General features: G+C 59.2%; 59 protein-coding genes and 1 tRNA gene (1 of these 60 cut by a window edge). 44 read left to right on the plus strand and 16 right to left on the minus strand.

Translation table 11 applies throughout. The features are described from left to right. A partial coding sequence (gene tnpC, locus ROG8370_RS07880; protein WP_139838079.1) for an IS66 family transposase occupies positions 1-580 on the plus strand: 580 nt, incomplete at its 5' end. A gap of 445 nt (positions 581-1,025) precedes the next feature. Here the strand turns inward: tnpC and ROG8370_RS07885 are convergent. Continuing rightward, positions 1,026-1,958: an endonuclease/exonuclease/phosphatase family protein gene (locus ROG8370_RS07885; RefSeq protein ID WP_170925203.1), complete on the minus strand. Its 933-nt coding sequence runs from the start codon at positions 1,956-1,958 to the stop codon at positions 1,026-1,028. Between the two features lie 171 nt (positions 1,959-2,129). Between ROG8370_RS07885 and ROG8370_RS07890 the strand changes: the two genes are divergently transcribed. The 3 genes from ROG8370_RS07890 to ROG8370_RS07900 all read left to right on the plus strand — a co-directional run bounded on the left by ROG8370_RS07890 (position 2,130) and on the right by ROG8370_RS07900 (position 4,789). Then, a complete protein-coding gene (locus ROG8370_RS07890; RefSeq protein ID WP_085826546.1) occupies positions 2,130-2,564 on the plus strand; it encodes an exonuclease domain-containing protein in 435 nt (144 codons plus the stop codon). Positions 2,565-2,870: 306 nt separating this feature from the next. Continuing rightward, entirely contained in the window at positions 2,871-3,500 is a 630-nt protein-coding gene (locus ROG8370_RS07895; RefSeq protein ID WP_503128339.1) for a hypothetical protein, read from the plus strand. Between the two features lie 173 nt (positions 3,501-3,673). Next, positions 3,674-4,789 carry an NADH:flavin oxidoreductase/NADH oxidase gene (locus ROG8370_RS07900; protein ID WP_085826548.1) on the plus strand — a complete coding sequence of 372 codons (1,116 nt, stop codon included), beginning with the start codon at positions 3,674-3,676 and terminating at the stop codon, positions 4,787-4,789. A 252-nt stretch (positions 4,790-5,041) separates the two neighbouring features. Here the strand turns inward: ROG8370_RS07900 and ROG8370_RS07905 are convergent, their stop codons facing one another. After that, entirely contained in the window at positions 5,042-5,311 is a 270-nt protein-coding gene (locus tag ROG8370_RS07905; RefSeq protein WP_085826549.1) for a GIY-YIG nuclease family protein, read from the minus strand. Here ROG8370_RS07905 and ROG8370_RS20090 point away from each other — a divergent pair. From ROG8370_RS20090 to ROG8370_RS07945, 8 genes are all read left to right on the plus strand, one after another. Then, complete coding sequence (locus ROG8370_RS20090) at positions 5,311-5,634, plus strand: hypothetical protein (RefSeq protein WP_139838080.1); 324 nt, start codon at positions 5,311-5,313, stop codon at positions 5,632-5,634. The two genes, ROG8370_RS07905 and ROG8370_RS20090, sit on opposite strands and share 1 nt — an antisense overlap. Before the next feature lie 264 nt (positions 5,635-5,898). Further along, positions 5,899-7,074 (plus strand): metallophosphoesterase family protein, encoded by a 1,176-nt coding sequence (locus ROG8370_RS07915; protein WP_085826551.1) that lies wholly within the window; start codon positions 5,899-5,901, stop codon positions 7,072-7,074. Continuing rightward, complete coding sequence (locus tag ROG8370_RS07920) at positions 7,074-10,481, plus strand: AAA family ATPase (protein ID WP_085826552.1); 3,408 nt, start codon at positions 7,074-7,076, stop codon at positions 10,479-10,481. The genes ROG8370_RS07915 and ROG8370_RS07920 overlap by 1 nt, the downstream gene beginning before the upstream one ends. Before the next feature lie 236 nt (positions 10,482-10,717). After that, positions 10,718-11,620, plus strand: a complete 903-nt coding sequence (locus ROG8370_RS07925) for a GIY-YIG nuclease family protein (protein WP_139838081.1) — start codon at positions 10,718-10,720, stop codon at positions 11,618-11,620. Between the two features lie 179 nt (positions 11,621-11,799). Then, on the plus strand, positions 11,800-12,504 hold the full coding sequence (locus ROG8370_RS07930; RefSeq protein ID WP_139838082.1) for a hypothetical protein: 705 nt from the start codon (positions 11,800-11,802) through the stop codon (positions 12,502-12,504). 164 nt (positions 12,505-12,668) lie between these two features. Further along, positions 12,669-12,851, plus strand: coding sequence for a helix-turn-helix transcriptional regulator (locus tag ROG8370_RS21390; RefSeq protein ID WP_370738329.1), 183 nt, complete (start codon positions 12,669-12,671; stop codon positions 12,849-12,851). Next, positions 12,848-13,540: a hypothetical protein gene (locus ROG8370_RS20095; protein WP_139838084.1), complete on the plus strand. Its 693-nt coding sequence runs from the start codon at positions 12,848-12,850 to the stop codon at positions 13,538-13,540. The genes ROG8370_RS21390 and ROG8370_RS20095 overlap by 4 nt, the downstream gene beginning before the upstream one ends. 64 nt (positions 13,541-13,604) lie before the next feature. Next, positions 13,605-15,479: a VapE domain-containing protein gene (locus ROG8370_RS07945; RefSeq protein WP_170925204.1), complete on the plus strand. Its 1,875-nt coding sequence runs from the start codon at positions 13,605-13,607 to the stop codon at positions 15,477-15,479. Between the two features lie 50 nt (positions 15,480-15,529). Here ROG8370_RS07945 and istB read toward each other — a convergent pair whose 3' ends face one another. Both istB and istA read right to left on the minus strand, forming a co-directional pair. Next, complete coding sequence (istB, locus tag ROG8370_RS07950) at positions 15,530-16,321, minus strand: IS21-like element helper ATPase IstB (RefSeq protein ID WP_085826558.1); 792 nt, start codon at positions 16,319-16,321, stop codon at positions 15,530-15,532. Beyond that, complete coding sequence (gene istA, locus ROG8370_RS07955; RefSeq protein WP_085826559.1) at positions 16,311-17,837, minus strand: IS21 family transposase; 1,527 nt, start codon at positions 17,835-17,837, stop codon at positions 16,311-16,313. Before istA ends, istB begins: the two co-directional genes overlap by 11 nt. A gap of 294 nt (positions 17,838-18,131) precedes the next feature. On the opposite strand from istA, the gene ROG8370_RS07960 reads away from it, so the two are divergent. From ROG8370_RS07960 to ROG8370_RS08000, 9 genes are all read left to right on the plus strand, one after another. Then, positions 18,132-18,205: transfer RNA gene (locus ROG8370_RS07960), tRNA-Gly, on the plus strand. Between the two features lie 254 nt (positions 18,206-18,459). Then, positions 18,460-20,253, plus strand: a complete 1,794-nt coding sequence (locus tag ROG8370_RS07965; RefSeq protein ID WP_085826560.1) for an ABC transporter transmembrane domain-containing protein — start codon at positions 18,460-18,462, stop codon at positions 20,251-20,253. A 74-nt stretch (positions 20,254-20,327) separates the two neighbouring features. Next, on the plus strand, positions 20,328-20,747 hold the full coding sequence (gene lysM, locus ROG8370_RS07970; RefSeq protein ID WP_085826561.1) for a peptidoglycan-binding protein LysM: 420 nt from the start codon (positions 20,328-20,330) through the stop codon (positions 20,745-20,747). 158 nt (positions 20,748-20,905) lie between these two features. Continuing rightward, complete coding sequence (locus ROG8370_RS07975; RefSeq protein WP_085826562.1) at positions 20,906-21,217, plus strand: ETC complex I subunit; 312 nt, start codon at positions 20,906-20,908, stop codon at positions 21,215-21,217. 165 nt (positions 21,218-21,382) lie between these two features. Next, on the plus strand, positions 21,383-22,321 hold the full coding sequence (locus ROG8370_RS07980) for an MYG1 family protein (RefSeq protein ID WP_085826563.1): 939 nt from the start codon (positions 21,383-21,385) through the stop codon (positions 22,319-22,321). Between the two features lie 122 nt (positions 22,322-22,443). Continuing rightward, on the plus strand, positions 22,444-23,361 hold the full coding sequence (ppk2, locus tag ROG8370_RS07985) for a polyphosphate kinase 2 (RefSeq protein ID WP_085826564.1): 918 nt from the start codon (positions 22,444-22,446) through the stop codon (positions 23,359-23,361). Between the two features lie 73 nt (positions 23,362-23,434). Beyond that, positions 23,435-24,079 (plus strand): DUF1007 family protein, encoded by a 645-nt coding sequence (locus ROG8370_RS07990; protein WP_085826565.1) that lies wholly within the window; start codon positions 23,435-23,437, stop codon positions 24,077-24,079. After that, positions 24,061-24,975: a nickel/cobalt transporter gene (locus tag ROG8370_RS07995; RefSeq protein WP_085826566.1), complete on the plus strand. Its 915-nt coding sequence runs from the start codon at positions 24,061-24,063 to the stop codon at positions 24,973-24,975. The genes ROG8370_RS07990 and ROG8370_RS07995 overlap by 19 nt, the downstream gene beginning before the upstream one ends. A 42-nt stretch (positions 24,976-25,017) precedes the next feature. Further along, entirely contained in the window at positions 25,018-26,382 is a 1,365-nt protein-coding gene (locus tag ROG8370_RS08000; protein WP_085826567.1) for an MATE family efflux transporter, read from the plus strand. Positions 26,383-26,409: 27 nt separating this feature from the next. On the opposite strand, the gene ROG8370_RS08005 is transcribed toward ROG8370_RS08000, so the two are convergent. Further along, complete coding sequence (locus tag ROG8370_RS08005) at positions 26,410-26,814, minus strand: hypothetical protein (RefSeq protein WP_085826568.1); 405 nt, start codon at positions 26,812-26,814, stop codon at positions 26,410-26,412. A gap of 9 nt (positions 26,815-26,823) precedes the next feature. Beyond that, complete coding sequence (locus tag ROG8370_RS08010; RefSeq protein ID WP_085826569.1) at positions 26,824-28,026, minus strand: pyridoxal phosphate-dependent aminotransferase; 1,203 nt, start codon at positions 28,024-28,026, stop codon at positions 26,824-26,826. Positions 28,027-28,111: 85 nt separating this feature from the next. Here ROG8370_RS08010 and ROG8370_RS08015 point away from each other — a divergent pair, with 85 nt between their 5' ends. From ROG8370_RS08015 to ROG8370_RS08025, 3 genes are all read left to right on the plus strand, one after another. Beyond that, positions 28,112-28,513 (plus strand): helix-turn-helix domain-containing protein, encoded by a 402-nt coding sequence (locus tag ROG8370_RS08015; protein WP_085826570.1) that lies wholly within the window; start codon positions 28,112-28,114, stop codon positions 28,511-28,513. After that, a complete protein-coding gene (locus tag ROG8370_RS08020; RefSeq protein ID WP_085826571.1) occupies positions 28,506-28,769 on the plus strand; it encodes an FAD assembly factor SdhE in 264 nt (87 codons plus the stop codon). The genes ROG8370_RS08015 and ROG8370_RS08020 overlap by 8 nt, the downstream gene beginning before the upstream one ends. A gap of 91 nt (positions 28,770-28,860) precedes the next feature. After that, positions 28,861-29,361 carry a MarR family winged helix-turn-helix transcriptional regulator gene (locus ROG8370_RS08025; RefSeq protein ID WP_085826625.1) on the plus strand — a complete coding sequence of 167 codons (501 nt, stop codon included), beginning with the start codon at positions 28,861-28,863 and terminating at the stop codon, positions 29,359-29,361. Here the strand turns inward: ROG8370_RS08025 and ROG8370_RS08030 are convergent. The 4 genes from ROG8370_RS08030 to ROG8370_RS08045 form a co-directional block, all read right to left on the minus strand. After that, positions 29,355-30,023 carry a DUF1194 domain-containing protein gene (locus ROG8370_RS08030; RefSeq protein ID WP_170925205.1) on the minus strand — a complete coding sequence of 223 codons (669 nt, stop codon included), beginning with the start codon at positions 30,021-30,023 and terminating at the stop codon, positions 29,355-29,357. The two genes, ROG8370_RS08025 and ROG8370_RS08030, sit on opposite strands and share 7 nt — an antisense overlap. Before the next feature lie 26 nt (positions 30,024-30,049). Continuing rightward, positions 30,050-30,478, minus strand: coding sequence for a VOC family protein (locus ROG8370_RS08035; RefSeq protein ID WP_085826626.1), 429 nt, complete (start codon positions 30,476-30,478; stop codon positions 30,050-30,052). A 91-nt stretch (positions 30,479-30,569) separates the two neighbouring features. Next, on the minus strand, positions 30,570-31,940 hold the full coding sequence (locus tag ROG8370_RS08040; protein WP_085826572.1) for a surface lipoprotein assembly modifier: 1,371 nt from the start codon (positions 31,938-31,940) through the stop codon (positions 30,570-30,572). Between the two features lie 6 nt (positions 31,941-31,946). Further along, entirely contained in the window at positions 31,947-33,059 is a 1,113-nt protein-coding gene (locus ROG8370_RS08045) for a hypothetical protein (RefSeq protein WP_085826573.1), read from the minus strand. Positions 33,060-33,268: 209 nt separating this feature from the next. Here ROG8370_RS08045 and thyX point away from each other — a divergent pair, with 209 nt between their 5' ends. After that, on the plus strand, positions 33,269-34,177 hold the full coding sequence (thyX, locus tag ROG8370_RS08050; RefSeq protein WP_085826574.1) for an FAD-dependent thymidylate synthase: 909 nt from the start codon (positions 33,269-33,271) through the stop codon (positions 34,175-34,177). Further along, complete coding sequence (locus ROG8370_RS20100) at positions 34,170-34,703, plus strand: hypothetical protein (RefSeq protein WP_139838085.1); 534 nt, start codon at positions 34,170-34,172, stop codon at positions 34,701-34,703. The genes thyX and ROG8370_RS20100 overlap by 8 nt, the downstream gene beginning before the upstream one ends. A gap of 129 nt (positions 34,704-34,832) precedes the next feature. Here ROG8370_RS20100 and ROG8370_RS21610 read toward each other — a convergent pair whose 3' ends face one another. Further along, positions 34,833-35,543, minus strand: a complete 711-nt coding sequence (locus ROG8370_RS21610) for an REP-associated tyrosine transposase (RefSeq protein WP_306372366.1) — start codon at positions 35,541-35,543, stop codon at positions 34,833-34,835. On the opposite strand from ROG8370_RS21610, the gene ROG8370_RS08060 reads away from it, so the two are divergent. Further along, on the plus strand, positions 35,445-35,843 hold the full coding sequence (locus ROG8370_RS08060; RefSeq protein ID WP_085826575.1) for a DUF2177 family protein: 399 nt from the start codon (positions 35,445-35,447) through the stop codon (positions 35,841-35,843). The genes ROG8370_RS21610 and ROG8370_RS08060 overlap by 99 nt on opposite strands. Positions 35,844-35,980: 137 nt before the next feature. Next, the gene (locus ROG8370_RS08065; RefSeq protein WP_085826576.1) at positions 35,981-36,274 is read left to right on the plus strand and encodes a hypothetical protein; all 294 of its coding nucleotides are present in this window, start codon (positions 35,981-35,983) and stop codon (positions 36,272-36,274) included. 82 nt (positions 36,275-36,356) lie between these two features. Here ROG8370_RS08065 and ROG8370_RS08070 read toward each other — a convergent pair whose 3' ends face one another. Continuing rightward, positions 36,357-36,563 carry a cold-shock protein gene (locus tag ROG8370_RS08070; protein ID WP_073194790.1) on the minus strand — a complete coding sequence of 69 codons (207 nt, stop codon included), beginning with the start codon at positions 36,561-36,563 and terminating at the stop codon, positions 36,357-36,359. A gap of 191 nt (positions 36,564-36,754) precedes the next feature. Here ROG8370_RS08070 and ROG8370_RS08075 point away from each other — a divergent pair, with 191 nt between their 5' ends. After that, positions 36,755-37,069 carry an ArsC/Spx/MgsR family protein gene (locus ROG8370_RS08075; protein ID WP_085826629.1) on the plus strand — a complete coding sequence of 105 codons (315 nt, stop codon included), beginning with the start codon at positions 36,755-36,757 and terminating at the stop codon, positions 37,067-37,069. Between the two features lie 46 nt (positions 37,070-37,115). After that, entirely contained in the window at positions 37,116-37,484 is a 369-nt protein-coding gene (locus tag ROG8370_RS08080; RefSeq protein ID WP_085826577.1) for a hypothetical protein, read from the plus strand. Positions 37,485-37,526: 42 nt separating this feature from the next. Here the strand turns inward: ROG8370_RS08080 and thrS are convergent, their stop codons facing one another. Beyond that, entirely contained in the window at positions 37,527-39,473 is a 1,947-nt protein-coding gene (gene thrS, locus ROG8370_RS08085) for a threonine--tRNA ligase (protein WP_085826630.1), read from the minus strand. A 266-nt stretch (positions 39,474-39,739) separates the two neighbouring features. Here thrS and ROG8370_RS08090 point away from each other — a divergent pair, with 266 nt between their 5' ends. From ROG8370_RS08090 to ROG8370_RS08110, 5 genes are all read left to right on the plus strand, one after another. Next, positions 39,740-39,964, plus strand: a complete 225-nt coding sequence (locus ROG8370_RS08090; protein ID WP_085826578.1) for a hypothetical protein — start codon at positions 39,740-39,742, stop codon at positions 39,962-39,964. Positions 39,965-39,981: 17 nt separating this feature from the next. Continuing rightward, positions 39,982-41,229: an MFS transporter gene (locus ROG8370_RS08095; protein ID WP_245827271.1), complete on the plus strand. Its 1,248-nt coding sequence runs from the start codon at positions 39,982-39,984 to the stop codon at positions 41,227-41,229. A gap of 68 nt (positions 41,230-41,297) precedes the next feature. Beyond that, positions 41,298-42,056, plus strand: coding sequence for an alpha/beta fold hydrolase (locus tag ROG8370_RS08100; RefSeq protein ID WP_085826580.1), 759 nt, complete (start codon positions 41,298-41,300; stop codon positions 42,054-42,056). Further along, entirely contained in the window at positions 42,056-43,039 is a 984-nt protein-coding gene (locus ROG8370_RS08105; RefSeq protein WP_085826581.1) for an alpha/beta hydrolase, read from the plus strand. Before ROG8370_RS08100 ends, ROG8370_RS08105 begins: the two co-directional genes overlap by 1 nt. A 93-nt stretch (positions 43,040-43,132) precedes the next feature. Further along, positions 43,133-43,861 carry an alpha/beta fold hydrolase gene (locus tag ROG8370_RS08110; protein WP_085826582.1) on the plus strand — a complete coding sequence of 243 codons (729 nt, stop codon included), beginning with the start codon at positions 43,133-43,135 and terminating at the stop codon, positions 43,859-43,861. Positions 43,862-43,933: 72 nt separating this feature from the next. On the opposite strand, the gene phaZ is transcribed toward ROG8370_RS08110, so the two are convergent. Further along, the gene (gene phaZ / locus ROG8370_RS08115; protein WP_085826583.1) at positions 43,934-45,235 is read right to left on the minus strand and encodes a polyhydroxyalkanoate depolymerase; all 1,302 of its coding nucleotides are present in this window, start codon (positions 45,233-45,235) and stop codon (positions 43,934-43,936) included. A gap of 129 nt (positions 45,236-45,364) precedes the next feature. On the opposite strand from phaZ, the gene ROG8370_RS08120 reads away from it, so the two are divergent. The 4 genes from ROG8370_RS08120 to ROG8370_RS08135 all read left to right on the plus strand — a co-directional run bounded on the left by ROG8370_RS08120 (position 45,365) and on the right by ROG8370_RS08135 (position 49,425). Further along, positions 45,365-47,173, plus strand: a complete 1,809-nt coding sequence (locus tag ROG8370_RS08120; RefSeq protein WP_085826584.1) for a PHA/PHB synthase family protein — start codon at positions 45,365-45,367, stop codon at positions 47,171-47,173. 135 nt (positions 47,174-47,308) lie between these two features. Then, positions 47,309-47,758, plus strand: coding sequence for a phasin, PhaP (locus ROG8370_RS08125; protein ID WP_085826585.1), 450 nt, complete (start codon positions 47,309-47,311; stop codon positions 47,756-47,758). Positions 47,759-47,892: 134 nt separating this feature from the next. Beyond that, on the plus strand, positions 47,893-48,453 hold the full coding sequence (phaR, locus tag ROG8370_RS08130) for a polyhydroxyalkanoate synthesis repressor PhaR (RefSeq protein WP_085826586.1): 561 nt from the start codon (positions 47,893-47,895) through the stop codon (positions 48,451-48,453). Between the two features lie 6 nt (positions 48,454-48,459). Beyond that, positions 48,460-49,425 carry a LysR family transcriptional regulator gene (locus tag ROG8370_RS08135; RefSeq protein WP_085826587.1) on the plus strand — a complete coding sequence of 322 codons (966 nt, stop codon included), beginning with the start codon at positions 48,460-48,462 and terminating at the stop codon, positions 49,423-49,425. 70 nt (positions 49,426-49,495) lie between these two features. Here the strand turns inward: ROG8370_RS08135 and ROG8370_RS08140 are convergent, their stop codons facing one another. Beyond that, positions 49,496-49,957 carry a nucleoside deaminase gene (locus ROG8370_RS08140; RefSeq protein ID WP_085826588.1) on the minus strand — a complete coding sequence of 154 codons (462 nt, stop codon included), beginning with the start codon at positions 49,955-49,957 and terminating at the stop codon, positions 49,496-49,498. A 63-nt stretch (positions 49,958-50,020) separates the two neighbouring features. On the opposite strand from ROG8370_RS08140, the gene ROG8370_RS08145 reads away from it, so the two are divergent. Continuing rightward, positions 50,021-50,830, plus strand: coding sequence for a pseudouridine synthase (locus ROG8370_RS08145; RefSeq protein WP_085826589.1), 810 nt, complete (start codon positions 50,021-50,023; stop codon positions 50,828-50,830). A gap of 98 nt (positions 50,831-50,928) precedes the next feature. Here ROG8370_RS08145 and ROG8370_RS08150 read toward each other — a convergent pair whose 3' ends face one another. Continuing rightward, complete coding sequence (locus tag ROG8370_RS08150) at positions 50,929-51,621, minus strand: metal-dependent hydrolase (RefSeq protein WP_085826590.1); 693 nt, start codon at positions 51,619-51,621, stop codon at positions 50,929-50,931. A 178-nt stretch (positions 51,622-51,799) separates the two neighbouring features. Here ROG8370_RS08150 and gatC point away from each other — a divergent pair, with 178 nt between their 5' ends. From gatC to ROG8370_RS08170, 4 genes are all read left to right on the plus strand, one after another. Continuing rightward, positions 51,800-52,087, plus strand: coding sequence for an Asp-tRNA(Asn)/Glu-tRNA(Gln) amidotransferase subunit GatC (gatC, locus tag ROG8370_RS08155; RefSeq protein WP_085826591.1), 288 nt, complete (start codon positions 51,800-51,802; stop codon positions 52,085-52,087). After that, positions 52,087-53,574: an Asp-tRNA(Asn)/Glu-tRNA(Gln) amidotransferase subunit GatA gene (gene gatA, locus ROG8370_RS08160; RefSeq protein ID WP_085826592.1), complete on the plus strand. Its 1,488-nt coding sequence runs from the start codon at positions 52,087-52,089 to the stop codon at positions 53,572-53,574. The genes gatC and gatA overlap by 1 nt, the downstream gene beginning before the upstream one ends. 37 nt (positions 53,575-53,611) lie before the next feature. Next, positions 53,612-54,343, plus strand: coding sequence for a hypothetical protein (locus ROG8370_RS08165; protein ID WP_085826593.1), 732 nt, complete (start codon positions 53,612-53,614; stop codon positions 54,341-54,343). Positions 54,344-54,432: 89 nt separating this feature from the next. Then, positions 54,433-54,874 carry the 5' portion of an N-acetylmuramoyl-L-alanine amidase gene (locus ROG8370_RS08170; protein ID WP_085826594.1) on the plus strand. The gene runs 200 nt beyond the window's last position, so 442 of the gene's 642 nt are visible here — the first part of the coding sequence; it begins with the start codon at positions 54,433-54,435; its stop codon lies off the right edge, out of view.

Below are 54,874 nucleotides of genomic sequence, written 5' to 3' on the forward strand. Positions count from 1 at the left end.
AGATATCTACCGCTCCGGCGATATCAAAGAGGTCGCCTGCATGGCGCATGTCAGGCGTAAGTTCGTAGATGTCCACCGCGCCCAAGGCTCGGCTATCGCCGACGAGGCCATCAAACGCATCGCGCAGCTCTACGCGGTCGAGAAGGCGGTGCGCGGGTCGCCAGCAGACAAGCGCGTCGATATCCGGCAAGCACAGGCAAAACCGATCTTCGACGATCTGGAAGCCTGGCTACACGCCCAACTACCAAGCATCTCCGGAAAATCACCACTGGCGGGCGCAATCCGCTATGCCCTGACGCGCATGGCGCGGCTTCGGCCATACCTCGACCACGGCATTCTGGAACTGGACAACAACACCGCAGAACGCGCGATGCGATCAGTCGCCATCGGGCGCAAAAACTATCTGTTCGTTGGATCACAGACCGGTGGTAAAGCTGCCGCCATTGCCTACACCTTGATCGAAACGGCCAAACTGAACGGTATCGATCCGCAAGCATGGCTCGCCGACACACTTGCCCGCATCCCAGACTATAAAATCAACCGCGTCGATGACCTGCTGCCGTGGAAAAACGCACCGTAAAGCGGCCAGACCGGACGCTTACTGCAAAATTTAAACACAAAACAGTCATTCCATCTTCAACTTAATCCGCTTTAAATGACCAATTGAAAGAGTGATTTCCAGTATGTAGTAGGCCTCGCCAAGAGTGGTTGGCGGGGCCTTTTTTGTGTCGATTTCAAATGTAAGTGGCAGCCGCGCCTATTATGGTCAATGACCGTTTTGTCACCTGCATGGTAGTCCTTCAGAGGTCATACACCCAACGTCCGCGCCGCGTCGCTTTATTGAAAGTTCCAGACGTTCGCCGAAATTGGGCGACTGACCGAGTTGCGGGACGGAGCATGCGTAATTGGGCTGCCTCTATACTGAGGTCGAGCTCCCGATAGGATCACATGGTTAGGCTCTGAACGCGCGAAAACGCTCGGCCCTGCTTATCGCGGGGCAAGAGCCTTTGACCCCGCACAAACATTTACTCCAGCCCTGGAAAATCCGCATAGACCAGCGCATGATCGCTCGCGTGACACGCTTTATTTGGCTCATCACCGAACGCCCCATGCCGACGAGTGCGTGACGGGCCGGTCATGCCGGTTCTTATGATTTCAGGACGCCCATTCGGATACTCCTGTGCCAGTCGCGGCGAGACAAGTATCCGGTCCGGACGCGAGTGTAGATGCGTGCCAGGAACCTCGTATGTCCAGTCAGTGCCGGGTGCCAATCGATCCAGGAGGTCGAACGAAAAACCGTGTTTCAGCGGGGCGAGGGCTGACGGGGAAAGCTCATCGCCAGGACCTGGTTCATTGAGGTCTCCCACGATCATCCAGCGCTCACGTCTTGGATCGTCAAAGCGCATTTCGACAATTTTGCGAACCGCGCGTGCCTCAGCTTCCCGTATGATGTACGCCTTCTCGGCATCAGGATATGGCGCTTTGAAATGGCAAACAAAAAGTGTGACGCCTGCAAAATCCAGTTCAAGACAATCCCGTCGGAAGAGGCGATGCTCTCGGAGTTCGGGCGGTAAATCTGACAAGTCGAGATCGGCTCCGGTAAGGTTCACATGGCTTTTTACATTGATGGGCTGGCTTCGACAAAGAGCGGCGACGTTCAGTCCGCGACCATCGTTTCCGGGAATGCAATAACGGAAAGGGTAAGCCGACGATCCAGTCTGACGGAGAAAATTATCGTGGAAAAAATCCAATGCCGGAGTGTCAAACACCTCCTGCAGGGCAACGATATCTGCCTGCGCTGCATGGATAACTTTGGCTGACTGTTCGCGGTCGGCCAAACTAAGAGCGACGGACCGCTGAACGTTTGATTGGTCCTGATCGAATGCACCATCAAGAACTGGCCTGCCTTCCCGCAGGCGCAGGCGCATGTTTTGCAAATTGAATGTGGCCACGCGCATAATTGACACCATCTATCATAAAGATTTCTCCATAATACGTGCTGATCGCGCGGGGACCAGACCGGCAAGCCTGCCATGCGATTACTGACCCGGATAAAAACTGAATGGCGACCATCTGTACGACCGGACTCAGACGTGGGAAAGTCCGCTGAAAATTTGGAGCGAGCCTGAATGTTTGTATTCTATGACTTTGAGACCACCGGAACGTCGCCTGCCTTTGATCAGCCGCTACAGTTTGCGGCCATTCTGACAGACGATGATTTCGTTGAGATCGAACGGGTGAACATCCGGTGCAGGCTGTCTCCTCACATTCTGCCTGCCCCCTGGGTTATGGCCGTGACCGGCGTCACGCCAGAGCAGCTTGATGATCCGAGCCTGCCGTCGTGGTACCATTTCTCGCATCAGATCAGCGGGCTCATAAAACGCTGGGCACCCGCCACCTGGGCCGGATACAATACCATTGCCTTCGATGAGGAATTTCTCCGGCAATCGTTTTATCAAAATCTGCATCCCAATATTTACCAGACCCAGTTCGATCACAACGATCGCCTCGACATGATGAAGGTGATCTACGCCGTCTGGGACAGGGCGCCGGACATCCTCTAGTGGCCGCGCGATGAAAATGGCCGGGTCAGCTTCAAGCTGGATCGTCTTGCACCCGCGAACGGGTTCACCGCCCATAATTCCCACGATGCTCTCGGGGACGTCGAGGGAACCATTCACATTGCGGCCCTCATTCGTGATCGCGCGCCCGCAGTATGGGCCAGATGCCTTCGCAATCGGGATAAAGATGAAGTCGGCGATACCCTGCAAAGTGGGCACCCTGTGCGCCTCGTCGAACGATTTGGGGCAGCGCCCCCACGTTCATTTGTCGGGGTTTATGCTGGCACAAACCCGCACAACAGGAATGCGATGGCGTTTCTGGATCTTGATGCCGGTAATGTAGAGGATCTCGTCGACGCTGACGAGCAAGCCATCGCAAAAGCGGTATCCGGATCTCCCAAGCGGATCCGGACAATTTCCATCAACAAGGTTCCGAATATCTTTCCAATCGTGTGTCCTGATCCGGATCATCTAGCTGCCGCAAAACTGGTTGCATCGCGACCCGATTTCCAAAAGCGGGTAGGGCAGGCGCTTGCCGAACGCTTTGCCGACCGGGATGAGCCTGATCAGGTTGAGAAACAGATTTACGGCGGATTTCACAGCGCATCGGACAAGCACATTCTCGAGAGTTTTGAGAACGCAGACTGGAGCCACCGCGCTGAGCTGATTGCCAAGCTTGAAGATACACGGCTCCGTCAGCTCGGTCAGCGTTTGATCTACTGGAATGCGCCCGAGCTTGTCTCGGAACACTATGCGGGTGCTGCTGAGACGGCAGTCCGTGACCGCTGGTTAAGTAATGATCCAAAGGCACCGTGGATGACGATAGCCGAGGTCGAGAAGCAACTTGATGAGATTGCTAACGCAGGTGCATTAGGCCAGGAGATGCTCGCCCGTCTCAGCCAGTTCTACCGGCAAAGGCTATCTCTGCAATCGAGCTGATGCTGCTTCGTGCGGACCCAACCTGGCCGTCGCAACAAATCCATTTCTATGAATATCACAAAAATAAACACGCAACTCCCAAGGTCAGATTGCTTGCAGGGTGCCCAGATGGCATGCTGGCAAAGTGCAGCGAGAAGGCACTTTGTTCAAAGAACCCAAAAGGACCCATTTGCATGAGTATTCTCTTTCAAGGCCTAAATCTTGGCAAGCTTCAGCTTGAAAACCGGATCGTCATAGCTCCGATGTGTGAGTATTCAGCCGTTGATGGGAATGCCCAAGACTGGCACATGATCCACTTGGGCAGTCTGGCCCTTTCCGGTGCCGGATTGATGATACTTGAAGCGACGGCCGTGTCGCCTGAAGGGCGGATTTCGCCGCAAGACCTTGGGTTGTTTTCCGATGATAACGCGCATGCCCTTAAGCGGGTTCTCGGCGCAATCCGGATGCATTCGAACATGCCTTTCGCCATCCAGCTTTCTCACGCTGGCCGCAAGGGATCGAGTTTTGCTCCTTGGGAGGGTGGTGCGCAAATTGCTCCGGGTGCACCAAACGGTTGGAAAACTGAAGCTCCATCGGCAGTGCCGCATGCAGAGGGTGAAGACGCACCAGAAGCGCTCGATGGCGAGGGTCTTTCAAGGATAAGAAAAGATTTTGCGCTTGCGGCCAAACGCGCCGAGCGACTGGGCCTCGATGGAATCGAGATACATATGGCGCACGGTTATCTACTTCACCAATTTCTCTCCCCCTTGTCCAATCAACGGACTGACGAATATGGCGGCAGCCTTGAAAACCGGTTGAGGTTTCCGATTGAGGTATTTGAAGCAGTGAAAGCGGAAGTTTCTGCTGATTTGCCAGTTTGGGTTCGTATCTCGGCCACGGATTGGGTGCCGGGCGGTTGGGACATCGAGGGTACACTGGCGCTCTCAAAGGCCCTTAAAGAACGTGGTTGTGCCGCTATCCATGTTACTTCGGGTGGGGTGTCGCCGCGGCAGGAAATTAAACTTGAGCCGGGCTACCAGGTTCCCTTTGCCGAGCGGGTGAAAACTGAAGTCGGATTGCCAACAATTGCTGTGGGCCTGATTGTTGAAGCCGAGCAGGCAGAAGAAATTCTTCAAAAGGGTCAGGCAGACGCAATCGCTCTGGCGAGAGGAATGCTCTATGATCCGCGCTGGCCTTGGCACGCTGCGGCCGAACTTGGCGAACAGGTCAACGCCCCCAAGCAATACTGGCGATGCCAGCCACACGAATTCAAGAGCCTTTTTAAAGGCATGAATATAGGGCAACGCTGAGCGGCCTTTTTTGATTTGGTGGCGTGTATATTACCCCAAATGAACTGTTATCACTGATCTGCGTAGGATTGGGCAAAACCCATCCGTCCATGTGCGAAAGATACAGTTAGCGATCTTTCATCACTGAACAACGCTTTGTGGTATGCGTCCGGTCTGACTGATGTCGACCTATTTAAGGTCGCCACCATGGTCATTCGTACGATGCGCAGCCCCGTGCGGCGCGGGTCTGTGGTGTCCAAATATATGAAGTACTCAGAACGCTCGGCCCTGCGCCGAGAGCGCCAATCTCCGGCGTAGGCGGCGGTCCCGCTTGAGATACCATTCGCGGCTCATGGCTTCGTTCCGCGATGGCAGACGTTCGGCATAGATCAGGTGCCAGACCCTGCCGCGTGTCGACTTCGCACCGGTGCCGATACCGGAATTATGCTGGGCCAAGCGGCGCTCAAGGTTGAGTGTCCAGCCAACATAGGTTCGATAGCCGCTTGGGGCATCACAGCCGAGGACATATACGAACCCGGTCATTGGTCTTTCATACTGCCAACGTGCCGATGGCTCATCAGCGGGCAGCGACGGCGTGCGGCGAAACTCCCGATGATCATGCGGATATCGCGCTCGCCGGTTTCTTCGGGGTCGAAGGATTTGCCGCACCATTTAAGCATTTGGTCGTGATCCTCATGTCGGCAATCGGTCGCCGCTGCCAGAAATGCCTCGAAAGTGTGAAATATATCTCTGCCTTGAACTTGGATCTCGCATCTCCGATATGGCTCTACCAGATTGGATTGGAGTGGTTCCACTTTTTCGGGCAGGTTTGCGGCTCAGCTAAGATGCATCTGGGTTGGGTTTGATGCCCATTCGGAGACTGGTTCGAATTAGTTTGCCAGCACCTTATGAACAGCTCCTATGATTTTTCAGCAGTGCACACGCCAAGAATTTGCATGATACTTGCCATTAATTGCTATCAGTCGATTTTTAGTTTGTCAGTGATGGGCGGGAACAGCAACACTGGACCGGACACTTCATCGATGAACAGCGATATGGAAAATACCATCTGCTAAATTGTTGCATCGACGCAAAATCCGCGCCATTCGCGGGAATATGGACGGAATATTATGCGCCTCCTCGTTTCGGCTGACATTCATCTTGGGTCCCCAATCCGATCTGTAGCGTTGCGCAATCCTGATCTAGGGGATCGCTTGAAACAGGCAAGCCGAGATACCTTTTCCAAGATCATTGATCTGGCGATATCGGAACAGGTAGATGCGTTGGTTCTGGCGGGTGACATCTTTGACAATGGTTACCCGGATCTGAAGTCACGCGCCTTCCTGATAGCTCAGTTGTCGCGCGCCTCGGAAGCTGGCGTGCCTACTGTGCTGATCAGGGGTAACCATGATGCACTGCTCGATCACCGGGCACATGGGGATTTGGGGCCAAACATCCACCTTTTGCATAAGGGCGCCCCGACGGTTGAGATTGGCGATGCCGCATTCCATGGTCTGTCTTTCGATGCGGCCCATGTGGCGAAGAGTTTCCTTCCCGATTATCCGCGACCGGCCCCGGGCAAGCGCAACGTCGGGCTGATGCATACATCGCTTGATGGCGCGCCGGGACATGATCCTTATGCTCCTTGCACCGAACGGGAGCTGATGGCGCATGGGTTTGATCTCTGGTGCCTCGGGCACATTCATGCGCCTTTTGAGCGGGTCGACGGACCGGTTTTGGCAGTCATGCCCGGAATTCCCCAGCCGCGTCACTTTGGCGAGCGTAACGGTGGCACCGTGACCTTGGTGTCCCTGGGCGAGGGTGCGCCGGAGTTTGAACGCCGCGTCATTGGCCACCTTGGCTTTTCCGAGTGCTCTCTGGATTTGAGCACCTGTTCTGACCAACAGGAGGTCCTGCGAAGTTTGCGCGACGTGCTGTTGTCGGCGCAAGTGCCAGGACGCGGTATGGCGGTGCGTTTGCACGTAACCTCGGATCGGCACGGGATGGAACTTGTGACGGAATTGGCGGCAGAGGTGCTGGACAGCATCGACGGTGTGTCCCTTGACAAGGTCAAATGTGCCCCGCCGCCCCGCAAACTGGGTGCCGAGACTGAAGACCTGGTCCGCCTCATGCAGGACGAACTGGTCGAAGACGGCTTCCGACAGGCCGCACTGCAACAGCTGGAAGAGTTGCGTCTTGCCCTGCCATCAGAAATCATGGACGAGCTGGATGAGGATGGGCTGGATGCGCTTCTTGAGGAAGCGATTGCCGAAGTCTCTCTGACATTGCACGCGGGGACGTCGTGATGAGGCTGAACCGGTTAGATCTGCTCCGCTATGGCCGTTTCAAGGGCGCCGAAATTGCTTTTCCAAAGCGAGCCGAGGGCGTACCCGACGTGACGGTGATCTTTGGTCCAAATGAGGCTGGCAAATCCACCGCTTTCAACGGATTTCTGGAGCTGCTCTTCGGTTTCAAGAGCGGGGCGCATCCATATGCTTTCCGATTCGACCGAAGTGATCTTGTGGTTGGAGCAGAGTTAGACTTGCCTGGGCGCGGGATCATGGCTTTGCGCCGCAACAGCAAGAGGACCCAATCGCTGTTGGACGCAAATGACCGCCCAGTAAGCGAGGCGATCCTATCGGGTGCGTTGCATGGCCTTACGAGAGATAGATTCGAGGAACGGTTTTCGCTCAACGAGAAGGGTTTGCGGGAAGGCGGAGAACGGATCGCCGGGGCGCAAGGGGACCTTGGACAGCTTCTGCACGCGGGTCTCTCTGGCCTGACGGGCATGGCACAAACGCTGGACGCGTTGGCGGAGCGGGCCGACAAATTTCATAAGAAACGCGGTCGGGGCACCGTTTTGAAAACAGTTGGTGACCGCCTGAAAGAGATTGGTCGCGAATTGCGCGCTGATCGGCTGACTACAGAACGGGAGCGCAACCTGCGTCATGAACGTGACCGGACTGCAGCTGAATTTGAGGCTGCCGATGTCGAACTGCGACAGGCCCATCAAAGGCAGGCCGCGTCTAAGGCCGCAGAGGTGTGGTATGATCGAACCGAGGAGATAGGGAAGCTGACAGAGGCCCTGGTCGATTTTCCGGCAGGTCCCGACCTTCCTCCTAGCGCGGCGGAGCGCGTAGCGGGCATTGTCGAAAAAATCTCCGCGCAGACAATGCGGATCGAGGAGGCGGAAGAAGAGACCGTCAAGCAAGATCAGATCATCTCAGACAACCCGGTTGACAAGCTGACCCAGCCGTTGACGGCAGAGTTGGAACGGCTTGATGCGCTGGCCATCGATGGGGCGCCGCTGATTGGCCGTGCCAGCACTGCGCGGGCTGATCTTGCCCGGCGTAGCGAAGATCAGGAAAAGCTCAGTAGCCAGATAGACAGCGTTTTGCGGCTCCTCCAGGTGCCAGATGCGCCGGTATCCACGGTTGCGTTGGAGGCAAGCGTTCTTGAGGATCTCGCTGCTGCGGTGCAGGAGTGCTTGACCGCCAATCTTTCAGCCGACGCAGCACGGGAGGCCGTTGAAACAGCCCGCGCCCAACAAGGCGAAGCGCTCACTGAACCGCAAGATTTGACTGCTCTTCGAGCCGCCTTCGATGTTTGGAGGGCTGTTGCGGATATTTCCGCGTTTGAGGCAGGCCAAGGCCAAGCTTTGGCGCTTTTGACCAAGGCCACCGCTGGCCTGCCGAGGTCTTGGAAAGACCTTGTTGCTGCGGGCCTGCCTGCGCCGGAAACTTTGAACGAAGTTGCCCGAAACTCGGCGACCCTGACCGCCGATCTTGCGTCGGCTGGCAATGACCTCGACGCCCGCGCGGCAGAACTGGCTGAGGCGCGGGCAGTTTTGTCCACGCATGAGGCAGCACCTGACGCCGTTGATGTCGTCACAACCGAAGAGACGCGGCGTCAGCGTGATATGGTTTGGCAGCTGCATCGGGGCGATCTGACCATCGAGACCGCCGATCAATTCGAGGTCGCCATGTATGCTGATGATGGCGCCCGCGCGCATTATCTGTCGGGTGCCGAAGCCCGGCAGAGACTGCTTGCGGCACAAGGTCAGGTGCGGACCGCCGCTGCCCGGCATGAAATAGCAAAGTCGCATTACGACGACCTGATCACTCAACGTGACCGCTTGGCAGGGCGCTGTTCGCGATTGGCGCTTGCTCTGGGATTGGAAGAAGACACGATCCCTTCAGCTTTTAGCGCGCGCCAAAAGGCTCTGACCACAGCGGCCGAAGCTGCTGCCGATCTTTCCAACGCTGAAGAAGCGTTGAAAGTCCGTCTTACCCATCAGGAGGCGGCCCGCGACGCGCTGACTGATGCAGCGCGGCCCCTTGGGATTGGCCCTGCGCAGGGCGATCTGCCAACTCAGGTGCAACGCGCACTAACGTTGGAAGAAAGTGATCGCAAGGCCTGGGCCAAATGGCAGGAAGGCAAGAAGACCATCGCCAAGTTGTACGACAAGTCGAATCAATGCCGAACCGACTGCGAAACGATACAGGGAAAACTTGACCGGTTGACCGCTGCGCTGCCTCTGCTGGATCGCACGCCTGAGGGAATTCGTGCCGCTCTGCCGCATCTGCGCAGCCTGCACCAGCTGTATGACGAGCATCAAAAACTTTCCGCTCGAATTGAGGCCCTGGAGCAGGCGATTGCCGCACTTGCAGAGGGCGCGCAGCGTTTGGCTCGAATTATGGATGATCCTGAGAACGAGATTGATATCGACCCCATCCAAGTCATCGACCGAGCGCGTTCGCGCGTAATGCTGGCCACGCGGGCTGACGAAAAGCGGGCCGAGGCCATGTTGCGGCGGGATAAAACCGAAAGCTTGAAAAGCCGCGCAGAGACCGAACGTCAGGCTGGGAACGAAGATCTAAACGATTGCTTTACAGAGCAGGGCGGGCAAGACCTTGTTCCGCGCGACCGCGTCGCAAAGCTGGTTGAACGTGATCGTCTGCGTGCCGATAAGGCAACGGCAGGCCACGATCGTCAGAAGGCCCGTGATGGCGTAGATGCCGATCTCTTTGCTGAGGAGCTGGACCGCATGCCGGACGCCACACGCGCGGCAGAGCTGGAACAGGCTCTGAAAGACGCACAGGACTCCCGCGACACCGCCCGCGACGCGCAGCGCGAGGCTGCCCGTCTGTACCGCGAAGCTTTTGAGGCCGCCGACCGCAGCGATCTCGCCACTGAACAGGCGACCCTATTTGAGGAAATGCGGAGCGGCGCGCGTCAGGCGGCGGTGGCTCGGCTCGGGGTGCTGGCAGCGCGCGGGGCACTTCGTCGACTTGCTGCAGAGCGGCGCAGTGGCATGTTGCGTGACGTCGAAGAAGCCTTTGTCACCATGACCACCCCCGCCTGGACCAGTGTTGACGTCTGGAGCCAGGCTGAAGGCGAAAAGCTCGTGGGTATCCAGCCTGACGGCAGCACGGTCCCTGTTGAACAGATGTCAACGGGCACGATGGGTCAGTTGTACTTCGCGCTGCGCCTCGCTGGATATCGCAGCTTTGCGCGGGAGCTTGGCCCACTGCCGATGATCCTGGATGACATCATGGAAACTTTTGACGACACACGCGCTCGGGCGGCCCTGCAGCTTTGCGGCGAGATCGGTGCGAACGGGCAGGCAATTCTCTTCACGCATCACGCCCACCTGGTCGAATTGGCACGCGACTGCATCAAGGGGGTGGCTATCGTGAACATGCCGGACTGAAAGGTCTGCGGGATTGCAAATCAGAGCAAACTGATATGTGCAACTGGAGACAACTACATGCAGTAAGAATGATTCCCAGCTATAAGGCGCGGATAAGCGCGAGTTCCGCAGGTCTTTCTCCTTAAATACGCTGCTGATTATATATCATTAGTGTGACGCCATTGACTTGCCTGTGTGCTGTCAAATTTATGCCCCGTTCATATTCTTCTCTTCCATTTAGCATGAAGGAAACAAATATGAACCAGCGCGCCGAAATTCCGATATTTGAAGGGCTGCGGGCTGAAGCGGCGACCTTCCTCGGCAGTAGTTTCACCGACCGTTGGTATACTTATGTCCTTTGCCGCCCTGACGGCACCCCTTTCTATGTCGGAAAGGGCTCGGGCCGCAGGATGTTGGAACACGAATTGGAAGCGATGCGGCAGAGCCTTGCGCCGCGCTCCAATCCATTGAAATGCAACGTGATCCGTAAGATTTTCAGACAGAATGGGCAGATACTCTACCGTCTGGATCGCACCTATGCAGAAGACCAACAGCGTGATTGCCTTTTGCGGGAGGCAGCTTTGATCGCCCGCTACGGCCGGATTCCGGACGGTGGAATTCTAACCAACCTTGCCGCTGGCCTCGGTGCAGAAGCGGAGCTTCACCCGATTTCACGCAAGCGGCACGCGGATACGCTGTCTGGCGTGCCGAACAAGAACCCTGAGCGTGCAGCATTGAACCTCTACCTGCGCAGCTTCGGCATGGTTGAAAGCACCTGCATCAAGCCTCTGAGCCAATATCGCCCATATACATCTACCGTCAGCAGTAAACCCAGGACGCAGGCTTCGCGTCGCATGTGCTATGCGTTAATGGCGAGCGCGGTCGCGCATGGCATGACGCTGGAGGCGGGTGCCGCCATCCCGCGCAGCTTCGTCCATCGACCCGATCCTGACGACTGGCCGGAGGGCGTCGAAATGCCAGAAGCGGTAGAGGCAATTATCGAAAACGGTGTTTCCAGTGTTATCCTGAAAGTGGGCCTTGCAGAACTGCTGCCCGCGTCCGATCCGAAAGATGAGGCATATCAGATGAATTCCAGTCAGATCAGCATCCTGATCCAAATCGTCGGTCGGCGAGCCTTGGAATTGCGCGGGCTGATCTGAGTGAGATGCCTCCGAATAATAATACGCGCACAGACGACCCTGTTGATCCGGCGCGTGACCGAGAGACGCGCGGAGTGTAACCTAGACAGGCCTGTGGGGCACCGATTTCGTTATGATATCTCCTCCGGCGATATGTCCTGAAAAACGACCAGAATGTTATTGTGATTGAAAGCGGCAGCGTGAAAAAAATCAAAGCAGCAGGCGACGAGGCTGATGGCTGGGAGGCTCGGTCCGAAGAGGAAATCCGCCAAGCCAAACTTTGGGACGCCGTTGATTTTGCGGTCAAAGAAATCGACAATATCGATTCTGCGATGATCTTTGAAGAAGGGCGCGAATGGACCCGAATTTGGTACGAGCTCAAGCTCGAAAAATTCACTGACCCTGGAATTGCTGTATCAATCGATGAGCTAACGGCTGCAAAGCTTTTGCAACTCGCGGATCAAAACAGTCGCGTTGACCCTCTACTGAAAGAAGTAATGGCCTCGCAGATAGAGCAAGGCTTCGTACTGCCTGAAGGTCTTAGAGACTGTTTGGTTAAGTTTTTGCGTGCAAACGGCCCAGCGGCCGAGGAAAGGACTTCAAAGCCTGAGCTGAAGAACTGGTGTAGGAATTACATGATCAACCACGTCGCTGGTCTGCTCTGTAACCAATACGATTTGGATCGGAAAAGAGGGAAGGAGACACCCACCACCGTTGCAGCAAGCGACATCATATATCACGCAATTGGTTTGAAGCTCGGCAAGCCAATCGGATTTGGAACAATCCAGAATATCATTTTTGACCCCGATCCATCTGGAAAGTCGGTGAGCCAGAAAAATCAGAAGAATTTTGTCGATGTGAAATGGGCTGGTCTGGATTCAATGTTCGACGATTACGACGACTGAGTTTTCCATACACAAATCGCTTCAGCCGAGCCGTGTATGACGATTGACCGCAACCCGTGTCAAACCTCCTGACAGAAACCGAAAACGGAGGTCACCAAGTGAAAAGCTTTCAAAATGTGCAAAATGGCCGGAGCCCAAACAGCCCGGAAATGATGGACCGCAATATGCGGCCGTCCGAAGCCGCAAGTTACACCGGATTATCCGAGTCTACGCTCGCCAAGTTGCGCATGCGCCACAAACGGGATCATGGACCGCGTTACATCAAGATTTCTGGCTGTGTCATTTATCGTCGCTCCGATCTGGACGACTGGATGGACCAACACGTTGTCGGGGGGGCTGGGAAATGAATAATTCAGCCTTCAACGGATCAGAGATCGCCCTTTCTAAACCACTGGCCGGTCTGGAACTGCCGATCACTGTTTCTCCATCCAAAGATTTCCGTGAAACTTTTGATCGCGAGAGCGAGCCGGTCACGTTTGGTCAGGTTGCAAAGTTTCTGTCCGTACCGTTCAGGGACGAAGGAATGACTGCTGAGGAATTTTCCAAACTGACTCCAGAGGACAAACGCAAACGCGACGGGGTCGCAGGGCATTGGTTGCCCGGGCGTGCACGGTCTTCTGAAGACCTCATCAGTAACTATAGCCATTCCTATTTTGTCTTCGACGTTCTTGACTGGCGGCGTGAAGAATTCGAGGAATTGATCCGGATATGTCTTATCCCAGATGCCTTTGCGGTAATTATGCATTCTCTCCGTGGGCATACGCCGGACAACCCTAGGGTCCGCATCATCTATCCTCTGTTCACGCCCATTTCTTTGTCGGAAGCTTATCTGGCTCAGCCTAAGGTCCCGGAACTCCTTTGCCATTTGGGCTTGTCGGGGCGCGTGGTAGGTGAGCGTCTTTCAGAAGTTGACCGTAGCTTGGAACTGCCGAATGTTTCCTGCGACGAAGACTACTGGTTTCGCACCATCGAGGGCACGCCAATTTTCGCGGACACCATTCTCGAGATGCTTTCAGGTGGCGTCGGTCCGCATTAACGGACGGAAACGTCGGCCACGAAAAATCACAAAAATTAAATGCTCTAAAAGAGGGAGCACGGTCATGCGCGACGACGTAATCAACCACCAGATTTGGCTCGCCATTGGCAAGACGAATCGGGGCAAGAGTAAAGCCTCGCGAACGTCCTTACGGGCGCTCAACAGGATGTTCGAGGAGCCGTCCCGCGACAACTCGATCACCTACGCCGAGTATATGAAGCTGGGCGAGTCGAAAGAGGGAAAGGCGGTCCAGGGCGAAAAGAAAGCCGCCGCTGGCTTCCTGGTCGCGGGCAAATTCAAGAACGGCTCGCGCAAGATCGGGGATATGGTCGGTCGGTCTGGTATCCAGATCGACATCGACTACGCGACCCCCGAGCAGGCAGAGTTCATCTTGAGCGGCTTGGCCGAGATCAACGAATGGGCCTATCTCTGGCACACAACCCGGGCGCATTGCGACGAAAAGCCCCGGATACGGATCATCGTGCCGCTCACGCGCATGGTGGACGGTGACGAGGCGAACGCGATCACCCGCTACCTGGCGTTGACCCTGGCCGATGACCCGAGAGAGGCTATCGAAATCCCCGATCTGGTCAGCTTCCGGCCCAACCAGATCATGTACCTGCCGTCGGTCTCGCGCATGCAGGAGTATCGGCACGGGTTCCACGGGGACTCACCGATCCTAAACCCCGACGAGTTCTTGGCCGCTCATCCCGATTGGCAGGACTATACCAAGCTGCCGCGCCAGGACGACGAGAACAGCGCCGAGAACACGACCGGCAAGACCTCTATGGAGGACCCGACCGAGAAGCCCGGCGTGATCGGTGCTTTCTGCCGCGCATACGGGGCCGAGGAGGCGATTGCCGAGTTCCTCGACGACATCTACGTGCCGGGGCAATCCTCGGGCACTGACATCCGCTATACCTACGCCTTGGGCTCGGCCTACAACGGCGTGGTGATCTATGACGATACGTTCGTCCAGTCGTTCCACGGCACCGACCCGGCAGACGGGCAGCACAACATATTCGACCTCGTGCGAATCCATAAATTCGGCCACCTGGACGAGGATGCCAACGGCAACACCGGGCCGGGCAACATGCCGTCCTTCAAGGCGATGACCGAGTGGGCTCTGAAAGACGAGCTGGTCAAGAAAGAACGGGCCAACGCTCTCGCCTTTGATGATGAAGAGTTCGACGACCTGGAGGACGACGACGGCGTTGCAGACGAGGCCGACCTTCTCTCGACCGACGACGATGGGGAAGACAATAACTCCGACTTCGACGATCTGCCGGACGAAGGCGAGCCCGAGTCGAAGCCGAAAAAGAAAGCCAAGGATAAGAAGGCCGAGGCCGAGGACGACGGATCGCCGTGGCAAGAGCGTCTGGTCCTGAACAAGATCGATCAGGTCGAGAAGTCCAAGTTCAACTGCATCCTGATCATCACCAATGACCGGCGGATCGCGCCCAACATCGCCTACAACGAATTGAGCGGCGGCCCGGACGCTATGGGCCTGCTCCGTTTTTCCAAGGTAGACGTGCCGCAACCGCCGATCATCCACTACGGCGACAACACCTGGGCCTCTCCGGCGTTCCAGAAGATCATGCACAAGGCCAAGGTGGGCCGGAAGTGGACCGACATCGACACGGCGGCTCTGGCCTACTGCCTTTCCGCGCCGACGCGTGACAAGGGCTACGGCAAGGACTTCGTGAACCAGGACGTCAAACACGGGATGATGCTGGCCGCCCAGCGCAACAGCTACAACCCGGTTCTCCGGCGTCTGGAACTGACCGAATGGGACGGCGTGGCCCGTGTCGAGACCTTCTTCCTAGATTGGCTCGGCTGCGTGGACAACGCCTACCACCGGGAACTGGCGCTCCTCTGGTTCATGGCGGCCATCGCGCGGCTCTATGAGCCCGGTCTGTTGAATGTCACTGAGAACTGACCCGGGTTTGTCACCGAGATTTGACCCGCTCAGTCGTTATGCTTTCTGCGTCATGATGTGGTCAATGGTGTTTTCTCTTTTCGTTTCTGTTTCGCAATCTCGGAGCTGGCTTTGAAGCGATAGCTGTCGTTGCCGGTCTCAAGGATGTGGCAGCGGTGCGTCAGCCGATCGAGGAGTGCGGTAGTCATCTTGGCGTCTCCGAAGACCGTGGCCCATTCGCTGAAGCTGAGGTTGGTGGTGATGACCACGCTGGTGCGCTCGTAGAGCTTGCTGAGAAGGTGGAACAGCAAAGCACCGCCTGAGGTGCTGAACGGCAGATAGCCCAGCTCGTCCAAGATCACCAAATCCGTCTTGATTAGCGCCTCGGCGATCTTTCCAGCTTTGCCAAGGGCCTTTTCCTGTTCCAGCGCATTGACCAGTTCGACGGTTGAGAAGAAGCGAACACGTTTGCGGTGATGTTCGATGGCCTGAACGCCGAGGGCGGTCGCGACATGCGATTTCCCAGTGCCAGGCCCGCCGATCAAGACCACGTTCTCGGCTGCATCCATGAACTCACATCGGTGCAGCTGGCGCACGAGGGCTTCGTTGATCTCGCTGGCAGCGAAGTCAAAACCAGAGAGATCCTTGTAAGCCGGGAAGCGGGCTGCCTTCATGTGGTAGGCAATGGAACGCACCTCACGTTCTGCCATTTCCGCCTTGAGCAATTGTGAGAGCATGGGGACAGCTGCATCGAATGCAGGTGCCCCCTGTTCGATCAGATCGCCAACGGCCTGCGCCATGCCCGGCATCTTCAGGCTGCGCAGCATGATAACAATGGCGGCTCCAGCAGGATCATGACGCATGGCGCGTACCTCCCTGCCGCAGCCCGTCGTAGCGGCTGACATTGGCCTCAGGTTCCTTACTCAGGGCCAGAGCCGATGGTGGCGTCACATCGGGCTGGTCGGTCGGAGTGCCGTCCACCAACCTGTGAAGCAGGTTCAGCACATGGGTTTTGGTTGGCACGCCTGCTTCCAGTGCCATCTCCACGGCACAGAGCACGGCCTGTTCTTCGTGGTGCAGAACGAGCGATAAGATATCGACCATCTCTCGATCTCCTGCGGGCTTACGCAGTAATTGATCCTGCAATTGTCGGAAAGGATCGGGCATTTCCAGGAATGGGGCACCATTGCGCAGCGCCCCCGGTTTGCGCTGGACCACCGCCAGATAATGCCGCCAGTCATAGATGACGCGCCCAGGCTGGCGGTGGGATCTTTCAATGATGCGCTCATGGGTGCAAATGACCTGCCCCTCGGTAACAACGACCAATTTCTCAGGGTAGATGTGCAGGCTGACACGGCGGTTTGCGAAGCTTGCGGGCACAGAGTAGCGGTTGCGATCAAAGGTGATCAAGCAGGTTGGTGACACACGCTTGCTCAGCTCAACAAAGCCGTCAAAGGCTGTTGGCAGCGGCATCAGCGCGGCTTTCTCGGTCTCCCAGGCATCGGCAATACTACCGGGCAAACTGCCGTGCGCAGTCTCAGCCCACAGCACCGTGCACCGATCTTCCAGCCAGTTGTTCAGCGCTTTAAGGTCAGGGAAGACAGGGGCGACCTGCCACAATCGATGGCGCGCATCGCGGACATTCTTCTCAACCTGACCTTTCTCCCACCCGGCAGCTGGATTGCAGAACTCTGGCTCAAAGACGTAGTGGCTTGTCATCGTCAAGAAACGGGCGTTCACATCGCGTTGCTTGCCGCGCCCAACCCTGTCCACTGCCGTCTTCATGTTGTCATAGATGCCGCGGCCTGGGATGCCACCGAACACACGAAAGGCATGCCAGTGGGCATCAAACAGCATTTCATGCGTCTGTAACAAATAGGCCCGCACCAAAAATGCGCGGCTGTGTGACAACTTGATATGGGCCACTTGAAGCTTGATGCGTTCGCCGTCGATCACGGCCCAATCTTCGCTCCAATCAAACTGGAAAGCCTCGCCAGGTTGAAACACCAGCGGCACGAATGTCCCCCGCCCAGTCGTTTGCTGTGCATGCTGCCGATCTGCTTTCCACGCCCGCACAAAAGCTGCAACGCGTTCATAAGACCCGTCAAAACCCAGTTGCACCAGATCCGCATGCATCTGCTTGGCAGTACGCCGGTCTTTGCGCGATTTACGCTGCTCCGCCAGCAACCAGCCCGACAGTTTTTCCGCAAACGGATCCAGCTTGCTTGGCCGTGTCGGCGTCCTGAAATTGGGCTCGACTATATCAGCCCGCAGATACTTCCTGATGGTGTTGCGAGACAGCCCTGTCCGCCGTGAAATCTCGCGAATGGGCATCTTGTCCCTCAAAGCCCATCGTCGAATTACGCTCAAAAATCCCATGTCTATCACTCCAATAACCCCCGACAAATCCCGTCAGGGGCACGGTTGCACATGGGTCACTTCTCAATGACAATTCTGAACTCTACCGGGTCAGTTCTCAGTGACATTCAACATACGGATGATATGCTGATGCGGGCGACGCAACATTGAGTAGGCTTGCACTAATGGGCGATGCAAACTGCGCTGTGATCATTTAGGGACGGAACCGGGAGCCGGTTCGCTGATCTAAGATGCCTTTTTGACTGGGTCCACTTGACGCCCACATGGGTATGAAATACTACCTGAATTAGTTGAGCGGGCGTTGTGTAGTGGTAAGACCTTAGCCTTCCAAGCTAATGACGCGGGTTCGATTCCCGCCGCCCGCTCCAGAAATTCTTATCTGACAAATAACCTGCAAAACATGTTATGGTGTTTGGTTAAGTATTTGTTTTAAAAGATATAATTTAAAATTGAACAACAGCCTTCCAAGCTGATGATACGAGTTCGATTCCCTTCGCACGCTCCAGCATTTGCCTGATTATGGCGTTTTCCCCGGTCTTGACCCCTGTGGTCGATCTGTCCCCTTGACCCCGGCGCGCTGCCCGGCCAAGAAACAAGATCAAATGATGAGGGATGAAGACGAATGGCGCGCACGCCCAAGACTGCCGAATTGCAGGACCGCGAAAAATCGAAACGTGTAGGTGCATTGGCCGCGCTCTGGCCGTTTCTGCGCCCTTATCGCCCGCTTTTGGCTGCGGCCGTTCTGGCGCTTGCCCTGACGGCGAGTGTGGCGCTTGTGCTGCCGCTGGCGGTGCGCCGCGTGGTCGACAATTTCGGCATCGAAGATGGTGCCATTCTGGATCAGTATTTCGCCGCAGCCCTGCTGATCGCGGCGCTTTTGGCGGTTGGCACCGGGCTTCGCTATATGCTTGTCACCCGGTTGGGCGAGCGGGTCGTGGCCGATATACGCAAGGCGGTGTTTGATCGCGTGATCGCCATGAGCCCGGCATTTTTCGAGCGTCTGATGACCGGCGAAGTGCTTAGCCGGATCACCACCGACACCACGCTTATCCTCTCGGTCATAAGCTCTTCTGTCTCAATTGCGTTGCGTAACCTTTTGATTTTCCTTGGTGGCATGGGCTTGATGCTGTTCACCTCGCCCAAGCTTACCGGCATGGTGTTGCTGATCGTGCCGCTGGTGATCGTGCCGATCCTGACGCTGGGGCGCAAGATGCGGGTGCTGAGCCGCGAAAACCAGGATTGGATCGCCAACAGTTCCGGCAATGCCTCTGAGGCGCTGTCGTCGGTGCAGACGGTTCAGGCCTTTACCCACGAGGCCGAGAGCCGCGCGCGCTTTGCCTATGTCACCGAGCGCAGCCATGACGCCGCGCGCCGCCGGATCAACACCCGCGCCCTGATGACGGTGATCGTGATCTTCCTGGTGTTTACCGGCGTCGTCGGCGTGCTCTGGATGGGCGCGCGCGATGTGCGCGCGGGCGGCATGACCGCCGGCAGCCTTGTGCAATTCGTGATCTATTCGGTGATGGTCGCCGGGGCCGTTGCGGCGCTCTCGGAAATCTGGGGCGAGCTTCAGCGCGCCGCCGGGGCCACCGAGCGCCTTGTCGAGCTGCTTCAGGCCGATGATCCGGTCACCGACCCGAGCGACCCCAAGCCGGTGCCGCGCCCGGTGAAAGGCGCGATTGCCTTTGAAGGCGTGCGTTTCTCCTATCCCTCGCGGCCCGGCATTCTGGCGCTGGATGATCTCAACCTGGCGATCAAGGCTGGTGAAACCGTGGCGCTTGTCGGGCCCTCGGGCGCGGGCAAGACCAGCGTGATCCAGATGATCCAGCGGTTTTACGATCCTGACGAGGGCCGCGTGACACTGGATGGTGTGGCGCTGTCGGATATGGCGCGCCATGATTTCCGCCGTGACCTTGCGCTTGTGCCGCAAGACCCGGTGATTTTTGCCGCCTCGGCGCGTGACAACATCCGCTTTGGCCGTCTTGACGCCAGCGACGCCGAGGTCGAAGAGGCCGCCCGCGCCGCCGCCGCCTATGACTTTATCACCGCCTTGCCGGAGGGGTTTAATACCTACGTGGGCGAGCGTGGCGTGATGCTCTCGGGTGGTCAGAAACAGCGGATCGCCATCGCCCGCGCCATCCTGCGCGACGCGCCGGTCCTGTTGCTCGACGAGGCGACCTCGTCGCTTGACGCCGAAAGCGAGCGCGCGGTGCAGCATGCGGTCGACGCCATGGCGCGCACCCGCACCACGATCATCGTCGCCCACCGTCTGGCGACCGTCAAAAAGGCCGACCGGATCGTGGTGATGGATCAGGGCCGCATCGTGGCGCAGGGCACCCATGATAGCCTTGTGGCCGAGAACGGACTTTACGCCCGCCTTGCGCGGCTTCAGTTCACCGATGGTGAGGCGGCTTAAGGCAAATTCCCCTGGTGCGGCTGGCCTGCTTGGCGCACTGATAGACCAGTAACCTTAGTAAACGGAGACACGACATGGGACTTTTGAACTTCATGAAGAGTGCGGGCAAATCGCTTTTTGGCGGTGACGACGCACCCGAACCCGAAGCGCTAAAGAAAGAGCTGGCCGATCTTGGGCTTGATGCGAAAGGTCTCGATATCGAGGTCGATGGCGATACCGTCAAGGTAAGCGGCACCGCCGTCAGCCAGGAAGCCAAGGAAAAGGTTCTTCTGGCCGTTGGCAACGTGGCCGGTGTGGCCGCCGTCGAGGACAATGCAGGCGGCGCAGAGCCGGTGTTTCACGAGGTAAAGAAAGGCGATACCCTTTGGGCGATTTCCGCCGCGACCCTTGGCAATGGCGCACGCTACGAAGAGATTTTCGAGGCCAACAAGCCGATGCTCTCGCACCCCGACAAGATCTATCCCGGTCAGGTTCTGCGCATTCCACAGGCGTGATCGAAGGCCTGTCGTAACAGGGCCGGGCAGGGGAGACCTTGCCCGGCCTTTTTTACGACCGTTTCTCGGGGCGCCATCTGCGCACAATCCGCGACATTCGCCCCTTGCCGTGTGCCCGCCAATTTGGGATAACTGCCGCGAACTGACAGGAGTCGCCGATGTCCGCGCGTATTTACCAACCCGCCCGCAACGCCATGCAGTCCGGCACGGGCAAGACCAAATACTGGGTGCTTGAGTATGTCTCGGACAGCGCGCGCGAGGTTGATCCGCTGATGGGCTGGACCTCGTCCACCGATACACAGGCGCAGGTGCGGCTTCGGTTCGACACCAAAGAGGCCGCGCTTGATTACGCCAAGGCGCAGGGCATCGACGCAGAGGTGCAAGAGCCCCACAAACGCAAACAGAACATCCGCCCCGGTGGCTACAGCGAGAATTTCTCGACCTCCCGTCGTCAGGTCTGGACCCACTAAGACCCTGTAAATATGGGTGAATATCCCGAAAATTGCCTCTGCGCCCCGGTGCGGAACGTGATTTTGGTTTACATCTTACCTTGTTAACAATTGCGGTCACAGTGACCGACGGGCGGCTTTTGAGGCCGCCCAAATCTTTTCAAGCCCGGCTGGAGCCTGTTGATAATGACCATCACCCACCTTGTGACCCATTCCGGGGGCTTTCATGCTGATGAGCTGTTGTCCTCGGTGATCCTGACGCGGGTGTTTCCCGCAGCAGAGCTGATCCGCAGCCGCGACAAGGCCTGGATCACGCCCGGCGAGGACCGAATTATCTATGATGTGGGCGGTGATTTTGATGCCGAGGCGCAGATTTTCGATCACCACCAGCGGCCCAACCCGCTGCGCGAGGATGGTCAACCCTATAGCTCTTTCGGTTTGATCTGGGCTCGGTATGGCCGCGATTACCTGCGCGCGATGGAGGTGCCCGAGCATGACATCGAGACAATCCACGACTCGTTTGATCGCGGTTTTGTTCTGCCGGTCGATTTGCTTGATAATGGTGCGGTCAATGCCTCCGAGGCCGGACCGCTCTTTGCCGGGCTGACCTTGCCGGTGTTGCTCGAAAGCCTGAAACCGGTCTTTGACGAGAACGAAGACGGGGTCGATGACCGCGCGTTCATGGCCGCCTTGCCCGTGGCGCGGGCTTTCGTCGAGGCACAGATCAAACGCCGGGCCGCGAAATACCGCGCCGAGGCGATGGTGATGGCGGCCATTGAGGCGGCCGGTGAGGGCCGCGTTCTGGAGCTTCCGATGGGCATGCCGTTTCGGGCGGGTGTGGAAAAGGCGGGCGCCGATCACCTCTTGTTCGTGGTCCATCCGCGTGGGGCGGATTGGACGCTGACCACGATCCGTTTGGGCGGCGACACCTTTGAAAGCCGCGCCGATCTTCCCGCCGCTTGGGCGGGCTTGACCGATGCCACACTGGAAGCCGCCAGCGGCGTTGCGGGCGCAAAGTTCTGTCACAACGGGCGGTTCATTGCCGTGGCGACCTCGCGTGACGCGATCCTTGAAATGGCCAATCTCGCGGTGACCGAGGCCTTGGCCGAGGCATTGTCGGGATAGCTTTAAGAGCGGCCTGCCAGCGTGAGGTCGGCGCCCCGGCGCCGGGCCATGTTGATGCGGATCAAAGACCATTGAGCGCTTTGCTATTATGATTGTGCGAGCAATCTTAAAGGAGACGTTTTATGAGTTTGAAATCCGCTGGCGGAGCGGCTCTGCCTGACATCGAAACGCCTGAGGATCTGGATCAGGTCATCACGCTGCGCCAATCCTTTGAGAATGGCGAATACCCCTATGACACGAAAATGGGGCGGTCCGAATATGAGGCCATGAAAGCCAAGCTTCAGGCCGAGCTGCTCAAAGTTCAAATCTGGGCGCAGGAGACCGGGCAGAAGTTCGTGCTTTTGTTCGAGGGGCGCGATGCGGCGGGCAAGGGCGGCACGATCAAGCGCTTTACCGAGCATCTCAATCCGCGCGCGGCGCGGGTGGTGGCCCTGAACAAACCCACCGATACCGAACGTGGCCAGTGGTTTTTCCAGCGTTATATCGAACATCTGCCGACCTCGGGTGAAATCGTGCTTTATGACCGCTCGTGGTACAATCGCGCGGGCGTTGAACGGGTCATGGGGTTTTGCGAGCCGCATGAATACCTTGAATTCATGCGCCAGACACCCGAGCTTGAACGCATGTTGGTGCGCTCTGGTATCCGGCTTTATAAATACTGGTTCTCGGTCACTCAGGACGAGCAGAAGCGCCGCTTTGACAGCCGCGCCACCGACCCCCTGAAACAGTGGAAGCTTAGCCCGATTGACAAGCAAAGCCTTGGCAAATGGCAGGAATATACCGATGCGAAAGAGGCGATGTTCTTTTACACCGACACCGCTGATGCGCCTTGGACGGTGGTCAAATCCAACGACAAGAAACGCGCGCGGCTGAACTGCATGCTGCATTTCCTCAGTTCGCTGGATTATCCGGGCAAAGACCTTGAGATCGCCCATGCCCCCGATCCGCAGATCATCTCGACCGCGCAGCACGTGTTGCACGGGGCCGATCAGATTCTTGGTAAAACCTCGCATCCGGCGGCGGATCGCAAGGCGCGCTGATCTTCGCCGATGCCCTCTGCCTGCGCGCGTCACCGGCTTGCGGCGCGCAGGCGGCGCGGCTAATGCTAAAGCCATGAAAACACTTATGCCTTATGCCCTTGCGGCCTCGCTTTGCCTGCCTGTGACGCAACCGGGCGCGCATCCGCATATCTTTGTTGATGTGGCGCTGCGCTTTACGGCGGACGGCGAGGGCCGTCTGGCAGAGGTCGAGGTCACCTGGAGCTATGACGATTTCTTTTCCCTGCTGATCCTGAGCGATATGGGCCTTGATCCGGATGGCGATGGCGTTCTGAGCGCGGCAGAGCTTGCGACGCTCAAGGGCTTTGATCTGGTGGAATGGCCCGAGGGGTTTGAGGGCGATCTTTTCATGTATCAGGGCGAGACCAAGATCGCGCTGGATCATCCGGTTCCAACCGGCGCCACGCTGCGCGATGGCCGGATCATCGCCACCCACACCCGAAGCTTTGGCCCACTCTCGGGCAAGTCCCTGCGCGTCGAGGCGTATGATCCGACCTATTACGTGGCCTATAGCCTCGCCGGGCCGATCACCCTGCCGGGGGGCTGTGCGCATAAGATCACCAAGCCCGATCTGGACGAAAGCCAGGAGAAATTCCGCCAGATGCTGTCAAGCATGACGGCTGAGGAGGAATTCGCCGGTGTTGATGTGGGCAACCTTTATTCCGACAGCCTAACCGTGACATGCACCGCCCCGTCCTGAGCCTTGCGGCGCTTGCGCTTTTGGGGCTGGTGATCTGGCTCTGGGGGCTTGGCGGAGCAGGCGAGATCAGCGCCTGGGCGCGCGCCGGACAGGTCGAGACCCAAAACGCCATGGCGCGGCTGTTGCGCAGCCTGCGCGCGGGCGAGCCGGGGGCGCTCGCGGGGCTTTTGGGGCTGTGTTTCGCCTATGGCTTTTTTCATGCGGCGGGGCCGGGGCATGGCAAGATCCTGATTGGCGGCTACGGCGTCGCCGCACGTGTCAGCGCGCTGCGCCTTGGGGCGCTGGCGCTTGCCTCTAGCCTTGCCCAAGCGGCGGCGGCGGTGGTTCTGGTTTATGCCGGCGTGCTGGTCTTCGATTTGACCCGACAGCGCATGACCGGATTGGCCGAGGATATCATGGCCCCTGCGAGCTTTGGCGCGATTGGGCTTATCGGGCTTTGGCTGGCGATCCGAGGGCTACGCCGCTGGTGGCGCGCACGCGCGCAGAGCACCCCCCAGACGAGTGGCAATCACGGGCACGATCACACTGCCTGCCAAAGTTGCGGCCATAAACACGGGCCAAGCCTTGCCGAGGCGGAGGCCGTCACCGGCTGGCGTGACGCCGCTGCCTTGATTGGCGCGGTGGCCATCCGCCCTTGTACCGGGGCGCTGTTCCTGCTGGTGCTCACCTGGCGCATGGGGCTTGATGTGGCGGGCATCCTTGGGGCCTTTGCCATGGGGCTTGGCACGGCGAGCGTGACGCTGGTTGTGGCCTTTGCCTCTGTGACCCTGCGCGAGGGCGCACTTGCGCGGCTGGCCACTCAGGGCGGCATGGCGCGCACGCTTCCGCTTTTGGAGATCGCGGCGGGCGTGTTTATTGCGGCAGTCTCAATGCATCTGATGCTTGGCACGCTTTGACGAGACTTGCGCAAAAGGCGCGCCCCGTCTAACGCCATGCCCATGCAACACCGCCTTACATATCGCCAGCACGCCCGCGCGGTGCTATTGCTTGGCCTGCCCTTGATCGGCAGCCATGTGGCGCAGTTTGCCATCAACCTGAGCGATGCTGTCATGCTTGGCTGGTATTCGGTCGAGGCTCTGGCCGCCGAAGTTCTGGGCGGGACGCTGTTTTTCGTGCTCTTCATCATGGGCTCGGGCTTTGCCTGGGCGGTGATGCCGATGGTTGCCTCGGCTGAGGCCTCGGGGCAGGAAACACAGGTGCGCAGGGTCACGCGCATGGGGCTTTGGGCCTCGCTGTTTTATGGCGTGCTGGCCTTGCCGGTGATGATCTGGTCAGAGGCGGTCTTTGCCCTTTTGGGGCAGGATCCGGACGTGGCGGAACTGGCCGGGCAATATCTTGAGATTGCCGGCTGGGGGATCGTGCCGGCCCTTTTGGTGATGGTGCTCAAATCCTATCTGGCGGCGCTGGAACGCACCAGCGTGGTGCTTTGGGTCACGCTGGCGGCGGTGGTGGTGAATGTGGGCATCAATTACCTGCTGATCTTCGGCAACCTCGGCTTTCCCGAACTGGGCGTGCGCGGCGCGGCGATCGCCTCGCTTCTGGTCAACACCGCCGCTCTGCTGGCGCTCGCCGTTTATGTCGCCGCAAGCGCGCCGGAGCACGCCATGTTCCAACGCTTCTGGCGCCCCGATTGGGAGGCGCTTGGCGCGGTGTTTCGCCTTGGTTGGCCGATTGGCCTTACCAGCCTGGCCGAGGTCGGGCTTTTCGCGGCGGCCTCGGTGATGATGGGCTGGCTGGGGACGCTGTCGCTTGCGGCACATGGCATCGCGCTTCAGGTGACCTCGGTGGTGTTCATGGTGCATATCGGCCTGTCGAACGTGGCCACGGTGCGCGCGGGTCAGGCCTTTGGGCGCGGTGACGGCGTGGCCTTGCGCGACGGCGCAAAGGTGGTGCTTGGCATGGCCGGGGCGGTGGCGGTGACGACGATGGTGATGTTCCTCGTCGTGCCTGACCTTTTGATAGGTGTGTTTCTTGACCCCGACGACCCCGACCGCGCGGCGGTGATGGCCGCCGGGCGACAGCTTTTGGCGGCGGCGGCGCTGTTTCAGCTGGTCGATGCGGCGCAGGTCTCGGCGCTAGGCTTGTTGCGCGGGGTGCAGGATACCCGCGTGCCGATGGTGATTGCCGCGCTCAGCTATTGGGCGGTCGGTGTGCCGGTCAGCTATGGACTGGGGTTCGTCTTCGGCTTTGGTGGCCCCGGTATCTGGCTGGGCCTCGCGGCGGGGCTGGCGCTGGCGGGCGTGTTCATGCTGGTGCGCTTCTGGGGCTGGTCGGCGCGCGGGGTGGGGGTGCAGGGAGTTTGAGTATTTGAGCCAAGAAGAAGCCGAGGGTCAGCCGTCTTTGAGCAGCCGATCCGCCTTTTTGCGCACCAGCACCGTGCGCAGATCATGCATCGCCAGCAGAAGGGAATCTGTGACCTCTTCGAGCTGATCCTCGGTGGCGCGCGATTGTGCCCAATGGGTGGTGGTGTTGAGGTAATCGACCGCCCGCAGGATATCGTCGATATCGCGGTGTTCGATCAGCTTGAGGCGCTCGGCCATCCACTCGCTGATGGCGGCGATATCCTCGTCCGTGAGGGCGCGGTCGCCATGCGGTTTGATTTCCGATTTGCGGATGTTGATGACGGCGATCTGTTCCATGTCGATACGGCGCTGTCGGTTCTCGGTATCAACCCGGAACACGAAAGCGCCGTTTTCACGGACCCTGAAATAATAGTCTGGCAGATCGCCCGCCATTGATACCTCTTACCCTAGCTCTGCGCAGAAGGTCTGAATGCGCGTGCAGGCCTCTTTGAGCGCCTCGTCAGAAGTAGCGTAGCTGACGCGAAAGTTTGGCGAAAGCCCAAAGGCGGCGCCAAAGACCACAGCGACGCCGGTTTCTTCCAGAAGGGCGGTGGCAAAGGCCTCGTCATTGTCGATCAGCGTGCCGGCCTTGCTGGTCTTGCCGATCAGCTCGGCGATGGAGGGGTAGACATAAAACGCGCCATTCGGGGTGGGGCATTCGATGCCGTCGATCTCGCTCAGCATGCTGACCACAAGATCGCGGCGGCGTTTGAATATGGCGTTATTGGCGGCGATGAAATCATGGCTGCCGTTCAGCGCCTCGACGGCCGCCCATTGGCTGATGGTGCAGGGGTTCGAGGTGCTTTGCGACTGGATCTTGCGCATCGCGCCGATCAGATCTTGCGGGCCCGCCGCATAGCCGATCCGCCAGCCGGTCATCGCATAGGCCTTGGAAACGCCATTGCAGGTGAGCGTGCGATCATAAAGCGCCGGTTCGACCTGGGCCGGGGTGCAGAATTCAAACCCGTCATAGGAGAGGTGCTCATACATGTCATCGGTCATCACCCAGACATGGGGATGGCGCAACAGCACATCGGTCAGAGCCTTGAGTTCATCCCAGGTATAGCCGGCCCCGGTGGGGTTGCTGGGCGAGTTGAAGATGAACCACTTGGTTTTCGGGGTGATCGCCGCCTCAAGCGCCTCGGGGCTGAGCTTGAAGCCGCTTTCGATGCCCGCAGGTGCGATCACCGGCTCGCCGCCCGCCAGCAGCACCATATCGGGATAGCTTACCCAATAGGGCGCGGGGATCACCACCTCGTCGCCGGGGTTCAGCGTCGCCATCAGCGCATTATAGAGGATCTGTTTGCCGCCGGTGCCGACGCTGACCTGTGCGGGCACATACTTGAGCCCGTTGTCGCGCTTGAACTTGGCACAGATCGCCGCCTTGAGCTCGGGGATGCCATCCACGGCGGTGTATTTGGTCTTGCCCGCCTCGATCGCGCGGATGCCGGCCGCCTTGATGTGGTCGGGCGTGTCGAAGTCCGGCTCGCCGGCGCCAAGGCCGATCACATCGCGACCGGCGGCTTTCAATTCCTGCGCCTTGGTGGTCACGGCAATCGTAGGCGAAGGTTTGACGCGCGAAAGTGTCGCGGAAAGGATGGACATGGCGTTCTCCGGTTTGAATTCACTCGTCAGATGTCATAGGTTGCACCAAAAGGTTGATCAAGCACGATCACCGGAAAGGAACATCATGACGACTGAGACGAACGACGGCTGGTTCGACCCCGAAGCGACAACATTTGGCGACCGGGTTGCGGGCGCGCGCGAGCGTACGGGCATGACCCAGGTCGAGATGGCCAAGCGCCTTGGCGTCAAGCTCAAGACCCTCAAGGGCTGGGAAGACGACCTGTCAGAGCCGCGCGCCAACAAGCTTTCGATGATGGCCGGGCTGTTGAATGTCTCGTTGCTGTGGCTGCTGTCGGGCGAGGGCGAAGGCCCCGATGGGCCCTCTGCCGGCGATCTGTCCCCCGATATCAACGAAATGCTGACCGAGATTCGCGATATTCGCGCTCAGCTTAGTCTTTCGACCGATCGCCTCGGGCGTCTTGAGAAAAACCTGCGCTCGAAACTGCGGGAAGAAGCGGGTGAGTGAGCTTCCCGAGCATCGCCTCAAGCGGCTTCGCATGCGATCCATGCGGCGCGGCATCAAGGAAATGGACATCATTCTGACCCGCTATGCCGAGGTTCGGCTTGCGGCGATGGATGGTGGCCAACTTGATGAATTTGAAGCACTTTTAGACGAAAACGACCAGGATTTATATCAGTGGGTCACCGGGCAGGTGGCCCCGCCCGCGCCCTTTGCCGGGCTGGTTGGGGATATCGCCGAGATTGCCTGTTCGGGAAAGTAGATCGCATTTTAGCAGCTATTGTCGTGGTTTAACCGATTGTTGGGCATTTTAGGTCAGTTTCCAATCCGAGCAGTATCGCACGGAGATGGATATGAGTTTTCACAGCCCCCTGAACGCCCCGAACGACCACAAGGCCTTTATCACCGACTACCTTGACGCGCTGTCTTTGGTCGAGCGCCTGCATCGCTTGTTGCTTGACGTGATCAAGGACGAATTTGAACGTGTTGGTGTTCTTGAGATCAACGCGGTTCAGGCGCTGTTGTTGTTCAATATCGGTGACAATGAGGTCACCGCCGGCGAGCTTAAGACGCGCGGATATTACCAGGGCAGCAATGTCAGCTATAACCTCAAGAAGCTGGTCGAGATGGGGTATATGCATCATCAGCGCTGCGAGGTGGATCGCCGCTCGGTTCGGGTACGCCTGACGGAAAAGGGCCGCAACATCCGCGATGTGGTCTCGGACCTGTTTGAACGCCACGCCGAAGGGCTTGAGGGGCGCGGCGTGCTGGGGCCGGACGGGATTGACCAGATCGCGACGGCATTGCGCCGGGTCGAGCGATATTGGACCGATCAGATCCGCTATATCTACTGAGGCCGCACAGCCGGGGCAGGGGCCAATGCGCCCAGAACGATATCGTTGACCTCGCGGTAAAGCTTGCGCGTCATCGCGGATTGGAAATCTTCAAAGCCCTGCGCAACTTCGGCAAAGGCGCGGGGGCCGCGCACCACGTGACGCTGGTAATAGCGCAGAACCTCTGGGTCATGGCCGAGTATCACAAGCCCGTTGACCGTGATGCCATCCAGCGGAAAATGGCGATAGGCAAGCTCGGGGCCAAAGCCTTGGTTGTTGATGCCGTCGCCTGATATGTCGATCACGCGGCGGTCGCATTTCGGCGCGCGTGCCATCACCTGTGCGCCGTATCCCAGCCCCGCGCCAAGCGCGGTGGGGTAGTCGCTTGTGCGGCGGGTCATGGCGGCCAGAACGCCAACCGCATCGGTTATATCGGCGTCACTGCGCAGCACGGTCCAGTCGAGATGCACCTTTTGCTGATAGTTGCCGCTCCATTCATAGACGCTGAGCGCGACATCGCCGGGGGCGCCGCGCAGGATTGCATGGCGCACGTCGTCAGAATCAAGCGCGGCGGCAAGTCCGACCCGTTGCAGATCATATTCGCCGGGGTCCACCGACGAAGACACATCCAGCGCCAGAACCAGCGCCAGACGGCAGGTGGCGAGAGCCGGTCCCGCCGTCATCAGCGCCAGAAAAAGGGCGGCAAGCCTTACCAATGGCCGATATTTTCCATGCTGGCCCAGGGCTCTGCGGGGGCAAGCGAGTCGCCCTCTTGCAGCAGTTCGATCGAGATATTGTCGGGGCTGCGTACAAAGGCCATGCGCCCGTCGCGCGGCGGGCGGTTGATCACCACGCCATTGTCGTGCAAATGCTGGCACATCTCGTAGATATTGCCGACCGAATAGGCCAGGTGACCGAAGGTGCGGCTGTCATCGGGCAGCGCGTCATCGCCATCCCAATTATAGGTCAGCTCGACGGGGCATTCCTCTTGGCCTTCGGGGGCCATAAAAACAAGGGTGAAACGCCCGCTCTCATTGTCCCAGCGGCGGGTTTCTTTCAGGCCAAGCAGACCATAAAACGCCATCGAGGCCTCAAGGTCCTTAACCCGAACCATCGTGTGCAGATATCTCACGCGCATCATCTTTCTCCGATCATTTTGGTTTGGATCAAAGGATAGTGGTGCGCGCGCGCATGTCGAGGGCAAACCGGATGCGGGCCGCCACTCGGACCTAGAAAACCGACTTCAGACCTAGGGTAAGGCCGAATTCCTCGCTCTTAAACAGCGAGATATTCGAGGTATTTTTCGTCGCATTGACCCCGACGGTCGGGGCAAAGCCAAAATAATCCATCTCGGACAGCAGGACCGAAACCCCCAGCGTCGTGCGCCGATCCCGGCGCTTGGTGGTGGTCAAAAGCGGCTGATCGAAATCGCGGGCCAGATAGGCCACGGAAAACGTCGGCACCACGCCCTTGCCGACATCGCCGGGCGAATAATAGCCGAAAACCTGTGCCGCCTGATGCTCGATCGAGGCCGATTTCGACGCGGTGTCCGACAGGGTAAGCTGAACCCCGACCGCGCCATTGTCCCTGAGCTTGTAATGCAGGCGCCCGGTCAGGTCGATGATATCGGCCGAACGCGCGCTGACATCCTTGCGCTCTTGATGCTCGACCCCAAGCTTGGCCCCAAGAACCATGCGCGGGCTCACGCTGGCATCGCGGCCAACTTCAAAGCGGGTATAGTCGGACAAAAGATCGCCGCCGCTCCAGTTGCGGCCCTGGATCAGGTCATAGGTCATCCGCGCGCGGCCATTGCTTTGGGCGTGATCGAACCTGAGCTTAAGTTCGATCGCGCGAAAATCGTAATCATTGCCGCTTGCGGTCGGCACTTTGCGCTTGGCGCTGTCGCTCAGGATGAACTGACGCTCATCCACACGAAGCCCGGCCGAAAAGCGCAGGGTGTTGCTTAGGTCAAAGCGGCGCGTCACCTCGACATCGGCGCCCACCTCATAGCCCGACAGAGGCACCGCCGCCGGGTCGATAAACACCAGCCCGCCGATCTCTAGCCGGTTGGAACTTGGCCCGTTGTTGACGTTGGACGAGGGCGCAAAGCGCAGCCCGATCTGCACGTTCCAGGGGTTTGCATTGCGCGCCTGCTGAAAGGTATTCACCGCCGCCCGGCGCATGCTGTCCTTTGGGGCCGCCTCGGCCGAGCGGCGCGACCAAAGCTGGGCCTGGGTATATTTTTCGCCCGACAAGAGCGCCTGTGAAACGGTATAGGACGAGGTGAAGCGGTCATTATCGGTCTCGGCGACGCGAAAGGCCTGCTTTGCGATCTTCTCGGATTCCTCGGCATTGCCAAGCGACAACTCGGCCCGGGACAGGATCAAAAGGGCGACATAGTCGTTTTCATCCGATTTCAGAATGCCCCTGGCCACCGCCCGCGCCGCACGCGGGCGCCGGTTGTTGAGGAGTTCCGCTGCAAAGACCCGGGCCTCGGGGATCGAAAGCCGCTTTTCCTCGGCCTTGACCGCCGCCCCCGGCAGGCTAAGGCAGGCGGCTAGAAGGGCTGCGGCGATCAGGGAAAACGGGCCACGTGCCATGCTTGCTTACGGGATAACCTGATCGGCACCGATTACGCCAATTTCGCGGGCGTTGAAATCGCTGCGGAACTCCTGGGTCTCGATCGTGGTCGATGTGATCACCGCCCCGGTTGGAAGGTCGGCAGTTTCAACCCGAACAAGCGGCACGGCAAGCCCGGCATCGACCAGCGCCTGAACCGTCGGTGTATTGGTCGCGGTCAGCGCGCGCGCGGTGCCAGTGGTTCCGCCGGCCGTGTACTCGACGGTTTCAAAGGCCACGTTCTGAATCTCTGCAACCCCCTCGATCACCGAGAGCGTCCCGATTTCCTCGCCGATCGCGCCTGCGATCAGACCCTCATAGGTGCCGCTGTCGCGGATATCTCCGGCTGAATCGAAGGTGTTTGCCGTGCCGCCTTCGAACGCCCCGGTCACAGTGTTGAAGGTCACGCTGTTGAGGGTCAGGTTCGGCAAGCCGGTAAGCGCCGTCCCGCTTGGAAGGGTCCGCGTCCGGTTTGTGACCGAGCCGACGATATTGCCCTGAAGGCCGGCGGCCGGATCAAGGTCGTTAATATCCAAAAGCAATTCGGCGTTGCCGGTCACAAGATGAAGCCCGGTTCTGTCGTTGAACGTGCGCACCCCGGCATAGACGCCGGTATAAACGTATTCGCCATTGGCCGGCAGGTTGAAGCTGTCGCGTTTGATGTTCGCGCCGCCAAACCCGAAATCGCCCCATTCCGCGCCGGCCGCTGCCGTCGCCTCAAGATCGTCACGTTTGACGAAGACGGCATAATGCTGAATGCGCCCGGTCGTGGGGGTCTTGCGGCTGGCAAAGAACTCTGCCGTGTTGCGCGAGCCGATGTTGCTATAAATCTGATCGGGGCCGTCAAAGGGCAGGTTGTTGATGACCAGCTGATTGTTGAGCGGATCAAAGGTCACGCTGTTCATCGTCAGGTCCCGGCCGACATCGAACAGGAACCGAGAATTCACATCCACATTGGGATCTGTAGGATCAACCGTGGGATCGGTCGGTGTTGTCGGTGTCCCGGGTCCGGTTGTCGCGCCTGGGTCAAACGGGTTCGATCCGCTACCGCAGCCGCCCAAAAGGGCAGCGGCCGTAAGGCCTGCCACTAGATATTTCATGATGAGACTGCCCTCAATGTGATCGTTTTATTGTTCTTTTTTATAAAATTCCGTGGTTTTAGCGCAAAAGTCAATCTTTGATGCGCCTCACAGCTGCATAAAATATCACACTGTGGCCCGCGCACATATACCCGATATTGGCTTTCCACGGGGGGCATCCGCAAGATATAGTGGGCTCCGACTCATTCTAGTGATGGAAGGCCCCCACCATGCCCCTTAGCCCCGAACAGCAGGCCGAAATTGACGCCCAACGCAGCACGCCGCAAACCACCCTGCGCGCCACCGCGCCGGGCATGGAAAAGCACCTTTATACCGCCCACCCGGTGCTTGATCACGGTTTTGTCCGCGTCATCGACTATATGGGCGACGACAATGCCATCACCCAGGCCGCGCGCGTAAGCTATGGCAAGGGCACCAAATCGGTGCAAAATGACGAAGGTCTGATCCGCTATCTGATGCGCCACTGGCATTCGACCCCGTTTGAGATGTGCGAGATCAAGTTGCACGTCAAACTGCCGGTTTTTGTCGCGCGCCAGTGGATCCGCCACCGCACCGCCAATGTGAACGAATATTCCGCGCGCTATTCGATCCTTGACCGCGAGTTTTATATTCCCGCGCCAGATGCGCTTAACGCGCAATCGGTGATCAACAATCAGGGCCGGGGCGAGGCTCTCTCGGGGGACGAGGCGCAGCGCGTGCTGAAATACCTGACCGATGACGCGATGCGCTGTTATGACCACTACGAAGAGATGATCTCGGACGAGGGCCAACAGGGGCTGGCGCGCGAATTGGCCCGCATGAACCTTCCGGCGAATATCTATACGCAGTGGTACTGGAAGGTCGATCTGCACAACCTGTTGCACTTCCTGCGCCTGCGCGCCGACGCCCACGCCCAATACGAAATCCGCGTCTACGCCGACGCCATCTGCAAGATCACCGCCGACTGGGTGCCCTATGCCTATAAGGCCTTCGAGGATTACCGCATGGGTGGCGCTAATTTGTCCGCCACCGCCCTTGATTGTGTCCGCCGGATGCTAAAGGGTGAGGTGGTGACGCAGGAGACTTCCGGCATGAGCAAGGGCGAATGGCGGGAGTTTGAGGGAGTGATTGGTGGTTAATTTTTTCTCCAGTAATCCTTTTTGGCTTTTCTTAGGTGTAGTCGCGGGCGCTTTGATCCAAGCTATTTTGCACTGGTTTGAACGTCACCGCCAAGCAAACGCGGCTCTAAAAGTTTTGCAAATTGAAATAAAGTACAATTTAGAACAGGCCAGCAGCTATATAGATGAAATAAATAGACAAAGAGAATTACTCTATAGTGGTGAAATAAGCCCTGAAAAGGCTTTCTTCCCGATGGTTGGATTTGATTATTCAGCACTGGGACCGATAAATAACAGTGGCTATTTGCACACCCTGCTAGGCCCAGAAAGTTTAGGCTCCGTCCTGAGGTTCAGCGGTCATTTCAACAACCGAACGGGCGAACTGCTTTATTCCGCGCTCCAACAGGAAGCATCAGCAGGTCGAGCGGTTTCATTCCTTCTAGAAGAAAAAGTGCGTGCCGAAAAGCTTCGAAGTCGATTAGTCCCGATTGCGAAAGCTAAGAAGAAATGGTTTCGGCTTTCGATAGAGATGCCTAAACAAGCGTAGGGTGCGCATTTATGGCGCACCATCCCGCTAGACGAAACAAACACAATAATCGTTTTCCGCCCAACCGACACGCATTCTCACCGCCCGATCGCATGCACCCGTCCCATAGGTGCGCCATAAATGCGCACCCTACGGCCAATCGGTGGGGCCATCACGATGAATGGACGAATAGGCCCATGCCTCTGGCCGCTCGACCAACCCATGTTTTACCGGATTGATCCAACAATACCGGATCGCTGCGCACTTATCCACCTCGCTCCGGATGTGGTGTTCCCAAAACCGTCGCTGCCACACCCCATGTTCTCGCCGTGCCTGATGGCTTTTGCGGCGCGGGGCGTGTGGCATCAACCGCGAGAACCGCGCCTTGATCACACTCCACCGTGTTGAAAAATCACTGTCGCCTTCGGGCAGGGTCCAGACACAATGCATATGATCCGGCAACACAACCCAAGCATCAATCTCAAACGGTCGCTCTGCCTTTGTCCGCCGGACGGCACTCCGCAACGACGCGATTTCTCGCGTCAGAACGTCTGACCGTCGGTTCGCTAGCGTTACAGTGAAGAAAACGCAGGCACCTGGTTGTCGGGGCCGAAGATAAGTTGACATGAGCCCACAGGACCACGCCATGGTTAACAAATCGTTTCTCTCGTAGGGTGCGCATTTATGGGGCACCGCATCTAAAACCCATCCAATCCCCGGCCCCCTGCGTACCCCATCTAAACCCCAAAACAGGCCGGACCCATGCAAACCCTGATCCTTTACCTTGTCACCGCGATCGTTTTCCTCTGCCTTGATGCGATCATGCTCAAGACCGTGATGCGCCCGCTGTTTGAGGGGCATATCGGCGATATGCTGGCGACCGAGTTGCGCCTTGTGCCCGCCGCGCTGTTCTATCTGGCCTATGTGGCAGGCATCCTGTGGTTCGTTTCGCTGCCCGCGCTGCGCGAAGGTGCGCCGCTGACCGCGCTTTTGGCCGGGGCGGCCCTGGGCGCGATGGCCTATGGCACCTATGAGTTCACCAATTACGCCAGCCTGCGCGACTGGCACTGGCAGATGGTCGTGGTCGACGTCACATGGGGCACGGTTTTGACCGGGGTGTCCGCCTGTGCCGGGGTGATCGCGGCGCGCGCCTTGGGCTAGGGCGCGCCATGCGTTTCGCCCGGACCACACCGATTTGAAAACACACTGTTTCCATTTTAAAAATTTGACAGGGGGGCGTGGTCCTATACCCTGTCGGGTAATGAATTCGGGCTATTAACCATATTTACGAGGGTTTTATGCGTTACCTTTCACCTATCGTTGCCGGGCTTGCCCTGGCCGTACTTGCCACCCCCGGTCTTGCCGAGGGGCCGCGCGTCTATGCCTATGAGAGCGGTGCAAACTACTGCCCGACCGGCCTGCAGCCGGTGTCGCTTAACGGGGTGATCTGTTGTGGCCAGCCCAATCAGGCGCAGTCTTATCAACAGGTTATGGCGCATCCGGTGCGCAAGAAAATCCGTCACCATCGCGCGACACAGGTCAGCGCACGCGCGCACCTCGATTGCCCGGTGGGGGCCAAAGGCTGCAACTGATCCGGGGCGATCACGTAAACCTATCCCGAACAGGGCGTGCGGCATGCGCGCCCTGTTTGTCATTTCACAGCCCAAAAAGCGCCTAAAGCAGCGTCAGATCCGCCGCCATCTTGCGCCCGTCGCGCCCTTCCTGAAGTTCGAACCCGACCTTCTGATCGTCGGCAAGGCCCGTCAGCCCCGAGCGTTCGACCGCCGAGATATGCACGAACACATCCTGACCGCCGCCATCGGGGGCAATAAATCCGTAACCCTTTGTCGTATTGAACCATTTCACGGTGCCAGTTGGCATTCCGCTTCTCCTTTTCGTCGCTCTTCCCCGGGATTATGCCGGGCCATATGACGCATGACGGGGGCAAAGAGGCCGCCCGCGATGCCATGCGCCACAGGTTGAATGATTGCATTGCCTTTGTAAAAATCAAGCGAAACTCCGTGACGGGCGGGAAATTGCCCGTTATTGAGGCGGCAAAAGAGGGGGCTGTGATGATCCTATATGGTTTGAAAACCTGTGATACCTGCCGCAAGGCATTGAAAGTGCTAAAGAATGCCGAGTTTCGCGATGTCCGCGCCGAGGGCGTGCCGCAAGACGTGATCGCCGCCGCACTGGCGCAGTTCGGCGAGGCTTTGGTCAACCGCAAGTCTACAACCTGGCGGGGATTGAGCGAATCTGAACGCGCCCGTGCCCCGGAGGTGCTCTTGGCAGAGCATCCGACCCTGATGAAACGCCCGCTGATTGACGCAAACGGCACGCTTTATCTTGGCTGGGGCAGTGATACCCAAACGGCGCTTCTTGGATAGCGCGCGAAAATCCCTATATACACGAATAACTTAGTAAGGAGCGGTCATGCGCAGCGCAGCGATGGTATTGGGGATAATCGGCGGTCTTCTGGCGATTCTCGTAGGGTTTTTCAGCTATGGCTATACCGAGGCGATCGACCGTTTCGGCGAGATCGAAGGTCTGGCCCAACAGGTCAGCGACCCGGCCCTGATCCGCACAGCAAGCTTTCTGGCGCCTTTGCTGGCCATCGCCGGGGGGGCCATGGCCAAGATGCGCGCGCTTTGGGGCGGTCTCTTGCTGCTGATCTCGGCGGGCTTGATGTATTACGCTTTCGGGTTTGGCGTGTTCACCATGTTCCCGCTTGGCTTTACCGGGCTGGCCGGTGTTCTGGCGATTGCGGCGGGCAAGCCCGACGAACCCAAGTCGCATTTTTAAAGCGTTCCCCGCACGCCCGGGTTTGGGCGCGCGGGGCAGGCATCACGTCAGATCGGGCGGCGTGGCCTCTTTTGCAAGCGCCACGGCGACCTCTTCAAGCGTCTGAACGCTGGAGTGTTTTTCTCCCAAGCGTCTGACTGACAATGTTTTTTCCTCAACCTCGCGCATGCCACAGGCAAGAATGACCGGCACCTTGCCAAGCGAATGCTCGCGGACCTTGTAGTTGATCTTTTCGTTGCGCACATCGGCCTCGGCCCGCACGCCAAGCGCGACAAGTTTGGCGGTGACCTCTTGCACATAGTCATCCGCATCCGAAACAATCGAGGCGACAACCACCTGACGCGGCGCAAGCCAGAACGGCAGCTTGCCGGCATGTTCCTCGATCAGGATGCCGATAAAGCGCTCGAACGAGCCCAGAACCGCACGGTGCAACATGACCGGGCGATGCTTGGCCCCGTCGGTGCCGATGTAATTCGCATCCAGCCGCTCTGGCAGGTTGGGATCAACCTGAAGCGTGCCGCATTGCCAGTCGCGGCCAATCGCGTCGGTCAGCACAAACTCAAGCTTGGGCCCGTAAAACGCGCCTTCGCCTTCCTGAATTTCGTACTCATACCCGGCCGCCTTGCAGGCATCGCCAAGCGCCGCCTCAACCCGATCCCAGCTTTCCTCGGACCCGATCCGCTTTTCCGGGCGGGTCGAGAGCTTGATCGTCCAGTCGTTAAAGCCAAGGTCGGCGTAAATCCCGGCCAGGAATTCGATGAACTTCTTGGTTTCCACCTCGATCTGATCATCGGTGCAGAAAATATGCGCGTCGTCCTGGGTAAAGCCACGCACCCGCATGATCCCATGCAGCGCGCCCGAGGGTTCATAGCGGTTACAGCTGCCAAATTCGGCCATCCGCAGCGGCAGATCGCGATAGGATTTGAGGCCCTGATTGAACACCTGCACGTGGCAGGGACAGTTCATCGGCTTGAGCGCATTCACCGTCTTTTCTCGGGCGTGCTCTTCGTCGACTTCAACGATGAACATATGTTCCTGGTAGTTGTCCCAATGGCCGGATTCTTCCCAGAGCTTGCGGTTGACCACCTGCGGGGTGTTCACCTCGACATAGCCATCGCGGTTCTGCTTGCGGCGCATGTAATCCTGAAGCGTGGTATAGATTTTCCAGCCGTTCGGGTGCCAGAAGATCTGGCCCGGCGCCTCTTCCTGCATGTGGTAAAGGTCCATCTCGCGGCCAAGCTTGCGGTGGTCGCGCTTTTCGGCCTCTTCAAGGAAGGTCATGTATTCCTTGAGTTTTTCCTTGCCGGTAAAGGCCACGCCATAGATACGCTGAAGCATCTTGCGATCGCTGTCGCCGCGCCAATAGGCCCCGGCCACCGACATCAGTTTGAACGCATCGGCCGGAAGCTGACCGGTGTTTTGCAAATGCGGCCCACGGCAGAGATCCTGCCAGGCCCCATGCCAATACATGCGCAGCGGCTCGTCGCCGGGGATCGCCTCGATCAGCTCGACCTTGAAGGGCTCGTCATTGTCCTCGTAATGCTTGATGGCGCGGGCACGATCCCAGATTTCGGTTTTGACGGCGTCGCGCAGGTTGATGATTTCCTTCATCTTTTTCTCGATCAGGCCCAGGTCTTCGGGCGTGAACGGCTCGGCGCGATCAAAATCGTAATACCAGCCATTGGCGATGACCGGGCCGATGGTGACCTTGACGTCTGGCCAAAGCTCTTGCACCGCGCGCGCCATCACATGCGCAAGGTCATGACGGATTAGCTCAAGCGCCGGAGTCTCATCCTTGAGGGTGTTGATGCTGATGGCCGCATCACGGTCGATCGGCCATTGCAGATCCCAGTGTTGATTGTCGACATAGGACGAAATCGCCTTTTTGCCAAGCGAGGTCGAGATGTCTGCGGCGACCTCACCAGGGGTGATGCCGGGCGCATACTCGCGCTTGGAGCCGTCGGGAAAAGTGAGGGAAATCTGGGCCATATCGCGGCTCCTCGTCGGTTTGGCGCCCACGGAGCGCCCGGTTGCGGGTCAATGGCGGTGGTATGCCCGCGCGCACCACGCGCGTCAAGACCTGCCGCCACGCTTTGAGCGCCCGGATTTACCGTGTTCCTTTGCATACAAAGGGAATTCGTAACACATTGACGCAGATTGAAAAAATTAATGGACTTGTCGCAAATGATGCCTAACTTGCCGTATATGGGAATCATTCGATATTCCACGAAACACTCAGCAAAGGGGCGCGTCGTATGGCGACTTATAATTCAAACTTCGAACTGACCGTTGAAGATATGGACCTGATCGAAACCTCGCTGCGCCAGACCAAGGCCGAATTGGCCGCGCAGTTCGACAAGACCGGGGACAGTGCCGCAGACGCGGATGTGGCCGTGCGCCAAATTCACGACCTTCTGGGGCGTCTGCATAACCAGAAAGTGTTTTACCGTCCGCGTGAGGGGGCGTATGTCGGGGGCTGATTTGCTCCGGAGGCGCGTTGAAAACGGTACTGAATAATCTGACCGCGCGCCTTGTTTCGACTGAGATGACAGGCGGCGAGGCGCGCAATGCCCGTCGTCACGTGTTTGCCCTTACACTGACCAAAATCGCCGATGGCCTGATCGACCCAAAGCTGGTGCTAAGCTGGCTTTTGGGCATCCTTGGGGCACCGGCGTTTTTTGTGGGCCTTCTTGTGCCGATCCGCGAGGCGGGTGCTCTCTTGCCGCAGCTTGTGTTCGGCGCTTGGATGCAACGATTGAGCCAGCGGCGTTGGGTCTGGGTTGCGGGAAGCACGGTGCAGGGTGGCGCGGCCGCTTTGATCGCCGGGGCGGCGCTTGTGCTCGAGGGCTGGGCCGCAGGCCTTGTGATCTGTGCGCTTTTGGCGGTGCTTGCCTTGGCCCGCGCGGCCTGTTCGGTGTCTTACAAGGACATCCTTGGAAAAACCGTTGGCCAATCGCGGCGCGGGGCGGTCACCGGCCTTGCCGGATCGGTGTCGGCGGCGGCGGTGCTTGTCTTTGCGGGGCTGCTTTTGACCGGGGTTTTGCAGACGCGCGGCGCGATTGTCGGCGCCATTGGGGTGGCGGCGCTGGCTTGGGGGCTTGCAGCGATTATCCTGGCGCAGCTTAATGAGGACGACAGCACGCCCGAAACCACCAGAGCAGCGCGCGGATACCTCGCGATCCTGCGTAATGACACCAATTTGCGCCGCTTCATCCTTGTGCGCGGTTTGCTGGTCTCAACCGCTCTTGCGCCGCCCTATATGGTGCTTTTGTCGGCGCAGGGGGGCGCGGCGCTCAACACCCTTGGGGCGCTTGTGCTTGCTTCTTCGGGGGCCTCGTTTCTAAGCTCTTATATCTGGGGGCGGATGGCCGATGGCCATAGCCCGAAGGTGCTTTTGCTGGCCGGGGTCGGCGCCGGATGTGCCATGCTGGCGGCGATCTTTGCCGAGGGTCTTGGGCTTGCCAGTGCCCCCGGCGTGATCCCGGCGATCCTGTTTGCCTTGATGCTTGCCTATCACGGGGTGCGTCAGGCGCGATCGGTCTACCTTGTTGATATATCGGACGAAAACAAACGCTCGCAAAACGCCGCGCTGGCCAATACCGCCATCGGGATCATCCTGTTGCTCGCCGGGGTCTTTGGTGGCGCGCTATCGTTCATCGGCCCGACCGGCGCGCTTGCGGGCTTTGCTGGAATGGCGTTTCTCGGCGGCGGTCTTGCCCTGACGTTGCGCCCTGTCGAGGGCTAGGGCAAATACCGGTTTGCCCGCCGCCGCGTCGCGGTGCATGATCGCGCGATGTAACGACGGAGCATGCGATGACCGATCCCGCTTACCTGACCACCGACACGGGCCGCAAACTGGCCTATCACCAGAGCCCCGGCGCACAGCCCGGCCTGGTGTTTCTGGGCGGGTTCAAATCCGACATGGAGGGCACCAAGGCGCTCTATCTTGAAGACTGGGCCCGCAAAACCGGGCGCGCCTTTCTGCGGTTTGACTATTGCGGTCATGGGCAATCGTCGGGTGCGTTCACCGACGGATGCATCGGCGATTGGGCGGCGGATGCAGGAGCGGCGATCACCGCGCTGACCAATGGCCCGCAGGTTCTGGTCGGCTCGTCCATGGGCGGCTGGATATCCTTGCTGCTCGCGCGTGCGATGCCCGAGCGGATCGCGGGGCTTGTCACCATCGCCGCCGCGCCGGATTTCACCGAAGATTCAATGTGGGCCGGATTTGACGACGCGCAGCGCGCCGAACTGGCCGAAACCGGGCAGGTGGCCCTGCCAAGCGAGTATGGCGAGCCCTATATCATCACCCGCCGCCTGATCGAGGATGGCCGCGATCAGCTGGTTTTGCGCGATCCGCTGAATTTGCCGTTCAGTGTTCGATTTTTGCAAGGAACCGCCGATAAAGATGTGGATATGTCGGTCGCAATGCGGCTTTTGGACCACTCGTATGGCCCGGATATGCGCCTTACACTGGTCGATGGGGCCGATCACCGGTTCTCTGATCCAGCCTGTCTCGCGCTGATCGCGCGCTCGGTTGAAGAGGTTCTTGCAGGGGCAGGGGGCGTTTGATGCGCAGGGGGCTGAGAGGGCTCGGGCGGGCGGTTCTGGCGCTTGCCCTACTGGTCATCGCCGGTTTCGTGCTGGCCCCTGTTGAGGAGATCGCCGCGCCCGCGCCGTTTGACGAGCGCAAATTTGGCGAGGGGGTTGGCGTTTACCTTGGGAGCGTCGAGTCGGCCTATTCCGACCTTCGCCCCGATAGCCAGAAACGCGTGATCTGGGCCGGGCAGCCCGAGACGCGCACGCCTGTTTCGCTGGTCTATCTGCACGGGTTTTCCGCCTCAAGCCAGGAAATCCGCCCGGTGCCGGATCACGTGGCCGAGGCGCTTGGCGCCAACCTTGTCTACACCCGGTTTCGCGGCCATGGGCGCACGCCCGATGCCATGGGCGAGGCCACTGTAAGGGATTGGATGGCTGACGCCGCCGAGGCCCTGGCGGTGGCGCGCGCGGTGGGGGATCGTGTGATCGTGATAGCCACCTCGACCGGCGCCACCATCGCCGCGGCCGCGCTGCATGATCCGGCGCTGCGCGAGGGCGTGGCGGGGGTGATCATGGTCTCGCCCAATTTCGGGATCAACAACCCGATGGCGCCGCTCTTGACGCTTCCGGGCGCGCGGCATTGGCTGCCGCTTCTGGCGGGAAAGCGGCGCAAGTTTGAACCGCGTAGCCCGTTGCAGGCCGCCGAATGGACCACCGAATATCCAAGCGCGGCGGTCTTTCCGATGGCGGAGATCGTGGCCCATGCGCGCGGGCTTGATTACGGCGATGTGACGGTTCCGGCGCTGTTTTACTATTCGGATGACGACAAGGTGGTGCGGCCCGACCTGACGGCAGGGATCGAGCAGGGCTGGGGCGGGCCGGTGACCCGGATGCGCCCCGCGCTTGCGCCGGGGGACGACGCCTATGCCCATGTCATCGCGGGCGATATCATGTCGCCCGGTAACACCGAGGGCGCGATCGCGCTCATGCTGGGCTGGATCAATGGCATATTATAGCCCGCGCGGGCGCATTGGCTTGACCACAGGGCTTGATCTGGTGTCAATCTGGGGCGAGCCGGTTTGGTCCGGGATCGAGTAAAAGGATGTTTCATGACCCATGATCCGGTGGTGTTTTTGCCCGGCATGATGTGCGACGCGCGGCTTTTCACACAGCAATTGACGGATTTGAGTCGCGACACGGCGGTCACGACGGCCCCGATTACTGGCGGCGACCGGGTTGAGGAAATCGCATCGTCCCTGCTTGACGTGCTGCCCCGGCGCTTTGCGCTGGCGGGGCTGTCGATGGGCGGGATTGTCGCGATGGAGATTTTGCGCCGCGCCCCTGACCGGGTGTCGCGGATCGCGCTGATGGATACCAATCCGCTTGCCGAAACACCGCAATCGGCCACCGCCTATGAGCCGTTTATCATCAAGCTGCGCTCGGGCAGCCTTGCCGATGCGGTGCAGAGTTTCTTGTTGCCCGACTATCTTGCGCCGGGCACGGGGCGCGCGGCGATTATCGCGCATCTTACGGAAATGGCCGAGAATATTGGCGCCGATGCGATTGTGCGCCAGGTTCGGGCGCTACAGCGCAGGCGTGATTATCAATCGGTGCTCAGGCGCTGCAAGGTGCCGACATTGGTGCTCTGCGGGCGCCATGACGGGCTGACGCCGGTCAAGCGCCACAGCTTCATGGCCGACCTCATTCCCTATGCAAGCCTGTCGGTGATCGAGGGGGCCGGCCATCTGCCCCCGATGGAAGCGCCAGAGGCGACGACTGCTGCGTTGCGCGCCTGGCTGGAACAGCCGTTCGTGCTGCAAAAGCGGGTGGATGCCTGAGCACCATTTGGCGGGCGCAAACAAAAAGGGCCGCTGAGAGGATCAGCGGCCCTTTTGTCATTGTGGATCGGGTCAGCCGTTCGCGGCGAGGTTCTTGTTGGCCGCTTTGGGGGTCGATTTCGCCGCCTTTTTCGGGGCAGGGGCCGCCGAATTCGCGTCGATGAAATCAAGCACCAGAGGGCGGATGTTGTTGCGCCAGCTGCGCCCGGCGAAGATACCGTAATGGCCGGCGTCGGGCTCAAGATAGCTTGCCTTTTTGTCATCCGGAAGACCGGTGCAAAGCGCCAGAGCGGCGACACATTGGCCCGGTGCCGAGATGTCATCCTTGCCGCCTTCGACGGTTTTCACGGCGACATTGGTGATTTTGCCCATATCAACCTTATGGCCATTCACGACAAAGCGGTTCTGGGCAATTTCAAGGCCCTTGAAAATCCGCTCGACCGTGGAAAGGTAAAATTCCGCAGGCATATCCATCACGGCGAGATATTCATCGTAGAACTTGTTGTGGGCATCGTGATCACCGGATTCGCCGCGCGCGACGCGGCCGATTTGATCCGAGAACGCCTGGGCATGACGCTCGCCGTTCATCGACACGAAAGACGCCAGTTGCAGCAACCCGGGATAAACCAGTCGGCCAACGCCCTTGCGCTGAAAGCCGACGCGTTGAATCATGGTCTCTTCAAGCTGGCCCATCGTGACGCGACGACCAAAGTCGGTGACATCGGTCGGGGTTGCGTCGGGGTCAATCGGGCCACCGATAAGGGTCAGGGTGCGCGGCTGTGCGTCGGGGTCAAGCTCGGCCAGATAGGCGGTGGCGGCAAGGGTCAGCGGCGCAGGCTGGCAGACGGCGATCACATGCAGATCCGAGCCAAGCTCGCGCATGAAATCCATCAGGTAGACGGTGTAATCTTCAATGTCGAACTTGCCTTCCGAGACCGGAATATCGCGGGCATTGTGCCAATCGGTGACATAGACATCGCAATCGGGCAAAAGCGAGCGCACGGTAGAGCGCAGAAGCGTCGCATAGTGGCCCGACATCGGCGCCACGAGCAGAACCCGGCGCGCCATCGGTGCGCGGCCTGCGACATTGAAGTGAATGAGGTCGCCAAAAGCACGCTTCACGGTGGTTTCGACGGTGACGATATGGTCACGCCCGTCGTCGCCGGTAATGCTGTCGATACCCCAGTCGGGCTTGGTCACCATGCGTTGGAACGTGCGCTCGGTCACCTCGCCCCAAGCGGCCATCCAGTTCAAAGCAGGGTTTGGCACCATGCTGAAAACAGGATAGGATGCCATTGAGAGAGCCGACGCACCGAGCCATTGATTGGTATTGCGGAGGGTTTCCATCAGGTCGTAAGTTGCCATGTAACGCATAGTTTCGTCTCCTACTAAGGCAGGTGTGCCTAAATAACGGCAGATAGCCCGGTTCCATCCGTCGCACTGCCCCTCCGGCCTGACGACGTTATGCTGCATAGCAGAAAGAGTTAAAGGGAAATTGTATAGATGGCAATGCAAGACGATGTCGCAGGCGAAAATATAGAAAAGTTGAATGAAAATCTCGCTAAGGTCGAACAGCTCTCACAGCGCCTTATTCAGGTGCTCGCCTCGCGTAATCCGGCCAACCCGACATTGAACACGCCCTCGCAGGAGTTGTTTAACAAGGCGGCCAGTTCCTATTGGTCCGAGATCCTCGAAAACCCCGGCAAGATGTACGAGCAGCAGCTTGAATACTGGGGCAAGTCGGTGCGTCACTTCATGGAGGCGCAGCAATTGATGTTGCGCGGCGATGGCGCGGAGCTTGAGGAAACGCCCAATATCCTGGACGGGGACAAGCGGTTCACCAATCCGCTCTGGCAGAGCCACCCCTATTTCAAGTTCATCAAACAGCAATACGCCCTCAACGCGCAGGCGATCGAGGATGCGGTCGCGGGCGTGGACGACCTTGACCCCAAGGAAAAGCGGCGGCTGGATTACTTCGCGCATCAGATCATCGACATGATGTCGCCGACCAACTTTCTGGGCACCAACCCCGACGCGCTTGAACGCGCGGTTGAAACCGAGGGCGCGTCGCTTGTGACGGGTCTGGAAAACCTGATCGCGGATCTTGAGGCCAACAAGGGCGAGCTTGTGGTGCGTCTGGCCGATGAGACCTCCTTTGTGCTTGGCGAAAACATCGCCACCACCCCCGGCGAGGTGGTCTATCGCAATCGCATGATGGAGCTGATCCAATACACGCCGACCACCGATGAGGTGCACACCACCCCGCTGATCATCTTTCCGCCCTGGATCAACAAGTTCTACATTCTCGATCTCAAGGCCCAGAACAGCATGATCAAATGGCTCACCGATCAGGGCTATACCCTGTTCGTGGTGGCCTGGGTCAACCCGGACAAAAGCTATGCGGACGTCGGCCTTGATGAGTATATAGAAGAGGGCTTTCTGACCGCCATTTCCGAGGTCAAGGCGATCACCGGCGAGAAACAGGTCAATGCCGTGGGTTATTGCATCGCGGGCACAACGCTTCACCTGACGCTGGCGCTGCTTGAGAAACGCGGCGACAAGTCGATCAAATCCGCCACCTTCTTTACCGCGCTTACCGATTTCTCGGAGCAGGGCGAGTTTACCCCCTTCCTGCAGGATGATTTCATCGACGCGATCGAACAGGAAGTGGCCCAGCAGGGCTTGCTGCGCTCGTTCATCATGTCGCGCACGATGTCGTTCCTGCGCTCAAAGGACCTTGTGTATCAGCCGGCGGTCAAAAGCTATATGATGGGGGAAACCCCGCCTGCCTTTGATCTGCTTTATTGGAATGGCGATGGGGCCAATCTTCCGGGCCGGATGACAACGCAATATCTGCGCGGGCTATGCCAGCGGAACGAATTCATCGAGGGTGGTTTCGAGATCCTGGGCGAAAAGCTTCATATCAGCGATGTGAAAGTGCCGCTCATGGCAATCACCTGCGAGACTGACCACATTGCGGCCTGGAAAGATTGCTATCGCGGCTTTCAACAGACCGGCGCCAAGGACCGGACCTTTATCGTCTCGGAATCGGGCCATATCGCCGGTATCGTCAATCCGCCCTCGAAAAAGAAATACGGCCATTACACCAATGACGACCTGAGCCTCGCGCCCGATGACTGGCTTGAGGGCGCCACCTTTACCGAGGGCTCATGGTGGCCGCGTTGGGAAAGCTGGCTCAAAAAGCGCTCGGGCAAGATGATTCCTGCCCGTGAGCCGGGCGATTCGGATCATCCGCCCTTGGCCCCGGCCCCCGGAACCTATGTGCGTGTCAAAGCAAGTGAGGGGTTTTAAAGGCTTTTCCTTTCGGTTGAGAAAATAATTGCTGCACTGCAGAAAAAGCTTGAAATGCTGCAGTGCGGCATGTATATCTAGCTCCAGAATACAGAACACGGCAATGAACGCCGCTCAACCGAAAGGACTTACCAAATGGCTAAGACACAAGACTTCAACAGCGCAATCAAAGACATCATGGGCGCATTCCCCGTCGACACCAAAGCAATGGACGATGCCTTCAAGAACCAGGCTGCTCTGAGCGAAAAGCTTTCGGGTGTTGCTCTGTCGGCTGCCGAGAAATCGGCCGAGATCTCCACCAAGTGGACCAAAGAGACCCTTGCCAAGCTGAACGACATCTCCAAAGCCAAGGCAGAGCCCGCTGACTACGCCAAAGCGTTCACCGATTTCGCATCGGCCAACGCCGAAGTAGCGTCCGAGAACATGGCCGCTTTCGCTGAAATCGCGAAAAAAGTGCAAATGGAAACTGTTGAGCTGATGATGTCGGCCGGCAAATCCATGCAGGACGACGCGACCAAAGCCGTCAAGAAAGCCGCAGAAGACGTGACTGCAGCGACCCAGAAAGCCACTGCAGCGGCCAAGTAATAGCAGGTTACATACCCAGACCCCTCCCTGACGGGTATGAACTGCGAAGAGCGAGCCGAAAGGCTCGCTCTTTCTTTTTGCCGCACTTGCGTCTAAGCTACGCTGCAGCGCTGCATTTTCCGGGAGGATACCCCTTGGCCGACACCAAAAAACCGCTGCTGATCAAACGCTATGCCAGCCGCCGGTTGTACAATACCGAGACGTCCGATTACGTCACGCTGGAAGATATTTCGGAATTCATCCGCGATGGCCGCGAAGTTCAGATCATCGACCTGAAATCCGGCGACGACCTGACCCGTCAGTATCTGTTGCAGATCATCGCCGAGCACGAAAGCCGCGGCGAAAGCGTTCTGCCGCTCAACGTGCTCAACGATCTGGTGCGCAGCTATACCACCCAGGCCACAAGCGTCGTGCCCGAATTTCTGGCTGCCAGCTTCGAGATGCTGCGCGATGGTCAATCCAAGATTTTGGACAACATGACCAAGGCAAGCCCGATTGGTGCCATGCCGGGAATGGACGCCATGCGCGCCCAGCAAGAGGCCTTTATGAAGGCCATGACCGGTGGCATCACAGGCCTTGGCAAAATGCCCGGCCAATCCACGTCCAAGGATGAGGCGCCGGAAGACGACAACCTTGGCGACATCAAGAAACAGCTGGCCGAGTTGCAGGAAAAGCTGTCGAAGCTTGGCAAGTAACCCCACATGGTTGAAAGCCCCGGCCGGATAACCCTTTGGGGGATCGAGGTGTTCATGGCCGCGGCCGATGAACGCTCGATTTCCGCCGCCGCGCGCCGCCTTGGGGCAAGCCCCTCGGCGGTCAGCCAGCAACTTACCAATCTTGAAAGCGCGGTCGGGGCCACTTTGCTGCAACGCAATGCGCGCCCGATTCGTCTTACCCCGGCGGGCGAGATCATGCATCGCCGCGCTCAGGCGATCCTTAACGAGGCCGCGCAGGCGCGCGCCGAGCTTGCGATGTCGCAACTCTCGACCCTGACCCGCTTTCGCCTTGGCATGATCGAAGACCTCGAGGCCGATGTCACGCCCCAGCTTCTGACCCATATGGCCGGCGAGTTGACCCGCTGTCAGTTCCTTCTGGAAACCGGCGCCAGCCATCACCTCTATGATCAGCTTGACGCGCGCGCCCTTGATATGATCGTCGCCGCCGAATTTGGCGCCGAAACCGATTGGGTCGAGGTTCATCCGATCCTGCGCGAAGGCTTTGCCGTGGCCGCGCCCAAAGGGGTGATCGACAAGGATGGCGATGTCTTGCGACAGCTCAAGCGCCTGCCGCTGATCCAGTATACACAGCGTCATTACATGGGGCGGCTGATCTCGTCGCATCTGGCGCGCCAGAACCTGACGCTGCCGCATCGGTTCGAGCTTGATAGCTATCACGCCATTCTGGCGCTGGTCGGGCAGGGCACCGGCTGGACCATCATGACGCCGCTGGCGCTGATGCGGGCGCGCCGGTTTGCCGATCAGATCGACGTTCTGGAATTGCCGATGGCGCCGCTGACGCGCACCATAAGCGTGACTGCCCGCAAGGGGATATTACAGGATATGCCAGCAACGCTGGCCGAGACGTTAAAGCCGATCATACGCCAGGCGGTGGTTGATCCGGCCATTGCGCGCCACCCGTTCCTGGTGGACGCGCTGACGATCCTCTAGAGCATGCGAAATGAGTAGGTTAGAGGGCGTCGCGTGAATTCGATTGAAGGCAACACCCTCTAGCGGGCGGTTAGAGATCTGTGCCGCGCCGGTCCTGAAAGAAGGCTTTCAGCATCTCTTCCGCCTCGCGCGCAGCAATCCCGTCGTAAACCTCGGGCACATGATGACACTGCGGATGGGTGAACACCCGCGCGCCCTGCGCGACACCGCCCGATTTCGGATCGCTCGCCCCGTAATACAGCCGCGCAATCCGCGCCCCGGCAATCGCGCTGGCGCACATCGCGCAGGGCTCCAGCGTGACGTAAAGATCATGACCCACCAGCCGCTCGCTGCCCTTGGCCGCGCAGGCCGCGCGCAGCGCGAGGATTTCGGCATGTGCCGTGGGGTCGTTCAATTCGCGCGTGCGATTGCCCGCCTTTGCCACGACCTGACCGTTTGGGTCGACCACCACGGCGCCCACCGGCACCTCGCCGCGCAGGGCCGCGGCGCGCGCCTCGTCGAGCGCTGTCATCATATGGCTTTTGAACGTCATGGCGTGTCTTTGCCCCGCCATCACCACTTTCGCAAGTCCCGCGAATAGGCTAAGCGATGACCCATGAGCACCAAACCCCCAGAAGGCGACCGGATCGCCAAGGTCATCGCGCGCGCCGGCATCGCCAGCCGCCGCGAGGCCGAGCGCCTGATCGAGGCCGGCCGCGTGACCGTCAATGGCGTCAAGATCACCCGCGCCGCGTTGAACGTGACCCCCGCCGACAAGGTGGTGGTGGATGGCCGCGCATTGGAGGCGCCCGAACCGGCGCGGCTCTGGCTTTATCACAAGCCGACAGGCCTTGTGACCACGAACCGTGACGAACAGGGGCGCGCCACCATCTATGACGATCTGCCCGCAGACCTGCCCCGGGTGATGAGCGTCGGCCGACTCGATCTCAATTCCGAAGGGCTGCTTTTGCTGACCAATGACGGCGGCCTCAAGCGCAAACTCGAACTGCCCTCAACCGGCTGGCTGCGCCGCTACCGCGTGCGCGTCAATGGCCGCCCGACCGATGCCACTTTTGAGCCGCTGCGCAAGGGCCTCACGGTCGATGGCGAACGGTTTCAGGGCATGATGGTCTCGCTGGATCGCCAGCAGGGGGCGAATGCCTGGATCACGGTGTCGATCCGTGAAGGCAAGAACCGCGAGATCCGCCGCGCGATGGAGGCGGTCGGCCTCTCGGTGAACCGGCTGATCCGGGTGTCTTACGGGCCGTTTCAATTGGGTCAACTCAAACCCGGCGAAGTCGAGGAAATCCGCCCGCGCGTGCTGCGCGATCAGCTTGGCATGCCGCAGGAACCCGAGGTCGAAAAGGCCGCCAAACCCCTGCGTCCGCAACGCCCCAAACCACAGCGCCGCCGCCGCACGACCTGATCTCTTTCATCGTTCCAAAAATACTCCGGGGGGCCCAAGAAAATTCGCCGAATTTTCTTGGGCGGGGGCAGCGCCCCCATGCCCCGATTGCCACACTGTCAGATCTTGATCGGCTCCATCACCTGCGGTTCGATCAAATCAACGCCGGGCAGCGCCTTCGTCAACTCTTCGGCCGATTGTTCCAAAATCGGGAAGGTACGGTAATGGCAGGGGATCACAGTTTTGAAATCAAAGAACTTTTTCGCCGCATAAGCCGCGCGCCGCATATCCATGGTGAAATGCCCGCCCGCACATAGAATACCGATATCGGGCTGGTGCAGATCGTGAAACACGCCCATGTCGGCCATCACATCGGTGTCGCCCGAGACATAGATCACGTGACCCTCGCCCGCGATCATATAGCCGCATTCGGTGCCGGGCACCTTTGGGCCGTCATCCGTGCCAAAGCTGGTCGAATGGGTGGCATGTACCATCGTCACCTTGACCCCGCCAAGATCGACTGTGCCGCCCTTGTTGAACCCGATAACCTCGATCTTTTCCTGCGCCTCCCAATGCGCCATCAGGTCATATTGCCCGACCACGGTCAGGTCCTGTTTGCGCGCCAGCGGCAGAACATCGGCGACGTGATCGAAATGCGCGTGGGTCAACAGGATATGCGTCGCCCCTTCGGTCGCCGCGTCGTGACTGTCCTCGGGCAACATCGGGTTGCCGTTGAGCCAGGGATCGACCAACAAAACCAGTTCGGCGATCTCGATCCGAAACGATGAATGCCCAAGCCAGGTGATCTTCATTCTGCGTATCCTTTTTCCAGTTTAGCAAAGACTAGCAAGACTTGCGCCATAGGAAAGGGCCAAGCGGCGCATTTCCGGGCGATCCTTATCCGCGAGCGGGGTTTTGGCACGCTCATATGCTTGCGCCCAATGGCCTCGGGCGCTAAACGCTTGGGCAACAGGATTACCGGAGAAACCCATGTCGATCGACCGAGAGACCGCCGCCAAAGTGGCCAAGCTGGCCCGCATCCGTGTGACCGAGGACGCGCTGCCTGCGCTGGCCGAGGAATTCAACACCATCCTTGGTTTCATTGAACAGCTCAACGAAGTCGACGTGGAAGGCATCGAACCGATGACCAGCGTCACGCCGATGCGCCTCAAGCGTCGCGAAGATGTGGTCACGGACGGCAATCAACAGGCCGAGATCCTGTCGAACGCGCCCGATGCGCGCGAGGGCTTCTTTGCGGTTCCTAAGGTGGTGGAATAATGACCGATCTGAACAAATTCACGATTGCCGAGGCCCGCGATGCCCTGCGCAAGGGCGATGTCACCGCGCTTGAGTTGACCGAGGCCTGCCTGAGCCAGATCGAAGGTGCCGGGGCGCTCAATGCCTTTGTGCATCACACCCCCGATCTCGCCCGCGACCAGGCGCACGCCGCCGATACCCGGATCAAGGCGGGCGATGCCCCGTCGATGTGCGGTATTCCTCTCGGGATCAAGGACCTGTTTTGCACCAAGGGCGTGCCAAGCCAGGCCGCCAGCCGCATCCTTGAAGGCTTCAAGCCGGAGTACGAATCGACCGTCACCCAGAACCTGTTCGATGCGGGCGCGATTATGCTGGGCAAGCTCAACATGGACGAATTCGCCATGGGCTCGTCCAATGAAACCTCGGTTTACGGCAATGCGGTCAACCCTTGGCGGCGCGGCAATGATGACGCGGCTTTGACGCCCGGCGGCTCGTCTGGCGGTTCGGCCTCGGCCGTGGCAGCGGATCTTTGCCTTGCCGCGACCGGCACCGATACCGGCGGTTCGATCCGCCAACCGGCCGCCTTCACCGGCATCACCGGGATCAAGCCGACCTATGGGCGCTGTTCGCGCTGGGGCGTCGTGGCCTTCGCAAGCTCGCTCGATCAGGCCGGGCCGATGACCAAATCCGTGCGCGACTCGGCGATCATGCTGAGCGCCATGTGCAGCCACGACCCCAAGGATTCCACCAGTGCCGATTTCCCGGTGCCCGATTTCGAGGCCGCCTTGACCGGGGATATCAAAGGCAAGGTGATCGGCATTCCGAAAGAATACCGGATGGAGGGCATGCCCGCCGAAATCGAACAGCTTTGGGCCGATGGTACTGCGATGCTCAAGGCCGCAGGCGCCGAAATCCGCGATATCAGCCTGCCGCATACCAAATACGCCCTGCCGGCCTATTACGTGATTGCGCCTGCCGAGGCGTCAAGCAACCTCGCGCGCTATGACGGGGTGCGCTATGGCCACCGCGCCAAGCTTGCGCAGGGCGATGGCATCACCGAGATGTACGAGAGAACCCGCGCCGAGGGCTTTGGCCACGAGGTTCAGCGCCGGGTGATGGTGGGCACCTATGTTCTCTCGGCGGGCTTTTACGACGCCTATTACAACCGTGCCCGCAGGGTGCGCGCGCTGATCAAGCGCGACTTTGATCTGGCCTTTGAGGCTGGTGTGGACGCGATCCTGACCCCGGCCACGCCAAGCGCGGCGTTTGGCCTTGGCGAGATGAAAGACGCCGATCCGGTGCAGATGTACCTGAACGATGTCTTTACCGTCACCGTCAACCTTGCCGGTCTGCCGGGTATTTCGGTGCCTGCCGGGATCGACAAGCAGGGGCTGCCGCTTGGGTTGCAACTGATCGGGCGGCCGTGGGAAGAGGCTGATCTGCTCAACACCGCCTATGCGTTGGAAACTGCGGCAGGATTTGTGGCCAAACCCGGAAAATGGTGGTAAACCCGCTCGCAAAACAGCTTATGGCAGGAAATAGCAGATGCGTTTGATCCTTGGCTCGGTTGCCCTTGCGGCGCTCACGGCCTGTGCGCCCGCGGTGCCCGATAGCGGGGCGGGTGTCGGCTTTCAGGACTATAGCCAATACCAGCGTGAAAAGGCCGCGCGTGACGCCGCCTTGGCGGGAAGTGCCCTGCCGGCCCCCAACGCGGTCTCATCGGAGCCTCTGGGCGCCATCCCGCCCGGTGCCACCTCGGCACAGCCGGGCGCGGATGTTGCCGCCGATGCGCGCGCCGCGCTTCAGGCCACCGCCGCCAATTCCGGTCAGCCGATCCTTCAGGCAAGCCCGTCCAATCCTGCACCGGAGGGTGTGATGAATTCCGCCGGGATTTCGCGCGAAAACAGTTTCGAGGCCGTTGGCGAGCAGCGCTCGATTGAAGATGACGCCTCGCGGATCGCGCAGAACCGCGCCCAGTATCAGGTGATCGCGCCCGAGGCCGTCGGCAATCGCCCCGGCGATGTCGGCCCCAATATCGTGGCCTATGCGCTTGCCACCAAGCACCCGGTTGGTACGCTGGTCTATCGCCGTGTCGGGATCAACAAGACCGGTAAGTTCGAGCGCAACTGCGCCGAATATGCTTCGCCTGATCTGGCGCAGGTCGAGTTTCTCAAGCGCGGCGGCCCCGAGCGCGACCGCCTTGGCCTTGACCCGGATGGCGACGGCTATGCCTGCGGCTGGAACCCGGCCCCCTTCCGCAAGGCGGTTGGCGGGTAAAGGGGCGGGGCGTGGGTTTCACCCACCCTACGTGCAAAAGACAGGTCTCGCCCAATTTCGGCGCGCGGCGCTTGGGTACGCTGCCCGATATGATCGTGCTGCATTACACCGCGATGCAAAGCGCGCGCGCCGCGCTTGAGCGGCTCTGTGACGCGCAGGCCGAGGTTTCGGCGCATTACCTGATCTCGGAGCGCGGCGAAATCTGGCAGATGGTCGAGGAGGATCAGCGCGCCTGGCATGCCGGGGCAGGGCAATGGGGCGCGGTTGTGGACGTCAATTCACGCTCGATCGGGATCGAGTTGGCCAATACCGGCGCGCATCCCTTCCCCGAGCCGCAGATGCGCGCGCTTGAGGGGCTGATGCGCGCGATCATGGAGCGCTGGAGCATCCCGCCCGAGCGGGTGATTGCCCATTCCGACATGGCCCCGGCGCGCAAGTTTGACCCTGGCGCGCGGTTTGACTGGCGCCGCTTGGCACGTGGTGGCCTTTCGGTCTGGCCCGAGCCGGGCGAGGCGGACACCGGGCCTGAAA

It is taken from the genome of Roseovarius gaetbuli (assembly GCF_900172365.1).
Taxonomy (GTDB): Bacteria; Pseudomonadota; Alphaproteobacteria; order Rhodobacterales; family Rhodobacteraceae; genus Roseovarius; species Roseovarius gaetbuli.

Bases quoted from the DNA above. Each gene is read 5' to 3' on its own strand.
- ROG8370_RS07890 (WP_085826546.1), top strand. From the start codon at position 2,130: ATGTTTGTATTCTATGACTTTGAGACCACCGGAACGTCGCCTGCCTTT.
- ROG8370_RS08100 (WP_085826580.1), top strand. From the start codon at position 41,298: ATGACCGATCCCGCTTACCTGACCACCGACACGGGCCGCAAACTGGCC.
- ROG8370_RS08065 (WP_085826576.1), top strand. From the start codon at position 35,981: ATGCGTTACCTTTCACCTATCGTTGCCGGGCTTGCCCTGGCCGTACTT.
- ROG8370_RS08080 (WP_085826577.1), top strand. From the start codon at position 37,116: ATGCGCAGCGCAGCGATGGTATTGGGGATAATCGGCGGTCTTCTGGCG.
- ROG8370_RS07920 (WP_085826552.1), top strand. From the start codon at position 7,074: ATGAGGCTGAACCGGTTAGATCTGCTCCGCTATGGCCGTTTCAAGGGC.
- ROG8370_RS08000 (WP_085826567.1), top strand. From the start codon at position 25,018: ATGCAACACCGCCTTACATATCGCCAGCACGCCCGCGCGGTGCTATTG.
- ROG8370_RS08030 (WP_170925205.1), bottom strand. From the start codon at position 30,023: ATGACGGCGGGACCGGCTCTCGCCACCTGCCGTCTGGCGCTGGTTCTG.
- ROG8370_RS07980 (WP_085826563.1), top strand. From the start codon at position 21,383: ATGACCATCACCCACCTTGTGACCCATTCCGGGGGCTTTCATGCTGAT.
- ROG8370_RS20095 (WP_139838084.1), top strand. From the start codon at position 12,848: ATGAATAATTCAGCCTTCAACGGATCAGAGATCGCCCTTTCTAAACCA.
- ROG8370_RS07900 (WP_085826548.1), top strand. From the start codon at position 3,674: ATGAGTATTCTCTTTCAAGGCCTAAATCTTGGCAAGCTTCAGCTTGAA.
- phaZ (WP_085826583.1), bottom strand. From the start codon at position 45,235: ATGCGTTACATGGCAACTTACGACCTGATGGAAACCCTCCGCAATACC.
- gatA (WP_085826592.1), top strand. From the start codon at position 52,087: ATGACCGATCTGAACAAATTCACGATTGCCGAGGCCCGCGATGCCCTG.
- ROG8370_RS08110 (WP_085826582.1), top strand. From the start codon at position 43,133: ATGACCCATGATCCGGTGGTGTTTTTGCCCGGCATGATGTGCGACGCG.
- ROG8370_RS07995 (WP_085826566.1), top strand. From the start codon at position 24,061: ATGCACCGCCCCGTCCTGAGCCTTGCGGCGCTTGCGCTTTTGGGGCTG.
- ROG8370_RS08035 (WP_085826626.1), bottom strand. From the start codon at position 30,478: ATGCGCGTGAGATATCTGCACACGATGGTTCGGGTTAAGGACCTTGAG.
- ROG8370_RS08145 (WP_085826589.1), top strand. From the start codon at position 50,021: ATGAGCACCAAACCCCCAGAAGGCGACCGGATCGCCAAGGTCATCGCG.
- ROG8370_RS07975 (WP_085826562.1), top strand. From the start codon at position 20,906: ATGTCCGCGCGTATTTACCAACCCGCCCGCAACGCCATGCAGTCCGGC.
- ROG8370_RS08060 (WP_085826575.1), top strand. From the start codon at position 35,445: ATGCAAACCCTGATCCTTTACCTTGTCACCGCGATCGTTTTCCTCTGC.
- ROG8370_RS07925 (WP_139838081.1), top strand. From the start codon at position 10,718: ATGAACCAGCGCGCCGAAATTCCGATATTTGAAGGGCTGCGGGCTGAA.
- ROG8370_RS07885 (WP_170925203.1), bottom strand. From the start codon at position 1,958: ATGCGCGTGGCCACATTCAATTTGCAAAACATGCGCCTGCGCCTGCGG.
- ROG8370_RS08045 (WP_085826573.1), bottom strand. From the start codon at position 33,059: ATGAAATATCTAGTGGCAGGCCTTACGGCCGCTGCCCTTTTGGGCGGC.
- ppk2 (WP_085826564.1), top strand. From the start codon at position 22,444: ATGAGTTTGAAATCCGCTGGCGGAGCGGCTCTGCCTGACATCGAAACG.
- ROG8370_RS08125 (WP_085826585.1), top strand. From the start codon at position 47,309: ATGGCTAAGACACAAGACTTCAACAGCGCAATCAAAGACATCATGGGC.
- istA (WP_085826559.1), bottom strand. From the start codon at position 17,837: ATGGGATTTTTGAGCGTAATTCGACGATGGGCTTTGAGGGACAAGATG.
- ROG8370_RS08005 (WP_085826568.1), bottom strand. From the start codon at position 26,814: ATGGCGGGCGATCTGCCAGACTATTATTTCAGGGTCCGTGAAAACGGC.
- lysM (WP_085826561.1), top strand. From the start codon at position 20,328: ATGGGACTTTTGAACTTCATGAAGAGTGCGGGCAAATCGCTTTTTGGC.
- ROG8370_RS08120 (WP_085826584.1), top strand. From the start codon at position 45,365: ATGGCAATGCAAGACGATGTCGCAGGCGAAAATATAGAAAAGTTGAAT.
- ROG8370_RS21390 (WP_370738329.1), top strand. From the start codon at position 12,669: ATGCGGCCGTCCGAAGCCGCAAGTTACACCGGATTATCCGAGTCTACG.
- ROG8370_RS08165 (WP_085826593.1), top strand. From the start codon at position 53,612: ATGCGTTTGATCCTTGGCTCGGTTGCCCTTGCGGCGCTCACGGCCTGT.
- ROG8370_RS07895 (WP_503128339.1), top strand. From the start codon at position 2,871: ATGGCGTTTCTGGATCTTGATGCCGGTAATGTAGAGGATCTCGTCGAC.
- ROG8370_RS08090 (WP_085826578.1), top strand. From the start codon at position 39,740: ATGGCGACTTATAATTCAAACTTCGAACTGACCGTTGAAGATATGGAC.
- gatC (WP_085826591.1), top strand. From the start codon at position 51,800: ATGTCGATCGACCGAGAGACCGCCGCCAAAGTGGCCAAGCTGGCCCGC.
- ROG8370_RS08025 (WP_085826625.1), top strand. From the start codon at position 28,861: ATGAGTTTTCACAGCCCCCTGAACGCCCCGAACGACCACAAGGCCTTT.
- ROG8370_RS07915 (WP_085826551.1), top strand. From the start codon at position 5,899: ATGCGCCTCCTCGTTTCGGCTGACATTCATCTTGGGTCCCCAATCCGA.
- ROG8370_RS21610 (WP_306372366.1), bottom strand. From the start codon at position 35,543: ATGCCCCTCAAACAGCGGGCGCATCACGGTCTTGAGCATGATCGCATC.
- ROG8370_RS08135 (WP_085826587.1), top strand. From the start codon at position 48,460: ATGGTTGAAAGCCCCGGCCGGATAACCCTTTGGGGGATCGAGGTGTTC.
- thrS (WP_085826630.1), bottom strand. From the start codon at position 39,473: ATGGCCCAGATTTCCCTCACTTTTCCCGACGGCTCCAAGCGCGAGTAT.
- ROG8370_RS08015 (WP_085826570.1), top strand. From the start codon at position 28,112: ATGACGACTGAGACGAACGACGGCTGGTTCGACCCCGAAGCGACAACA.
- ROG8370_RS07965 (WP_085826560.1), top strand. From the start codon at position 18,460: ATGGCGCGCACGCCCAAGACTGCCGAATTGCAGGACCGCGAAAAATCG.
- istB (WP_085826558.1), bottom strand. From the start codon at position 16,321: ATGCGTCATGATCCTGCTGGAGCCGCCATTGTTATCATGCTGCGCAGC.
- ROG8370_RS08040 (WP_085826572.1), bottom strand. From the start codon at position 31,940: ATGGCACGTGGCCCGTTTTCCCTGATCGCCGCAGCCCTTCTAGCCGCC.
- ROG8370_RS08150 (WP_085826590.1), bottom strand. From the start codon at position 51,621: ATGAAGATCACCTGGCTTGGGCATTCATCGTTTCGGATCGAGATCGCC.
- ROG8370_RS08140 (WP_085826588.1), bottom strand. From the start codon at position 49,957: ATGACGTTCAAAAGCCATATGATGACAGCGCTCGACGAGGCGCGCGCC.
- ROG8370_RS08075 (WP_085826629.1), top strand. From the start codon at position 36,755: ATGATCCTATATGGTTTGAAAACCTGTGATACCTGCCGCAAGGCATTG.
- ROG8370_RS08010 (WP_085826569.1), bottom strand. From the start codon at position 28,026: ATGTCCATCCTTTCCGCGACACTTTCGCGCGTCAAACCTTCGCCTACG.
- ROG8370_RS08070 (WP_073194790.1), bottom strand. From the start codon at position 36,563: ATGCCAACTGGCACCGTGAAATGGTTCAATACGACAAAGGGTTACGGA.
- thyX (WP_085826574.1), top strand. From the start codon at position 33,269: ATGCCCCTTAGCCCCGAACAGCAGGCCGAAATTGACGCCCAACGCAGC.
- ROG8370_RS07905 (WP_085826549.1), bottom strand. From the start codon at position 5,311: ATGACCGGGTTCGTATATGTCCTCGGCTGTGATGCCCCAAGCGGCTAT.
- ROG8370_RS07990 (WP_085826565.1), top strand. From the start codon at position 23,435: ATGAAAACACTTATGCCTTATGCCCTTGCGGCCTCGCTTTGCCTGCCT.
- ROG8370_RS08105 (WP_085826581.1), top strand. From the start codon at position 42,056: ATGCGCAGGGGGCTGAGAGGGCTCGGGCGGGCGGTTCTGGCGCTTGCC.
- ROG8370_RS07945 (WP_170925204.1), top strand. From the start codon at position 13,605: ATGCGCGACGACGTAATCAACCACCAGATTTGGCTCGCCATTGGCAAG.